This is a genomic window from Porphyromonas levii, assembly GCF_018206105.1.
GTDB classification, from domain to species: Bacteria; Bacteroidota; Bacteroidia; order Bacteroidales; family Porphyromonadaceae; genus Porphyromonas_A; species Porphyromonas_A levii.
This window is the reverse complement of the sequence record NZ_JADRGN010000011.1, coordinates 1-53,938: the sequence shown is the minus strand read 5'-3', so window position 1 is coordinate 53,938 and position 53,938 is coordinate 1. Positions and strand designations below refer to the sequence as shown.

Genomic DNA, 53,938 nt, shown 5'->3' with positions numbered 1-53,938 from the left:
ACACTAGCCCGTTGTCGAAAAATGGGGAGTACTATATACCTTCCCGATATGTTTCATGGTTGTACTTGGATATTATTTGCTTTGGGACATCAAGAAGAAGTACATTACTCGGAACCTTTGTCTTCTGTCGATTGGTGACGATCCATTGCTTATCGTTCATTGTCACAATATTATCTGGTTTCAGATTGGCGACATCAATGTAGGCAAGCCCCGTAAAACAAGAAAATAAGAATATATCCCTTACAACTTCGAGTCTTTTAATATGGGAGAGGTCTTTGTCAGCCATAATTGCTAACTCTTCTTCCGAAAGGAATCCTCTATCTACCGGTTTAGCATGAAAGTGAATGTCGAGAAATGGGTCATGTAAGATATAGCCTCGTTTTTGAGCATAAATAGTCATTGTTTTCAGAAGCTTCAATTTTTTCTGTGCTGTGTTGTGGGCAATATTTAGCTTTGACTTCAGGTAAAGCTCAAAATCTTCTACAACTGAGGGTGTGAATTCAATAATAGCCAAATCACTCTTGTGATATTCGGCACTTAGAAAATCTCCAAACTGTCTAGTTACTAAGTCGTACTTTTGATAAGTAGCCTTAACCATCGACTTCCCAACTTGTTGAGAGATACCCTCATTGTACTTTTCAAATATCGGGATAATGGAGCTGAACTCCTTGTCATACCCTAAGAATTTAGCCTTAAAAGACTCAGCTGTCAAGTCTTCTTGAAACTCACACTTTCTAAAGAGTTCTTGTGCAGCTGCAGACAGAGAGTCTAAAGAAGCATTAACTTCAATGGCTTCTGCTGTTCTTCCTTTTGCCCTGCTGGTCTGGTTACTCCATAGGGTCTTCTTTACAGCCAGTCGAGTAGACCCAAGGTTCGCCATACCACCGTTGATGTTAACTCGCATCATTATTGATGATTTTCCCTCTTTGTTCTCGTAGTTTGAGCGTAGGTAGTAGGACACCTTAAATTGATTCTTCATGTCACTTAATTTTAATGTAGCACTAAGAGTCTTTTATGTAGCAAAAACATGGTTTATTGCTACAGTTTTTCACCCTCTCGAATTGCCACAAAGTTAGTAATAAAGTCTCTGAAAGATAGCGAGTTGTAGTATTCAATTTGGTATTCATTTTGTAGTCATTGCTACAATTTCAGGTCGTGCATTTTTTGTGTAGCAGAAAATGTAGCAGAAAAGTGGTCTATTGATGACTATGTAACCCCCACAAAAGATATTCAGTGGTATGCACTGAAATAAGAAAAGTCGCTGTAAAGACCTGCTTTACAACGACTTTTCGATTGATTTTGAAGCCTCGTTTGACTACTCTCGTAAGTCACTTTTTAGCTTCTTGCGGTATGGACGGGACTCGAACCCGCGACCCCCTGCGTGACAGGCAGGTATTCTAACCAGCTGAACTACCACACCGTTTGCTGATTGCTCTTCTCTGAGGTTTGCTCGGCAAAGATAGCAAGGATTTTCAATACGACCAAATATATCGGCAAATATTTTATCTCAATTGGTAGATTGGGGAGCATTCGCCACGCTTGAGGACCTTGAGTAAGAGTCCGTCGGCTTCCCAATCGTAGTGTTCTCTGAACTTCTGCCGAAGTGTCTCAAGTGCCAATTCTGGACTATTATTCTCTCCACTAAGGTGGCAGAGAGCGAGGAAGCGCACTTCTTTGTGGAGATACTGCACAAGTATATGGGACGCCTCGTGGTTGCTGATATGTCCTTCTCCGCTCACTATTCGCTCTTTGAGGTAGTAGGGATAGGATCCGCTCAGTAGCATCTCACGATCGTAGTTGCTCTCAAATACCAAGTAGTTAGCTCCCTTTATCTCTTCTATGATAGTCTCTGTAACCTTCCCAATGTCAGTAACGAGGGTGAACCGACCCACTGGTGTATCTACGGCATACCCTACATTCTGGGTAGAATCGTGCGGAACCTCGAAGGAGCGAATAGACATCTCGCCTATCTGCACCCTATTACCTATCTCTGTGCTCTTGAGGTAAGCACTGAGCTCTGCACTCGCATATCGGTGGTATAATAGCGCCCTAGAAACCTCAGGCGCTGCGTATATTGTCCATTGGTATTTGTGGGCAAGCCGAACGGCTGCACGTGTATGGTCAGCATGGTCATGGGTGATAAATATCCCTTGCACATGACTTATATCTATGCCTTGCTCCCTTACAATCTGTTGGAACTTCCGAATGCCCAAACCTGCATCTATAAGGATGCTCTTATCTCGATACGTAAGTATCCCACAGTTTCCACAACTTCCACTACTCAGGCTCACGAAAGTAAGATCTGAAGCCTCCTGCTCCTGCCTAAATAGTGGTCCGAGCACCTCTTCCTCCATTACATTGTAAATTCACCACGGAGGTCAACCCCCATCCAATGCTTGACCTCCTCGCTACTCTTATACTTCCCTAGTAGATACATCAGCTTGGCAAGTGCTGCCTCAGCGGTCATATCATAGCCACTTAGCACACCCGCATCTAGGAGGGTACGCCCTGTCTCGTAACGCTCCATCTGCACCTTGCCCCTTTGGCACTGAGTGACATTGACAATCACAATACCCTGCGCTACCGCCCACTTTATTAGGTTGATAAAGCATGCATTGGAGGGTGCATTGCCGCTACCAAAGGTCTCAAGAACTATCCCCCTAAGCCCTGGAGCGCTAAAGCAAGTCTTCATAACCTCTGGGCTTAGTCCTGGGAAGAGCTTCATCAGGAGCACATGGTTATCCAATTCGGTATGACTATTGAGCTTGTCCTCTGGATAGGGAAGCATAACGCTTCTTGAGAACTTAATATCAATCCCCACATCCGCCAGATTGGGGTAGTTAGGAGATTGGAAAGCGAGGAAGTGATCGGCGCTTGTCTTTGTAGAGCGATTACCCCGGAGGAGCTGGTTATTAAAGAATACACAGACCTCATTCACCGCTGCTTTTCCACAGGCCTCTTTGGATGCGGCTATCTCGAGAGCCGTGAGGAGATTTTCCTTACCATCCGTACGTAGTTTCCCGATAGGCACTTGCGAACCTGTTAGAATCACAGGCTTATTTAGGTTGTCGAACATGAAGCTGAGCCCCGATGCGGTGTATGCCATAGTATCTGTACCATGGAGCACAACAAAGCCATCATAGCTATCATAGTGCTCAAGAATGATATCAGCAATACACTGCCATAACTCTATGCCAGCATCACTTGAGTCCTGCGGAGGGTCAAATGTGATGGCATCTATCCCAAAAGGGAGTTGATTAATCTCCTGTACATGCTCCGTTACATATGCGAAATCGCAAACCTCAAGACTCTTGGTCGCAGGGTTTTCGAGCATACCAATAGTCCCTCCCGTATATATTAGGAGTACATGTATACCGTTGGAGGATGGGTTTGTGGTCTTAATCTCCATAGTCCTTATCTTATAGTCATAACGCCTACAAATATACAAAATATGTTATAGCTTACAATACTACTAGTGTAACCGCCATAATCATCATTCCACCAATAAGTCCGAGAATCGCATGGTGGTGCTTACCATAGCGCTCTGCAGCAGGCAGGAGCTCGTCTAGAGATATATAGACCATAATACCTGCAATCATTGCGTTTAGTAGTCCAAATAAGCTGGGGCTGAGGAAAGGGCGCAATAGCAGGTAGCCCACGACAGCACCAAGGGGCTCGGCTAGTCCGCTACCAAATGAAATCCAAAATGCCTTGGCTTTCTTGCCTGTTGCATAGTAGATAGGGATAGATACCGATATTCCCTCGGGGATATTATGGATAGCTATCGCTATTGCTATAGGTAGTCCAAGCATGGGGTTATCCAGAGCCGTAAGGAAAGTAACCATGCCCTCTGGGAAGTTGTGGATAGCGATGACCAGTGCAGATATCATCCCTGTGCGCATCAGTTTACTAGTAGAAGTAGGATTGGGGTTGACCTGCTGCAAATCCTCTATTTCGTGAATCTCGTGCGGATTATCTCGCTCCGGCACCAGGAAGTCTATCACCATTATCAGTGCAATACCTCCGAAGAAAGCTAGCATAGTATAGAGCTGCCCCTTGGTAGCTCCATAAAGTTCGCTCATGGCACTCACAGACGTAGCATACAGCTCTACGAATGAGATATAAATCATCACCCCGGCGGAGAGCCCCAGCGAGGTAGAGAGCAGACTCGTATTGGTGCGCTTGGCAAAAAAAGCAATAGCGCTACCGATACCGGTAGATAGTCCAGCAAATAGGGTGAGTCCTAGGGCTAGCCATACACTATTGTCCATGTTCGTCGTAGCCTATTAGTTGTTGGAGTTTTGGCAGTAGCTGTTCGAGTGCGATGCCATGCGAACCCTTGAGAAGCACCACTGTATCGGGAGCAAAGGGCTGAGCGTCTGACAAGAGTTGACCTATTACTTGCGCGTCTGGATAGTGGGCGATTGTTGCGGGAGCTACTTGGTGAAACTCTTGCCCCACAAGGCGTGCCTCTATCTCGGGGTGTGCCATCAGCCACTCCACTATTGCTCTATGTTCCTCTTGGCTCTCCTTACCTAGTTCTCTCATATCTCCCAGCAGGGCGATACGGTGTGCGCCCTCCGTATTAGCGAGGTTCCGAAGAGCCACCATCATACTCGAAGGATTGGCATTGTACGCATCTGCTATAATCCGCCTACCCTCAGTACCCTGAATGAGCTGTGAACGGTGGTTTGCAGGGCGGTATTCCTCTACCCCCTTTACACAGCTCTCCATATCCAATCCCACAGCTGTAGCGATACTCATCGCAGCCAATATGTTATGAGCATTGTATTCACCTACCAAATGCGTTGCCACAGCGTAGCTCCGCCCTTCGAAGTATACCTTCATAGTAAGGAAAGGTGTATTAGACACCACCTCCCCCCGCATATACCCCTTACCAGACAGCGCCTGAAGCCCAAAGCTCTGTACGTATCCCGTCCGCCACTTCTTGCTCAGTCGTTGGTCGTCACGGTTAAGGACAAAACTCTTACCGCTATTAATGAGGTGGCGATACAATTCACTTTTCGTCTTGAGCACTCCCTCCACGCTACCAAAGCCCTCTAGATGCGCTTTTCCCACATTGGTAATCACCCCTATGGTTGGGCACGCGATATTGCAGAGCTCCTCTATATCTCCTGGGTGGCTTGCTCCCATTTCCACTATAGCTACTCTATGCTGTGGGCGCAACCTAAGTAGCGTAAGAGGTACGCCTATATGATTATTGAGGTTACCTTGGGTATAGAGGGTATCCCAAGCCTGCGTTAAGCAGCTTGCCATTAGTTCCTTAGTGGTCGTCTTCCCATTCGTACCCGTAATACCAATGACAGGAATGTCCTGCCGTTGCATACGGTGGTAGTGCGCCAGCAATTGTAGCGCCAATAGCGTATCCTCCACGTAGATACAGCGCGCATCCTCCTTTGCCAGCTCTGGGCGTGATACCACACAGTACTTTGCCCCCTTGCCAAGCGCAGAGAGGGCATAGCTATTACCATCAAAGTTCTCCCCCTTAAGTGCAAAGAAGAGCGCTCCCTCAGGAACCCTCCTACTATCAGTCGTTACCTCCATACCACACGCCAAGTAGGTGCGGTACAGAAGTTCTATATCGATATTATGGTCGTTAAAATTCATAACATATCTTGTGTATACCACAAAGATACATAAATAGACCTATACTATAGACTTCCCCAAGAGGCTTAGTACCGTCTGACGCTATCGCACGCTCCGTTGTTTAGTAGAAAATGAGTACCTTTGGGTCTGGAGGGTAAGTGTAGATAATCAATTTAATAACAATAATAATAAAGTGAGACAAACTAAGCTATGAGTAAGTCGAACCCAAAGATTAACCAGTATGTAGAGGAGAATAAGGAGCGTTTCCTTGAGGAACTATTTGAGCTGATTCGTATCCCCTCAGTAAGTTCACAGAGTCAGCACAAACCCGATATGGATAGGTGCGCAGAGCATTGGCGAGACCTCCTCCTAAAGAGCGGTATGGATCGTGCCGAAGTGATGCCTACAAAAGGTAACTCTGTAGTGTATGCCGAGAAGAAAGTCAATCCTAAGTATCCTACTGTACTCGTTTATGGTCATTACGATGTAATGCCTCCAGAGCCACTTGAGTTATGGAAGTCGCCAGCTTTTGAACCTGAGGTACGCAATGGCATCATCTATGCGCGTGGTGCCGATGACGATAAGGGGCAGACTATGTGCCAAGTTAAGGGCTTGGAGACTGCCATCAAACTGGATCTTCTGAGGTGTAATGTTAAGGTGATGCTCGAAGGCGAGGAGGAAATAGGTTCCACAAGCCTAGAGGCGTTCTGTAAGAAAAATAAGAAGCTACTCAAGAGCGATTACATCCTTGTAAGCGATACGGGAATGCTGAGCATGAAGCATCCATCCATGACCACAGGGCTTCGTGGACTATGCTACTGGCAGATAGAGGTCACTGGCCCTAACCACGACCTTCACTCTGGTATCTATGGCGGGGCTGTGGGCAATCCACTCAATGAACTGTGTAACATCATAGCCAAGATGCGCGATGAGCAAGGTAGGGTTACTATCCCTGGCTTCTACGATGATGTGGTAGAGCTAACAGAGGCGGATAGGGCTATGACAGAGAAGACGCCTTTCAATGAGCGCAAGTACAAAAAGGAGATAGGAGTGAAGGCGCTCTATGGTGAGGAGGGCTACCACACGCTTGAGCGTACGGGTAGCCGACCAAGCTTCGACCTCTGTGGTATCTGGGGTGGCTATCAGGGCGAGGGTGCTAAAACCATCCTACCAAGCAAAGCCTATGCTAAGGTATCTACTCGATTGGTAGCCAATCAGGATGAGAAGAAGATTGCCCAAGCATTCATCGACTATGTGAAATCACTCGCTCCAGAGCACGTAGAGGTAAAGGTAGAATACCTACATGGCGGTACGCCATACCTATGTCCTAGCGATCTACCTATCTACAAGGTAGCCGAGGAAGCCTATCAGGCGACTTTCGGCAAAAAGCCTCTAGCGGTTCGTTCTGGTGGTAGTATCCCTATCATCGCCACCTTTGAGCGTGTCCTTGGAGTGAAGAGCATACTTATGGGATTTGGACTCGGTAGCGATGCCATCCACTCTCCTAATGAGAACTTCCCATTGGAGAACTTCCACATAGGTATCCGCACAGTAGCTGAGTTCTACGCTAGATATGGACACGATGAGCAAAAGTAAGCTACTAATCAAAAACCCTCTGCACCCCGATGGGGCGCAGAGGGATATCCTAGTGGAGGGCAATAGGATATCAGCTATAGGCGAGGGGCTTGTGACTGAAGGTGCTGAGGTGATAGACGCTAGCCGTATGGCGGTAATGCCTGGGCTGGTCAACTGCCATACCCATGCCGCAATGACCTTTTTCCGTGGCTATGGCGATGATCTCGACCTCATGGACTGGCTCAATAATATGATATGGCCAGTAGAAGCCCACATGGATGAGGAGGATGTGTACATAGGTGCTAAGCTAGCTTGCCTTGAGATGATCAAGAGCGGCACTACGGCGTTTCTCGATATGTATTCTTTCCCTCACGGCACTGCAAGGGCTGTAGACGAGATGGGGCTGAGGGGTAATATCTCATATACCATATTTGATCAGGGCAATTCTAAGCGGGCTGAGCTAGACAAGCGAAACATGGAGCGGTATCTGGAGGAGTTTAAGCGCTACACCGATAGGGTTAGCTTTTCCGTAGGGCCACATGCTATATATACTGTAACGGGTCCTATGCTCCAGTACACCCACGACTTTGCCAAAGCCAATGATGTATTGGTACACCTACACCTCTCTGAGACCAAGGGCGAGGTGGATAATAGCATCAAGGAATATGGCACCACCCCTGTGCGCTACCTTGAGCAACTAGGTGTGCTTTCGCCCAACCTAGTCCTTGCCCACTCCCTATGGATGGATAGCGAGGAGCTACAGATACTAGCAGATCATGGGGTGGCATGTGTACACAACCCCGCTTCCAATATGAAGCTCGCAAGTGGCTACAGATTTAAGCTAGAGGAGATGTGGTCTAAGGGTATTCGTGTAGGTATCGGTACAGATGGCACTTCTAGTAGCAACAACCTAGATATGTTTACCGCCATGAAGCTCACTAGCTTTCTCGCCAAAGCTTGGTCGGGCGACCCCAAGGCGGGCAAAGCTAAGGATGTATTCGACGCAGGTACTTCGGCTGGCGCCAATATCCTAAGACTGGATGCAGGTAAGGTAGAAGTAGGAATGCTTGCCGACCTTGCGCTCCTAGACCTCGACCTCCCCGAGATGACACCTTGCCATGACCTCGTGAGCAATGTAGTCAACTCAGCCAATGGGAGCGCTGTAGATACCCTTATGGTAGATGGAAAGATACTGATGCGCAACCGCAAGGTGCCTAGTGAGGAAGCCATCCTCGCCGAAGCACGAGAGTACACAGAGAGACTATTCGCAAAGAGTAAGCAAAAGAAATAAAGATTATGATGGAGTATAAGCACTACAAAGAGGCAGCGGACTACTTGAGGCCTCTTATCCCCTCGGAGACGAAGGTGGCTATCACGCTAGGCTCAGGACTAGGACAGCTGGTCGATAAGATAGAGAATGCTAGGGTAATCCCCTATAGCGATATCCCCAACTTCCCTAAGTCTACAGCGATTGGGCACAAGGGAAATCTGATTGTGGGCACTTTGGATGGCAGCCCTGTAGTAGCCATGCAAGGGCGTTTCCACTACTACGAAGGGTACCCAATGGATAAGGTGACTTTCCATGTACGGGTATTCAAGCTCCTCGGTATCGAATACCTCTTTGTCTCTAATGCCGCAGGAGGTGTCAATGAGCAATACAAAGTGGGGGACTTGATGATTATCAGGGATCACATTAATCTACTTCCCAATCCTCTGATTGGTCCTAATATGGAGGAGTTCGGACCTAGATTCTCAGACATGACACGCCCTTACGATAGAGAATTGATGGCAAGAGCAGAACAGATTGCACGTAGGCTAGATATCCCACTACACAAGGGTGTCTACCTTGCGGGTACTGGTCCTAGCTACGAAACACCAGCAGAGTACCACTTCTTCAGCATGGTGGGTGCTACGGCAGTAGGGATGAGCACTACACCAGAGGTGATTGTGGCGCGCCATGCCGATATCAAGGTATTCGGTATGTCGGTAATTACCAACGAAGGGTACCACTTCTCGGACGACTTTGTCAATGATGGCGACGATGTTATCCGTGCTGCCAATGCTGCCTCAGAGAAGATGGGCGCTATCTTTACGGAGCTAATCAAGACACTCTACTAAGCCAATTCAGCACCTACTGATACAATAAGAGGCTACGCTAAGGTACTTCCCTAGCGTAGCCTCTTACAGTATCTATGAAAACCTTCCCCCTATAAAAAGAAAAAAGGTGTCTCTCGACACCCCTCAATCCTTCTTTAACCTATAATCTAATACTATTATGAAAAAACCACAGCGCAAAGTTATGCACTATTTTCCATACTTCCAAATAAATCGATGCTAATTAGCGTATAAATAGCTTTTTTAACCATATTTTGATAGAAACAGAGCCTATAATTGACTGATTCGGTACCCTTCGAGGTTATTCAGAGGATACACTACATGCTCCAATTATTGCCCCTCAAGAAAAAAGAAAAAGGTGTCTCACGACACCTCTCAATCCTTCTTTAACCTATAATCTAATACTATTATGAAAAAACCACAGCACAAAGATATACACTTATCCTCTATTCTCCAAATTTTTCAGTGGTATTTCTCGCAAAAAGCCATCTTTTAACTCTTTTATCGCATTTCAGATACCAAAATAACGTCCTAATGATATATTTACACCAGAGATACCGTCAAAAGAGAGGGATTGTCTACCTCGCATAAAATTGCGAGATTTGTTTGACATATCCAATAAACGTGTATCAGTATGATCAAAAAAGGGACTCTAACAAAAGAGAGGTTACTAGGGCACCTAGCCATCCTTTCTGCCAATGTACTTTTCGGGGTTAATCTCCCCTCCATGAAATTAGTACTCGACCCCACTAATGGCGTGGTATGGCAAGTGGCAGCCATAGCCCGTTTCCTAGGTCCTACGGTACTCTTTTGGGCGCTTAGCCTATTCCTTCCACGGGAACCGATAGAGCGAGGCGAACGCTTCAAGCTCTTCCTCGCTGGGCTCTTCGCTGTGGGTATCAACCAGTCATTTACCGCTGTCGGCGTTTCCTACACCACACCATTCAATACTTCACTTGTGACCACAGTGGGGCCTATCCTCACCCTTGTGCTCTCAGCCCTATTCCTCCGAGAGCCTATTACCACCAAGAAGTCCATAGGTGTAGCTGTAGGACTATCGGGAGTCGTATGGCTACTGATGCTAGCGGCTACACCACAGGCAGCGCCAGCCAATCTAGGACATCATAATCATTTCCTAGGGCTATTACTCAACCTCGGGAGCAGCCTCACATACTCTACCTACCTCACCCTCTTTAAGCCCCTTGCAGATAAGTACTCACCTGTTACGCTCATGAAGTGGCTCTTCCTTTCCAGCACAATTGTCTTCCTCCCAATTTATTGGAAAGATGTTGCCGCCACCGACTTTAGTAAGTTCGACGGCTACTTCTATAGCGCCCTCTTCTATATCGTGGTACTTGGCTCCTTCCTCCCTTTCCTATTGATTCCCGTAGCCCAGCGCAAGCTTCGCCCCACGGTTATTAGTATGTACGCTTATATACAACCATTTGTAACCGCTGTGATATCCATATCCCTAGGGCTAGACAGATGGAGCTGGTGGAGAGTCCCAGCTATTTTACTCATCTTCCTTGGTGTCTTTATCGTAACCCAAAGCAAGAGCCGAGCCGATTTAGAGCGATCGCACACCCCTTTGGACTAAAAACCCAAGACAGCTCCATAGGTCAGCGACACCTGTACGAAACGCCACCTTAGTACCTGTATTCAAAGGTCGCCATGACTACCCTAGGTTTCAAATCAAATTCCGTTAGAGTAGTCATCAATTCATCAATATTAGTTGTAACAAACCTTTCATTTCCAATAATATTACTCCCAGAGACACCTACCCTCAGCTTATCTGGAATCAACTGATAATCGAGGTGAAAACTACTAAAGTAGTAAGCCTTATCGGTAAGTTGTCTATCAAACTGGTGGCGCTCAGTTCCCAATTTGAGGGTCAAATCCCGGGAAAACTTAAAGTAGAGATCCAAAAAAGAGGTATTATTGGTTAACTTCCGCGATATAGAAGATGTGGACTTACTTAGAGACCAACGAGATCCAATATGGAACTCAAAGAGAGAAAGGAAAGCACTTCTAAGCTCTCCATTAATATAATAATTTGTAGATTTAAAGGGTGTTACTCCTTCTTTATTTATCGCTCTATAAAAGTTGATTCGAGAGACACCTGCAGAGAACTTGAAATTTGATCTTATGGGTTGAATGAAGTAGTCTACCTGAAGTGATACATTACCTGTCGTTGTATTAGGGACTCGAATACTTTGGGAATAAAAGGTATTGTCAGCAACTGCTAAACGACTAGAAAAAACATTGTGCTCCTTAGTAAGGAATCCCAATACATGTGCTTGGAGGTCTTCACCAAACTCACCATAAGTATACATAATAGAATACAATGTATTCCTTTGAATTCCAAGGTCTCCTACACCTCTCGAAAGACTCCGATTTCCAGTTAAGACACAACCAGAGTATAACTTATCTATTTCCGGAAGGCTGCTGTTTACTGCATAGGTAACTAGCAGTGTATTACGCTCGAACATTTTCCAACGCACATAAATACTTGGGTCTATAACAAAGGAGTCCATTCTCTTATTCTCCTTAAGAACAACATCTTGACAAAAGAGACTGTACCAATGTGCCCGAAGCGATGTCCCCAATTTAAGGGCATCCAACAACCAAGTATACTTTACAAGTACAGAACAATCATTAACTGAATAGTGCACTTGGTTTCTATTGTCCTTAAGCGTGAACTCTTTGCCTTCAATTGGTGAGAGGAGTAATTGAGTCTCTAGGTAATGATGCCTATATTTATCGCCCATCTGCATAAGAAGCTGACCATTTCCTAACTTGTGAAAAAGACTAATAGAACCTTCTAGACTATTCATATTATCGACAGATAATTGTCTTGCCCCGCCCTCAGACTCATACCCAGGGAATAAATGGGAGAAGTAGAATCGGTTGACCTTGAATTGCTGAGGCTGACGATTATGGGTATATCGCCCCAAAACCGATAATATAGTTTTGTCCCCTATCTTAGAGAAATAACTCAGAAGTTGCTCTAGTTTGATACCTGATTGGTCGAAGTGTTCTTCAGAAGCAATTCCATTGAGTCGCAGATCAGCCACCCCTCTATCCTTATCATAATAGAACATTGTGGTACTCGAGAAACGTCTGAGCTTTGAGGGCTCACTCGTAAAGTCAATGCGCCCAAATGTACTACGCTGTCTCAGGATTGAGCTCCTTTTCTCATTGGTTCTGATCTCAGAACCCACTAGAGTAATATCTTCAACAGTTCTTTGGGATTGACCAATCTTCTGATAATCGCAAAGTCCAGCAATGCGAATCTTGTTTTTGTCCGAAAGGTTGATAATCGAGTTGAGAGAAGTAAGCCCCGACATAGAAAGCGGATTTTTTGTGCCGTCAAAATAGATATTTCCAAGCTGATAAAAGGAAAGTAGTGCGCCAGGCTTTTCAGTCTGAAAAAGCGGGGTAATCTCTTCGTCTCCGATGACTTCAGAGAGCCTCTTAAGCTCTCCCACTGAACGCCCAGTGGTATTGTCGGAGTTCACTAAGAAATAGGTTTTATGGGTCTTACTAAAGTTCATTAGATTATTTACCAACTCATAATTCCACTTATTGCCAATTCCTCCTCGGACATTGCCAAACCAGATATCCTTGGCCTCCTTGGTGAGTGTAAGGTTTAGAGCAACCTTGTCGCTATCCACAACCCCTTTGAATAATTGGTTTTTTACATAGTCATTGATAACTTGCACCTTCTCGATTGGGTAGACCGGCATATTCTTTGAGAGGACCTTATAGCCACGCTCAAAGAGGTCATCTCCCTCTACAAGTATTCTATCAATCTCTTTATTCCCAACTCTAACGACACCATCTGGATTGACATCAATCCCAGGGAGTTTCTTTAACAAATCCTCAATAGTTGTCTCCAAGCCATCTGTAAAATAGTTGGCATCATATGTCACTGTATCATTTCTGACAACAATAGGGCTTTTCTTTCCTGTAATCGTAAACTCTTTCAGAGTGTAAGTTGACTCCTTTAGCACTACTTTTATTCCTTCTAAACGTCCATTATTACTTAGTTTGATAGGGACGTTACGTTTTTCATAGCTAATGTTTGAACACACTAAGTAAAGCCCTGTATTAGCAGGCGTTTCTAGTCTGAAAAGACCTTTTTCATCGGATAACTGATGAGCCAGAGTCTTCTCACTAATGCTATCCTTGAGAAAGATACTCACATTCGGTATCCCTTCCCCTAACATATTGACGATTACACCAGTAACTACAGTCTGCCCCTCCATATTGCCCCACAATAATAGCAATAAGGGAAACAACGCAAGTCGTTGTAGATTCATCTGGTATATTCCTTAGAATTTTATGGCTTTAGCGCCATGAATCAAGTCAATCCATTTCGATAGCATTAACCTTAAAGGACGTTATCGAAACTTGCATATCCCTATCAGATCTACTCGTCAATGTCCTCTTTATTCTTTCAAATTGTTCTTTTTGAGCTTTCTTGTATAGGTCTCTGGAAATGGTAAGATACTTCGTTTTTATGGGCTCCGACGGTACGATTCCGCTTTCTATTTTCACCTTCGAGAGGGTAAAGACCACTTCATGGTGGCTATCATAGAGCTCAAAAAGGGCACCGGGAAGTCCGTGAAACTTAAATGGACCATACTTTATTGGAATCTCTGGAGCATACCAAGCAGTATAATAGCGCCCACGAAAATTGCAGGTTGCTTTAATACATTCATAACCATCGATATTTTTGAATTCAGAATCTATCTTCCACTCTATCTGTGGGACTTTCTCCTCTATAAGCACGAGACCACCTTCCTTTTTTGTCGAACGCGCTAAAGTGGTGAGAACAGAATCGGTTTTAATAAAATAGGCTGTGGTATCAGCTACGAAATATTGGAGCTGAAGACTTTCCTCATCTACACTATTGATAGTCTCCTTTCTTTGATCTTGGTAGATGAATAAGGCATTTGTAGAATTGCAGTACAAAGCAGCCTTGTAAGTCGTAGGCATACCGCTAAAGTTCGTCTGCATTTTGTACTCAAGCAAAGCATCATACCTCTCTTGTGCTTTCATTGCCAAAGGAAAGAGCAGTATTAGGAGGACAAAAATTTGTTTCATACGTTCTCAAATTATTAGTGAAAATGTACAGAGCAGCACGATGTGCGACTCTTTACAATTCTTTATATCTTTATATCAATATCACGAACTTCACCTTACGTCATCTATCATTTCTTGGAGTTGTTTTAGAAGTTTCTTTGCTTTGGCCATTACCTCATCGCTCGGTCCAGTAACAGTAACAGAAACCTCAACCCCTGTATCAAAAATTCCAGCTTTACCTGTTAGTGTAACAGAGCACTCAAGTGCTTTCATGCACTCCCCAAGCTGAAGTAAGTCATTTAGTGCATTTTCTCCACTTTCCAAGAAAGAATCAGAGAAGTCTCCCAAATCTATTTGGAACTTTGCGTAGAGTACCTCTCTAGAATTAAGGTTAACATCTACGGTAGGAGCTTCTTGAGAAGCATAAGACGATAATGCGCAAAATGCACACACAACGAACAAAAAAAACTTTTTCATATCAAGAAATTTATAACCCTTTAAACATTAAAGAAACATTATATTTGCCTATCAATAAACAGCCTCCAACATTTTCTGAGTGTTCCTCAAAAAATCCTTTGCCACTTCGGATAGTTTATCACATGGAGCAACAACGTGAACAGTAAAGTTTATTTACTCTCCGTTACGTGTTCTAAATTGACTTGTTATTGATGCTGAACAGTTAGATTCTGCAACATAAACATCCGAGCGCAGACCTTCTGTCATCTCTGCTCCTATATCATAACACAATTTAGCATCATCTATCGACAGTGTTTCGATGTTATTTTTCGCAGATCCCTTCAAGAGTGAAGTCTCCCAAACAACAACAGTATTTTCACATCCCACTGCAAAAACTGAAGAGGTAGAAAGAATAAGAAGTGCTAGAAATCTTTTCATAGTTATTTTGCCTAAAGTCAAAATAAATTTATCACCTAAAAGGTATATCACCTCTTCAGCAAAGGTATGTATATTTTTTTTGTTTCCAAAATTCAATAAACTATTTAACACTTCATAGATTCAAGACTCTTGTAATAAGTACTCACATGTTACGCTCTTCACGAAATGGCTCTTCCTTTCCAGCACAATTGTCTTCCTCCCAATTTATTGGAAAGAAGTTGCTGTCACCGATTTTAGTAAGTTCGACGGCTACTTCTATAGCGTCCTCTTCTATATCGTAGTACTTGGCTTCTTCCTTCCTTTCCTATTGACTCCCATAGCCCAGCTCAAGCTTCGCCCCACGGTTATTAGTATATACGCTTATATACAACCATTTGTAATCACTGTGATATCCATATCTCTAGGGCTAGACCGATGGAGCTGGTGGAGAGTCCCTGCCATTCTACTCATCTTCTTTGGCGTATTTATCGTAACCCAAAGTAAGAGCCGAGCTGATCTAGAGCGCGAACACACTCCACAGACCTAATCCCCCAACATTCTCTTAGTAAGTATACAACTCTAAAAGGTAAAGCAATCAAGAGAGCTGGAATCAACAGACCAGTGGAACCTCAGGCACATAAGGTCAAGTAGATAGTTATATCTCCACGAAAAAAGGTCAATGTTTTCAGGACAAGACGGGTACCATAGGGACAAAAAAACTTTCATCCCTACCCGCTGACCGCCCTAGCCATACCCCATGACCATTTAATATATACTAATCTGGTAATTTAATATATACTAAATAAATCATTTAGTATATATTAAATTACCAGATTAGTATATATTAAATGGTCATGGAATCCATAAAGATGGCTGAACTAGTGGCTAGAGGCGGCTGAAGTAATTGGGCAATAAGGGGATGGGCATTTGGGTAATTCGTGAAAAACTTGTAACTTGCCACCTGAAAAGCAGGTATATCAAAAGGTTTATTCTGCAAGAGGTATTTACACTATATATAAATTTAGCAAAAGGTATGAAGAGGATTAATACGCTTCTAGTGACGGCAGTAGTAACATTGTTTGCTGGTATGATGCTTACATCATGTGGTGGTGCTGATCCTAAGGAAGCGGCTCAGGCTGCAGTGGAGGCCGAATTGGCAGGAGACTTTGAGAAGCTCTATAGCCTGCTGACCACAGAGGATAGGGATGCTGTGACATTGGACAGCTTTAACCGTCACTACTCTATTCCAAGCGATCTTGCCGACGCTATGGAGCTGATTCCTGAAGTAAAGGATGCGATTAAGTCAGAGAAATTCGAGAGCCAAATCAATGGCGAGGCAGCAGTAGTCACATATTTTATTACGCTCCCCGACTTTAGCAACATGGGCTCACTCTCTATCGCTGATGCTCAAGAGCTTCTCCTTGTAAAGGGCAAGAAACTGAGCGATATGCCGGCAGCTATCCAGCAGAAGATTATCGACTCTGTCAAGGCTAATGGTGTCTCTACGATTAGTCATCCCAAGCAGATGCAGCTCAAGCGTGAGGGCGATGAATGGAAGGTCTCTATGGGGCTTGCCGATCAGATCCAGAATAATAAGCGCATCCGTACTGTGTACGATGTGGCACCGATTACAGAGTAAAGGATTAGGTATATTAGGTAAAAGGTAAATATATATTAGGTTATTAGGAATGTCTACAGTAAAAAGTGACACTAAGCCCTATGTAGTGGGCGTAGATGTGGGGGGAACCAATACCGTGTTTGGTATTGTGGATGCTCGTGGTAATATTATCCGTAGCGATAAGATCAAGAGTACCAATCATATCAAGGTAGAGGGGTATATAGAGGAGTTGGCAGCTGCTATCAAGGAGTTGGCAGAGGAAGCTGGCGGAATTGGACTGATTCATGGTATTGGCGTAGGTGCCCCCAATGGCAACTACTTCACTGGCTCTATCGACTTTGCGCCCAATCTACTTTGGAAAGGACGTATCCCCCTAGCGCACCTACTCAGTGAGGCGTTGGATGGTATCCCAGTAGCACTAACCAATGATGCTAATGCTGCAGCGATAGGTGAGATGACTTATGGTGCAGCTCGTGGCATGAAGGACTTTATCGAGATTACCCTAGGCACAGGTCTTGGTAGCGGTATCGTAGTTGGTGGCAAGCTTGTCTATGGTCATGATGGCTTCGCTGGGGAGATAGGTCATACTATCATCCGTCGTAACGGACGCTCTTGCGGCTGCGGTCGTATGGGTTGTCTCGAGACCTACTGTTCGGCCACTGGAGTTGCGAGGACAGCCAAGGAGTTCCTCACCGCCCGTGAAGATAAGAGCTTGCTCAGAGACCTTAATATTGATGAGATTACTTCTAAGGACGTACACGATGCTGCTATCCAAGGCGATAAACTAGCACTTGATATCTTCGAGGCGACTGGTGCTGTACTTGGAGAGGCACTTGCCGATGCGGTTGCCTATACTAGCCCTGAGGCTATTATCCTATTTGGTGGTCTGACCAAGGCTGGAAATATCCTACTAGAGCCAGTGAAGCGCCACATGGAGCAGAACCTCCTCAATATCTATAAGGATAAGGTGAAGATACTCGTGAGCGAACTAAAAGAGAGCGACGCGGCTGTGCTAGGTGCAAGTGCACTTGGTTGGGAGGCAGATCGTAAGCTCCTCACCAAGCTCACAGATTGATGGATAAAATAGAAATAGCAAGAGAGGAATCCCTCCTTGCTATTTCATTATATACAGGGATTTGTGTAAGTTTGCACAATCTTTGAATAACAATGTATTATGAATTAATAATATGAGCGATAAGAAGCATGAAGCAATGGGCGCTACCGATAAGATAGAGGAAGGCGCAATGGAGGCTATTAGCAAGTCGGAGACCTATATCCGCAACAATCGCAATACGATCATTACTATTGCGGTGGTGGTCTTGGTGGCAATTGCAGGTATCTTGGCTTACCATTATCTGTATAAGAAGCCTCGTGTAGAGAAGGCTCAGGCAGCGATGTTTAGAGCTGAACAGGTATTTGGCGTAGACTCATTTGCTCTTGCGCTTAATGGTAATGGTGCTGATGTAGTAGGTTTTCTACAAATCATAGACAAGTATGGCAGTACCCCCTCTGGCAATCTTGCTCAGGCTTATGCAGGTATCAGCTACTATAACCTTGGCGAGTACGACAAGGCGATTGAGCACCTGAAGAAGTTCAAGTCTAAGGACACCATGGCTAACCCAAGCGTTTATGGTCTTATTGGAGACTGCTATGTGGATATGGACAAGGTGGAAGAGGGCGTGAAGTATTTTGAAAAGGCTGCCGAGCGTGCCGACAATGATTTGCTATCGCCAATCTACCTTATTAAAGCTGGTATCGCTTACGAGGCGCTAGGTAATACTGCGAAGGCTAAGGCTAGCTACCAGACCGTTCTCGACAAGTACAGTGCTTCTGACTTTAGGGTAGAGGCTGAGAAATATCTCCAAGCGCTCGAGATGAAGTAATACACCGTTCTATATAACGATAGAGATATGAGTAGAGGTCGACTTCCACAACAGTTGGAAGCCGACCTCTGCTTTTGACCTGTATCTGTGTGCAGTATATAGGTATATTATAGTCGGTAGGTCATAAATTGCTATCATAGAAATATATGCTCCAAAAATATGGTTATATAGGGAATAAAGTATATATTTGCGCTAGGGTAGCTCGACAACTACTTCACAATGAAAGGATATAAAGAATAATATACAACTCAAAAAAAAGATTTAGACGTATGGATATCTCACACATTGAGCATCTAGGTATTGCTGTGAATAGCATAGAGGAGCATCGTCCATTCTACGAGCAAGTGCTCGGATGGGAGTGCTACAACATCGAAGTTGTGGAGGATCAAAAGGTAAAGACCGCTTTCTTCAAGGTGGGCAACTCTAATACTAAGATTGAGTTGCTAGAGCCTACTAGCCCCGATAGTACAATTGCTAAATTTATCGAGAAGAAGGGCGAAGGCATCCATCATATCGCTTATTGTGTCCCTAACACTCAGGAGGCACTAGATAAAGCGAAGGAGCTAGGGGTACAGCTTATCGACCAGAAGGCACGCAAGGGTGCTGAGGGACTACTTATCGGATTTATGCACCCTAAGAGCACTGGAAAGGTACTCACCGAAGTCTGCAGTAAGCCCGACAACAAATAACAAGTGTATACATAACATTTAGAGCTATAATATGAGTACTCAGGTAGAGAAGATTCAAGAGCTGATAGAGCTACGCGCCAAGGCACGCCTCGGCGGTGGTGAGGCGAGGATACAGAAGCAACACGAGAAGGGCAAGATGACTGCTCGTGAGCGTATTGATTTGCTTCTAGACAAGGGCAGCTTCGAGGAGATGGATATGTTTGTGGAGCTTCGCTCACACAACTTTGGCATCGACAAGAACAAGGTACTAGGTGATGGTGTGGTGACTGGTAGCGGCACTATTGATGGCCGACTAGTGTATGTATATGCACAGGACTTCACCGCTATTGCTGGTTCACTAGGAGAGATGCACGCTGCCAAGATCTGTAAGGTAATGGACATGGCGATGAAGGTAGGTGCTCCAGTAATCGGTATCAACGATTCGGGTGGTGCACGTATCCAGGAGGGTGTGAATGCTCTTACTGGTTATGCTGAGCTTTTCGAGCGCAATATCTTGGCGAGCGGTGTAGTACCACAGATCACAGCTATCTTTGGACCTTGTGCTGGAGGTGCTGTGTATTCTCCTGCTCTTACCGACTTCATCCTGATGGTAGAGGGGTCATCCTATATGTTCCTTACAGGTCCAAAGGTAGTAAAGACAGTGACCCACGAAGATGTAACCCAAGAGGAACTTGGTGGTGCATCGGTACATACCACAAAAAGTGGTGTAGCACAGTTCTCAGTGCCTACCGAGCAGGAGGGTATCGAACTTATCCGCCACCTCATCAGCTTCCTACCATCCAATAATATGGAGACCGCACCCGACGTAGAGTGTACTGATCCTATTGATCGTATGGAAGACTTGCTCAATGAGATTATCCCAGATAATCCTAATAAGGCATACGATATGTATGAGGTACTGGGTGCTATTGTAGATAATAGGGCATTCCTCGAGGTACACAAGGACTTCGCCAATAATATCATCTGTGGATTCGCCCGCATGGGTGGTAAGAGTGTAGGTATCGTAGCCAACCAGCCAAAGAGTAAGGCAGGTGCACTGGATGTGAATGCATCTCGTAAGGCAGCGCGCTTTGTACGCTTCTGCGATGCCTTCAATATCCCACTAGTAACCCTTGTGGACGTACCGGGATTCCTCCCAGGTACAGGTCAGGAGTACAATGCAGTGATTACTCACGGTGCTAAGCTACTATACGCTTACGGCGAGGCTACAGTACCAAAGGTGACTTGTATCCTCCGCAAGGCATACGGTGGTGCATACATCGTGATGAGCTCTAAGAGCCTACGTGGTGATATCAACTACGCTTGGCCAAGTGCTGAGATTGCAGTGATGGGACCAAGCGGTGCCGTAGAGGTGGTATTTGCTAAGGAAGTGAAGGAAGCTGAGAACCCAGCAGCCAAGGCTATAGAGAAGGAAGAGGAATACCGCAAGGCATTTGCTAATCCTTACAATGCTGCGTCTTACGGCTATATCGATGATGTTATTGAGCCACGAAATACTCGCTTCCGCATCATTAGGGCACTACGTCAGCTCGAGAATAAGCAGCTGACCCTACCAGCTAAGAAGCACGACAACATCCCATTGTAATCACGATTGATATGAATTTCAAGATACCATCCAACAAGGACGTATACGCTGCTATAGCTATGGCGCTCCATGAGACGCTTGGTACGCCTCACGATAGGGAGAGCAATGTAATCACTATCGATAAGGCTAAGCATAGCAATTCCCCTTGGGGTAGTAAGGTGTTGACACTCCGTCAGCTCCCTAGGAGGAAGTAAGTATTTGATAAATAAGTAGACAGAGATATCTATATGAAGACATTTAATTATACTATCAATGGGGTTCAGTACCAGGTAGATGTAGTCAGCATAAAGGAGAATATTGCCGAAGTTAGGGTCAATGGCGAGAGCTACGATGTGGAACTCGATAGGTCTTATGATATTGACCAAGAGGCTTGGGCTGCAGCAGCAGTAGCGCCTAAAGCTACCCCAGTGGCTAAGCCTGCAGCACCTGCCGCAGCGCCAGCTCCACAACCAGAGGCAGCGCCAGCCGCTCCTGCCCCAGCTGCAACAGCAGGCGCAGGCGCAGGCGCACCACTTAAGTCTCCACTCCCTGGAGTAATCGTAAAGATTATGGCTAAGGTAGGTGATGCTGTGAAGAAGGGTCAGAAGGTAATGGTACTAGAGGCGATGAAGATGGAGAATGATATCAAGGCCGACCGCGATGGTGTGGTTACCTCTATCCTCGTTAACCAAAACCAGAGTGTACAGGACGGCGATACCCTATTGACCATCCAGTAATCTGTATAGGTTACTTACGCTTTCAGTAAAGAAGAGGAGCGCATCCCACGAGGGGTGCGCTCCTCTTCTTCATAGGTAAATTATGGATTGAATTAGACCATATTTTGGATATTATCGAAATGAATGTCCTATTTTATACTTCAATAATATGATAAAACCATTTATTCAATGAATTTATGTCAATAATATTGTGCAGTTAAGAAAATACTTACTACCTTTGGGTGTTCTCTTTTTGATTGCATGCATGTTTATTCGCATTCTAAATGTAAGGTAAGTATGATTATTAGAATATAAACGTAAAATGTTGCGACGATAATTATATCTTAATTTCATATAGGTGACTAAAAAAACTAGAGACCTAAGGCTCCGAGCTCTCTAAAACATAATACCATGGCAGAGGAGAACTGTATTAGAAGCACTCTTCGAGATAGAGTACAATCTATCGATAGGAGTTTTTATTAACTATCAAAGAACAGCTTATGAAAAGAAGAAGTTTTGTAGAAAGTGTATGGGCATCGATCTCAACACTTGGCAAGAAGCTATGGAGAGGGGTTGTTGTCTCTTTCACTGCGTTAGTTGCTATCTTCGCGGTTTCTTGTAGCAATCAGTCTCGGATGTCGGATATAGCAGAGGCAACATCAGGAGATGCAGACGCTTTTGTGTCTGAGCTCGAAGCACAGAAGATTGCAGAGAACTTTCTTAAGGTGAATGATTTACGTTCTGGAGGGGAACAGCTTACTTTGGTGTATACTGAGCCAAGCAACTTACGTGCTAATGACGGAACGGAGTATAGTGATCTCCCTGCTTACTATGTCTACAACATTGGAGATAAAGGCTTCATCATCGTTTCAGCGTCTGAGACTACCTATCCTGTTCTTGGTTACTCAGAGGAAAATACATTTGCCGTAGGCGACCAGATGCCAGACAACCTCAAGGCTGTACTTAAGGGCTATGCCGATGAGATACGCTACTCTTGGAAGAACATAAAGAGTACCGATGCAACCAAGCAATGGAGAGAGGGCGCTCTACGCTCAGTAAATGCCGATGAGGCCACAACACGTGTCGCAGCCGCTTCTGTTAAGCCACTGCTCGGCACGATCAAGTGGAACCAAGCTCCTTACTACAACGATCTTTGTCCAACGGGTACGCCTGTAGGCTGTGTGGCTACTGCAACTTCACAGATTATGAGGTACTGGGAATACCCAAGCCGTGGGAGAGGCTCTCACACGAGCACAGTAGATGGAAGAAGTGTCAACTTCGACCACCCTCTCAATTGGAGCAATATGCCTAAGGCTACACTCCGCTCACCAAATAGGGACGTAGCACAATTCTGCTACGACGTAGCTATTGGTCTTAATATGCAGTTTAGCAGAAAAGGTAGTGGTACCTACCAAAGATATATTCCTGACTTGCTCGTAAATCATTATTATTACGATACTACTGTTCGTCAGCTGTACCGCGACACTGGTTATTCAGCATCTCAGTGGCATAATATTTTACGTGAAGAGCTCTCTGCTGGACGCCCTGTACAGTATGCAGGAAGTGGTCGTGGAGGAGGTCACTCATTCGTTTGCGATGGATATGACTCTCGTGGTTACTTCAGTTTTAATTGGGGTTGGGGTGGCTCTTCGGACGGTTATTTTTTGACCAATGCTTTGAATCCAGGTAGCCTAGGTATCGGCGGAGGTAGTGGAGGCTTCAACTACTATCAGGATATCATTATCGGTATTCAGCCTAGGGGCAATGTCACGCCTTCACCAGATCCTGACCAGCCAACCTATCCAATCTCTTATGCAAGGGATTCTTACTATGCTTTCATCTCTGGAGTGGGACTAAATAGATATGTTGCGAACTCTCGCACAGGTAGTGGATATGCTGATTATACGACGATCGGTAGTTTCCCAATATCAAGGGGGAATAATACGATTACTTTAACGCCGGGCTTTGGAACTACTAATAAGTATAACAACTACTGGCGTGTTTGGATAGACTTCAACAACGATGGTGTCTTCTCCAGATCAGAGATGATAGTAAACACGAGCAGTTCACAGGTCGTTTCAGGTCAATTCTCTCTTAGTAATAATCTCCAATCAGGCTCCTATCGTATGCGCGTATCGATGAAGACTTACGATGGCTATCCAGCCCCCGATGAGATATTCACATACGGTGAGGTAGAAGACTACTCCGTTGTGGTTAGATAACAAGGTCTGTTATATAGAACTTTTGTAGAACTTTGGACTTGGTCGCATCATCACTTGTGTGGGTGTGGTCAAGTCCTTTTCATTTATGTTACTTATTCTCTCTCTGTACGATAATAAAACCTTGGCTGGTGGACTCCCCGAATTTTGGTATCTTTGAATGAGAGATTATTTTGAATTTAGAACTAAATTAAATATATAGGAGAAATGAAAGGACGTGTACTCATTATCGGTGCTGGAGGTGTGGGCACTGTAGTGGCAAAGAAGGTGGCTATGAATAGCCATATCTTTACTGATATCATGCTAGCTAGCCGCAACAAAGCTAAGTGCGATGCTATAGCAAGTAAAATCACTGAGGCGAAGATCAAGACTGCCCAAGTAGATGCCGATAAGGTAGAGGAGCTTGTGGCACTGTTCAATGACTTCAAGCCCGAGCTCGTTATCAATGTAGCGCTTCCCTATCAAGATCTAACCATCATGGATGCCTGCCTTGAGTGCGGTGTGAACTACCTAGACACTGCCAATTATGAGCCGCTCGACGAGGCTAAGTATCAGTACAGCTGGCAATGGGCATACCAAGATCGCTTCAAGGAGGCGGGGTTAACTGCTATCCTAGGTTGTGGATTCGACCCAGGTGTAACGAGTGTTTTCACTGCTTATGCAGCTAAGCATCACTTCGACGAGATGCATCAGCTCGATATCGTAGATTGTAATGCGGGTGACCACCACAAGGCTTTTGCAACCAACTTCAACCCCGAAATCAATATCCGTGAGGTGACCCAGAGAGGTAAGTATTGGCAGAATGGCGAGTGGGTAGAGACGGAGCCACTTGAGATACACAAGCCACTCACCTATCCTGAGGTAGGCCCACGTGAGAGCTACCTACTCTATCATGAGGAGCTGGAAAGCTTGGTGAAGAACTTCCCTTCCCTCCAGAGGGCTCGCTTTTGGATGACCTTCGGACAGGAGTACCTTACCCACCTACGTGTGATTCAGAATATCGGTATGGCCAGTATCGAGCCTATCATGTATGAGGGGCGTGAGATTGTACCTATACAGTTCCTCAAAGCTGTGCTGCCCGACCCTAAGGAACTAGGCGAAAACTATACCGGTCAGACCTCTATCGGCTGCCGTATCCGTGGTGTGAAGGATGGCAAGGAGAAGACCTACTACATCTACAATAACTGTAGCCACGAGGCAGCGTACAAGGAGACCGGTGCTCAAGGTGTGAGCTATACCACTGGCGTGCCTGCCACTACGGGAGCAATTATGTTCTTCAAGGGACTATGGAGCGGTGCAGGTGTCTTCAATGTAGAGGAGTTCAACCCAGACCCATTCCTAGAGGAGCTAGCTAAGCAAGGCTTGCCTTGGCACGAACTACACGATATCGACCTTGAGCTATGATTAAGGTAGGCGACAAGATACCCGAACGACTCGGGGTAGACCAAGATGGTAACGAGATCACCCGCGAGAACCTCGCTGGTCAGCGGGTGATACTTTATTTCTACCCTAAGGACAATACCAGTGGCTGCACTGCTCAGGCTTGTAGCCTCAGGGACGGTATTACTGAACTCAAGGAGGCAGGTTATACTGTGATAGGAGTAAGCAAGGATAGCGCCAAAAGTCATAAGGGCTTTATCGAGAAGCATGGGTTACCTTTTCCTCTGATTGCAGATACAGAGACCGAGCTCAACCAAGCGTTTGGTGTTTGGGTAGAAAAGAGCATGTACGGACGTAAGTACATGGGTACTCAGCGCACCACCTTCGTGATTGACGAGGCTGGTGTAGTCAGAGCTATAGTAGCTGGGAAGGATGTCAAGACCAAGGAGCATGCGGCCCAACTCATCAAGATTATTAACGAACTAGACAAATAATATACCCTAATGGCAAAGAAAGATGCAGAGAATATGGCTCTGCAAAACGATAAATTAAAGGCACTCGAAGCGGTGATGGCTAAAATCGAGAAGAACTTCGGTAAGGGCTCGATTATGAATATGGCATCACAGGAGATCCAAGAGATTGATACCATACCTACTGGTTCGCTCACCCTAGATATCGCACTAGGTGTAGGCGGATACCCAAGAGGTAGGATTATTGAGATATATGGGCCAGAGTCTTCGGGTAAAACGACACTAGCCATCCACGCTATAGCAGAATGCCAGAAGCAGGGTGGATTTGCGGCTATCATAGATGCCGAGAATGCCTTCGACCGCTCGTATGCTGAGGCTCTCGGTGTCGATCTCTCTAAGCTCTGGATCTCTCAGCCCGATACAGGCGAGCAGGCTTTGGATATTGCCGAGAACCTGATTCGCTCGTCGGCAATGGACTTGATTGTAATCGACTCCGTAGCTGCGCTCACCCCTAAGGGAGAGATCGAAGGTGATATGGGAGAAAACAGAGTGGGGCTACATGCCCGCTTGATGAGTCAGGCACTCCGCAAGCTCGCAGGTATTATCAATAAGACCCAGACTACTTGTATCTTTATCAATCAGCTACGTGAAAAGATTGGCGCTTACGGTAACCCCGAGACCACTACAGGTGGTAATGCACTGAAGTATTATGCCTCCGTGCGCTTGGATATCCGTAAGGGCACACCTATAAAGGATAGCGACAATGAGGTGATTGGCAACCTTACAAAGGTCAAGGTAGCTAAAAACAAAGTCGCACCCCCATTCCGCAAAGCTGAGTTCGATATCATGTTTGGTGAAGGTATCTCCAAGGTGGGTGAGCTCGTGGACGCTGGCGCCGAAATGGACATTATCCGCAAGAGTGGCTCATGGTACAACTACGAAGATACCAAACTAGGACAGGGACGTGAGGCTGCCAAGGCAACTTTACAGGAAAACCCCGAATTGGCAGAACTCATTGAGAATCAAATAAAAGAGAAGTTAGCCAACAAAGCATCGTAAATATGTTTACGAATAATAGGAAATATTGCTCGATTTCTTAAATATTAAGCCTTTGTTTAGGTGTTATAGAGCAATAGTTTTTCTTTGGTTACGTGCTGGAATGTTATCATCTTTGTGGTGTCAAAAAGCATAACCTAATCAATCTTTCTTACCTAACATCCTAATATATTGTGGAACAACCGTCAGAAGCCGTACGAGAGTACGGCTTTTGTCGTTTTATAGAGTGAGGGCTACGCAGTACAATAGATTATGTACTACGTAGCCCTTACTTTATGATTACGGCATCGACTACCTCAGACCAAACGACTCCAAGAGTACCTGCTCCATAGCCTTACGTATTGTAGAGGCGCTACCATAGAAGTTATTCACCATAAGGGCAACAGTATAAGTCTTGCCACCGAGCTCTACGTATCCAGCATAGCAAACCACGTTACGCAGTGTGCCACTCTTGAGGCGAGCCTTGCCCTGTAGTGGTGTATTCTTAAGGAATATAGTGAGCGTACCATCCATACCAGCACGAGGGAGCAATCGCATATACACCCCACTCTTGTCGGCTCTGTAAACCTTTCCCAGCATAGCCGCTAGAAAATGAGTGGTCACTCTATCCTGAGTACTCAGCCCCGATCCATCCACCATCTCCAGCTCATCGGTATCCAGTCCACGCCCCTTCCAGTAGCTCTTCACCTCCTCAATGGCAGTCTGAGTAGGGTTATGCCCAGGGAGTGGCGTCTTCCCAATAGCCAATTGTCGTAGCATCCCCTCGGCAAATAGGTTGTGGCTGTACACCAAAGTAATCTCCATGAGCTCCCTTATCGAAGGAGACTCAAAAGTATAGAGTAACTCTCCTCTCCCCTTCATCGTCTCGGCAGTAGTCGCCTTGCCACTTACCGGTACCCCTTGTTTATTGAGGAAGCTCCTCAGCCTATGTGCAATAAATAATGGAGGATTAGGCATAGCCCCTCGCACCTGTAGCTTGGCTACATTGGCAGGGTAAGCCCCTGTGATAGGGTAACTCCCATCAGGCAATACAAATGGGCTAATATAGATAGAGTCTCTCCTCCGAGTGCTCGTAATGTCATACATTTTGGTGAGCTTCAGTTCAGGTATTTCTGGTTCCACCGAAAAGCCCCGTCCGTTCTCCGTAAAGTGGATTGAATAACTATTGTCATAAGCATTGAGCTCCCATAACCCTGCAGCATAAGCATTGCCCATATCGTAAGCCAGCCATTTCGGATTATTAGCCTGAAAATCGCTCCTAGGCACAATCGCTATCACATCTCCCGAAATCTCAGTGATTCCCTTTGCCTTTAGCCCTTGCGCCACCTGCTTAAAGAAAACATCCTGATCTCTATTCCAAAAATAGCGTGAACCAATAGAGGGGTCTCCTTGACCCACAATATATATATCCCCTTCCACCTTGCCATTCTCAAGCCTCCCATTCGTCCTAATCTCCGTAGGTATTCTACCTGCGCCGCCCTTCTGGCTCCATAGCGTAGCAGTGCTCACCAGCTTCATCGTGCTAGCGGGTGTCATCAAATGGTGATCCCTAATCCCCACGAGTACCTCCCCTGTCTCTGCATCTTGAATAGAGAGCGACCAAAAAGAGCGCTCCAATCCCGCTGGCTCAGATGGTGTGTAGATAGCTTGTGCCGATACACTAGTTCCTATAAGAAGTAGACAAAATAATCCAATCCCCTTCAAAACATCATTTCCTTTCATCATAAATATTTATCTTTGCTACAAATATAAACAAATTGAGGTGTATAGTCCTCTGTACAAATATTAAAAGTATGAAACCAAGAAAGATTGAGGAGTTTTTCCAACAACCCTTTACCTTCGATAGGGTAGCAAGAATAATCTTCGTGCTATTACTTGTGGGTGCCCTACTATTTGCCACAGCCTATCTTGCCAATTTCCTCGCACCATTTGTGCTGGCTTGGCTTCTTGCATACCTTATGTTGCCACTAGTGAAGTGGTTTCAGACCAAGCTCAAGGTAAAACCCCGTTGGCTAGCTGTAACGCTCGTGCTATTACTCACCCTTGGCGTGCTTATTGGTGTGCTCGCCATCCTTATCCCTAGTATCACCAAGGAGATCAACCGTGGTTGGGTCATGCTTCAGGAGTATAATATCGGAGCCTACCTTATCGGTTTGCTCCCCGAAGGGGTTAGAAGCAAGAGCGAACTCCTCGCTAAGCTAGAAGCTCTTGCCTACAGTGTCAATATCCAAGAGCTAGTCACCTCTATCGAAGGCATATTCAGTAGGGGTTGGGGACTATTGCAAGGTACATTTACAGCCATCTCAGGAGCTATGGTCATCTTTATCTTCCTCTTCTACTTCGTATTTATGCTCATCGATTACGATAAAGTACGACAAGGATTTATCGATATGCTCCCTGAGAGCGCTCGCCCTGTCATGCAAGAAACTGGCGATATCATTGGCTACTTTGTCAATACTTATTTCCGCGGACAAGCCTTGATTTCGCTCATCTGTGGCGTTATCCTAGCCATTGGTTTCGCCATTATAGGGTTGCCAATGGGTATCACGCTTGGGCTATTTATAGGGTTGCTCAATATGATTCCCTACTTACAGATCCTAGGCTATATCCCACTAGTACTCCTAGTAGGGCTACAGGCGGTAGCTACAGGCGAAAACTTTTTCCTCCTCCTCCTCTTTGCCTCAATAGTGGTGATTATTAGTGAAGTGATACAGTCCTTTATTCTCACCCCAACCATCCAGGGGCAGAGCCTCGGCATCCACCCTATCGCTATCATGCTATCCCTTACAGTGTGGGGTGCTATCTTTGGCTTCCTCGGCATGCTCTTCGCCCTCCCCCTCACCATGATCTTCTATACGCTCTACATGAAGTATATCGTAGGCAGTCCTACCGACCTTGATACTCACCTAAGAGAAGAGATGGCAAGGAGAAACCGACAGAGGCTTCTCCGTCGTAGGAGGTAGCGCGCTTTCCCTCGCTCCTCCCCAAAAGTAGTGTACCGATAGCCCCTCACTGGAAGGCTATCGGTACACTACTTTTTAGGGAAGAGAGGCGTTACTCCAATCTGCTCCTTACCTCTTGCATCAGCTCCTCTATTGTTTTTCCCTTATCGGTCTCAATAGGAGGGAAGAATTGTAGGCTCAGTCGTCCCCAATGCAGATCCCAAGTACCACGTTTTAAGATCTCAAAACCGCCCTTGATCTTGGCAGGCACTATAGGCACGCCAGTCTCCATAGCCACCTTGAAAGCCCCCTTTCTCAGTCTATCCAATCGCCCAGTGAGCGTTCTGCTCCCTTCTGGAAACATAAAGATATGGTACCCATTCTCAATAGCCTTCTCGCAGTCCTCCACCACACGCTTAGCGCCCGAAGGCGTATTATCCACAAATATAAAGCCAATCTTTTCGCACGCCCACCCCACGAAAGGGATATTTCTGAGCGAACCCTTCATCACCCACTTAAACCGCACGCCAGCATATCCATAGAGGAGAAATATATCCATAGCACTCGTATGGTTGGGCGCCACCACAGTAGGACGATCCTTAGGGAGATACTCCCTTCCTATCACCTTTACAGGAATAAGCAGAACCCATAACGTTAGCTTACTCCATATCCTACCTGGCCAATAACCAAATATTCGCTCCGCACCAGCAATACTGCCAAGTGCTGATATCACAGCTGTGAGTATCGTGAGCACCACAAAGATTGGCAAGGCGACCAATACGACATAAATGAGATATAAGATTCTCTTCAAGTTCATCAGACTGTACCGTTGATTGTTAAGTATACTACACAATGTATATTACAAAGATACGATTTTTCCGCACTGCAAATGAATTCAATTATATCTCCGTACGCATTATTACCTATATATCCCTTCAGCTGGTGCTAAACACCTAAGGAAACAAAGATAAGTGGATACACATTTTTAGCTCTCACAAGAGAACTTCATGATCCAATAGATACTGCTCCAATTGGATATCGGCACTTACTGAATGTGAACTGCCATATCCGGCAAACTTATTCCTAGGAATAAAAATATTTATTCCTAGAGATAAATATTTTTATTTGTACAGAAAAATAAATTTATTCCTAGGAATAAATTTTGCTCCTTGCGCGAGCCAAAACGCATGCTCTAGTGAGCGCTTTTTGCCACGACTATTACCGTGGCTACCATCTTCGCCTACAGCTTGGCGGAGTCCATCATTATTGCGCCAACCTCATATTTAGGCTGATTCTAGCTGAGTTAATAGATTCTAACTAGTAAGTTTTTGTTATATTTGTCGGTAATCTGTATTTCGGGATCAAGTATGATGAGGATAAATAGGATTTTAGCGGCTGTTATCGTGTCGCTTGTTCTCTGGAGTGGCAGTGCTGCCCAGAGAGTAGAGCGATACAGTGTTGCCGCACTCAACGACAATAGGGTCGTGTATGCCCTGCCGCTTACCCATCTCTACTTACAGGTAGAGCTAGAGAAAGTGATAGAGCAACCCGGAGAGCTATCGCTCTATGCCGAGCGCTTCCTCGGTAGTCGGGATGCTATCATAGAGCCTGCTACATATTATCAGCTTAAGGGACTAAACCTTGGGGCTTATGGTGTAGCTGATCCCGATCAAAGGTACTCTATCGACTTCAAGAAAAACAGCACAGCCACGGATGTCTCTCTCACTAAAGAGGGCATACTGATAGGTGTCAATGTAAATACCACTGACGTAGTACAGCTTCCTGAAACGAAGAAGCCAATGATTGGGCGTACCGACGACCTCTCGTCTCGTATGCTACCCCCTGAGTATATCCAGGCTACAACGATAGCGGCAAAGGCACAGATCCTTGCCGATGAGATATACCGCACCCGAGAGAGTCGCAACTTGGTCATTAGCGGTGAGTCGGAGCAGCCTTTTGCTGATGGCGAGGCACTTAAGATCGCTGTGGAACGACTGGATCAGAGGGAGCGGGCTTTCATGGGGCTATTCAATGGTATTAGGCAGAGCGCTGAGGGCGTGGAGGTGGTCGCCAATCTATCGGCTACCGAGGAGGGGCACCGTGTGGTGGCTCGCTTCTCAGAGCAGTTGGGGCTCCTCACTCACGACGACCTTAGGGGCGAACCTATCTATCTCGATCTAGAGATTATAGAGCAAGCCCCTCAGCTAGAGGAGCGGGAGCAAAGCAAGCTCCAAAAGCGCTTGGAGAAAGGTATCACCTACCGTGTCCCTGGACTAGTAAGGGCGACTGTGACTTTCCGTGGCGAGCGTATGGTATCTAAGGAGATACCGGTAGCCCAGCTTGGTAGCCTTGAGGCTCTAGATATGGTACTCTTTACCACTAAGGGTAAAAATACGTCCGTAGAGTTTTATCCCAGCAATGGAGGGCTCAAGGAGGTACGAGAAATCCACCAGTAATAGACAATTAATTTAACTCAAATATTAACTTACAAACAAAAGCTTACAACATGTTTAAAGAACATCCTAAAGGATTGGTGGCGGCTGCTCTCAGCAACATGGGAGAACGCTTCGGCTACTACATTATGAATGCAGTTTTACTGTTGTTCTTATCTTCTAAGTTCGGTATCAGTGATGAAATCTCTGGCTGGATTTATGCTGTTTTCTATTTCTTAATTTACGTATTAAGTTTGCCTGGTGGTATCATTGCTGATAGGACACAGAACTACAAAGGAACCATCATATCTGGACTAATCGTGATGGCAGTTGGTTATGGATTGCTCTCTATTCCTATATTATCAACATCAGCTAATATTGGTTGGTTATTGCCTTTTACTTGCTTTACTTTGCTTATCATTGCTGCTGGTAATGGTTTATTCAAAGGGAACCTTCAGGCAATCATCGGACAGATGTACGATAACTTCGAGGCAGAAGCTGCGAAAAAGGACGAAGCTGCTTTGAAGATAGCAAAAGACAAGCGTGATGCAGGCTTCCAAATCTTTTATGTATTTATCAATATAGGGGGGTTGATTGCACCTTTCATCGCACCTACACTACGTAGCTGGTGGCTCGGAAGAAATGGTTTTACCTACAATTCTGATCTTCCTGCACTTTGCCATAAATATATTGGGAATGCAGCAGAGATGACATCTACAGATATGAGCAATCTAACTGAGCTTATCTCTAAAGTCCAAATTAACCCACAGCCAATTGCGGCAGATCAAATAGCAGATTTTTGCCAAAGCTACTTAGAGGTGTTCAATACAGGTGTTCACTATTCGTTTGTAGCATCTGTAATTGCGATGTTGCTCTCGTTGGTTATCTTCTTGATGAATAAGAAGACTCTTCCTACTCCTGTGAAGAAGGACAAGAAAGTTGTAGTTGAATACACTCCAGAAGAGAAAATAGCCCAAGCGACAGAAATAAAGCAAAGATTATATGCTCTGTTTGCAGTATTGGGTGTCGCAGTATTCTTCTGGTTCTCTTTCCACCAAAACGGTCAGTCGTTATCTGTATTTGCTAGAGACTTTGTCAACACCAAGAATGTAGCTCCAGAGATATGGCAGGCTATTAATCCTGGTTTTGTAATCCTTCTTACGCCACTTATTATGTGGTTCTTTGGAAGGTTAGCCAAACGAGGTAAAGAAATTAGCACTCCTAGGAAGATTGCTATTGGTATGTTTGTGGCAGCTTCAGCTTACATCTTTCTGATGATTGTAGCAATGATATTTGAATACCCATCTGCAAAAGAATTCGTTTCTTGGGATGTAAATGTGCGCGATGCGATGAAGGCCAGCCCATGGGTTCTTATCGTTACCTACTTCTTCTTGACTTCTGCTGAGTTGTTCATATCTCCTCTCGGATTGTCATTTGTTTCCAAGATTGCTCCAAAGCACCTGCAAGGTATTTGCCAAGGCTTGTGGCTGACTGCGACAGCGATAGGCAACTTATTTATTGCCTTGGGAGTGACTATGCTAAATCGCTTCCCAGAACAATGGATGACTTGGGCGGTATTTGCTGGCTTCTGTCTCATCTCCATGGGAGTTATGCTCTCTATGGTGAAGTGGCTTGAGAAGGTCACCAAGTAATCACTTAGATTAAATAACTTGGATAGGTGATGCACAAGCACACGCTATTGGGACAAAGAAAGGCTTTCCGCTTCACTCGCTGGAGCAGAAACGCTGCTGCCTCTTTTCACTCTATAAAGATGGTCGTGAATATAGGGCAACTACGTGCCAATGTGCTTGAGCGAATCGCCCTCAAGTGCGCCAATGCCATCCGTGCCCTTCTCGTAGGGCGCAGGATGGTGGTCGAAACTATCGAGAGCGAAGACGCCTTGGATGCCGTCCCACCAGACCTACTGGAGGAGCTCATGATAGCTCCCACGGCATCCGAAGTAGTAGCAACGGCTTCACCTATTCAGACACCCTAACACTTAGGTGTGCCTAGGCTCATGTATGCCTAGGCACACCTTTTTACTTTTACACATGAATATTGCAGATAGAATAATAGGGGGAGAAAGAATTACTTCAGTGACTGAGCTGCTCCAAATTGTAGAGCAGACACCAAGAGAGGAGCTATTCAAGGCTTGTCATCGTATCACGAGGGAGCTCTCGGGTAATGGTTTCGATACTTGCTCTATCATCAACGTAAAGAGCGGACAGTGTAGCGAGGACTGCCATTGGTGCACTCAGAGTGGGCACTTCGCTACCAATTGCGAAACCTATCCAATACTTCCCGAGGAGGAGGTATTGGCACTCGCTAAGCACAATGAGCGTGTAGGCATCAAGCGCTACAGCCTAGTAGCTAGCGGCAAACGCCCTTCAGAAAAAGAGGTATCTACCTATGCGCCTATGTACCGCAGGCTAAGAGAGGAGACTGGTCTACAGCTCTGCGCCTCCTTGGGGCTAGCCTCCCGAGAGACACTCAGGGAACTAAGGGAGGCGGGGTGCACAACCTATCACTGCAATATGGAGAGTGCACCAAGCCATTTCCCTAACCTCTGCTCCACTCATACGCAGGCGCAGAAAGAGCAGACCCTACGCGACGCACAGGCGGTAGGTATGCGGCGCTGTAGCGGTGGTATTATCGGCATGGGAGAGTCGCGTGAGCAGAGGGCAGAGTTCGCCCTATATCTCGCCGCTTTGGGCATAGAGAGTATCCCTATCAATATACTACATCCGATGCCTGGTACACCGCTCGAGCATGAGGAGCACCTATCGGCGGAGGAGGTACTATTGGCTATCTGTATCTTTAGAATAGCTAACCCGACTGCTTTCTTGCGCTTCAGTGGAGGGCGTGCTTTACTGAGTATGGAAGTCCAGAAGCAAGCACTCTACATCGGTATCAATGCAGCCATTACTGGTGGACTACTGACCACCACTGCCTCTATTGCCGAACGTGATATGCTACTCTTCGCCGAAGCCGATTACGACACCACTAAAGCCACCGACTGGAAATGAATACAAAAGAACTTTTACAGTGGGATAGAAACCACTTGTGGCACCCATACACCTCCACAATAGACCCTCTAGCAGTATATCCTGTAGCCAAAGCCGAAGGGTACACTATCACACTGGAGGATGACACTCAGCTTATCGATGGAATGAGCTCATGGTGGGCAGCCCTCCATGGCTACAATGTACCCGAGCTTAATCAAGCCCTCGCCAATCAGGCGGAGCAAATGTCGCACGTGATGTTTGGGGGACTAACCCACCGCCCTGCCGTAGAGCTAGGTCGGCTATTGGTGGAGAAGATACTCCCAGAGGGTATAGACCAATTGTTTTATGCCGATAGCGGTTCGGTAGCAGTAGAGGTAGCTCTCAAGATGGCGATACAGTATCAGCAGTCGCTAGGAAGTAGAGCCAAAAAGCACTTTGTATCTATCCGAAGTGGCTACCATGGCGATACTTGGCACGCAATGTCGGTATGCGATCCCGATACAAGCATGCACAGCTACTTCTCGGGTACGCTACCGGTGCAGTATTTTGTACCTCAGCCCCACAGTCGGTTTGGCGGCGAATGGCACGCCAATGACCTAGAACCAATGGCGGATCTACTCCGCAAGCATGGCGAGGAGATAGCCGCAATCATCGTAGAGCCTATTGTACAAGGTGCTGGTGGTATGTACTTCTACCACGCTGAGTACCTCAACCAACTGCGTAGACTCGCCAATGAGCACCTCTGCCTCCTTATCTTCGACGAGATAGCCACGGGCTTTGGGCGAACCGGTCAGCTACTCGCCACGTACCACACCGCTATCCTCCCCGATATTATCTGCCTAGGGAAGAGTCTTACAGGCGGATACATGACCCTCTCGGTGGTCGCTACCACCAAGTCCATTGCCGATACTATCTGTAGAGGAGAGGCAGGGTGCTTCATGCACGGACCTACCTTCATGGGCAATCCTTTGGCTTGTGCCGTGGCGAAAAGGTCAATAGAGCTACTCCTCTCCCGTGATTGGCAAGGTCGAGTAAGGGAGATAGAGGCACAGCTTCGCGAAGGTCTTGCTCCGCTGGAGCGTCACCATTCGGTAGCCGAAGTGCGTGTACTCGGTGCCATTGGCGTAGTGGAGATGAAGGAACCAGTAGATATGGCAACCCTTATCCCCAAGTTCGTCGCCCAAGGGATATGGGTGCGCCCATTTGGCAAACTGGTCTACCTGATGCCGCCCTTCCTAGCTATTACCGACGAGGCTCTACACCAACTGATTGAAGGACTCATCAACGTTATCCATGGATAGGTACTTAGAAGCACTCCAGCAGTGTCAGACCGAGGGCACCTACCGCACTATCCCCGAGCTTTCCCTCAGAGGAAAGGAGGTAGAATTGGCGGGGCAATGGTACCTCAACCTCAATAGCAACGACTACCTTGGGCTACTAGATATTCCTCTTTGGCAAAGATTCCTAGAGGAGCAGGGCAACGACTTTCTCCCCTCCAGTGCATCATCGCGCCTCCTTACGGGCAACGACCGCCCCTTTTCGCACTTCGAGCACTACCTCAGTGGGCTCTACCGCTCCGAGAGTGCACTATTGTGGGACAGTGGCTACCATGCCAATAGCGGCATTATCCCGGTTCTCGCCCTTCCCAATACCCTATTTTTAGCCGACAAACTGGTACACGCCAGTATCATTGATGGGCTACGGCTTGCGGGCGCTCCCTTCCAGCGGTATCGGCACAACGACCTAGAGCATCTACGTAAGCTACTGAACCGCTATGCCCACGACTACCAGACCATCTGGGTAGTTACCGAAAGCCTATTCAGCATGGATGGCGACTTTGCTCCACTCCAAGACATAGCAGCACTCAAGGAGGAGTACCCTCACCTTCACCTCTATGTAGACGAGGCTCATGCCGTAGGTGTATACGGAGAGGGTGGTCTCGGATATGCCAGCCAATTGGGGCTTCTCCCAAAGGTCGACCTATTGGTCGGCACTCTCGGAAAAGCCCTAGGGTCGGTCGGCGCTTACTCTATCCAGAGCGACACCCTCCGCCACCTCCTCGTAAGCCGAGCAAGACCACTGATATTCTCCACCGCTCTACCACCTATACAGGTGGCGTGGAGCCAATATGTATTTGAGCAAGTAGCACAAATGGATAGCCGAAGAGCATACCTCAGAGCACTCATCCAGCAACTCAATCAACAGCTCGGCACCCATTTTGAGAGCCAGATTATCCCCCTGATAGTACCAGGGGAGGAGCAGGTACAAAGGGCAGCAGAGCTCTTTCTCAGCCATGGACTCTACATCCGTCCTATTCGCAAACCCACTGTCCCTGCGGGCAGCGAGCGCCTAAGAATATCTCTCACCGCAGCCATGAGCGAAACAGAGGTCACCAAGATAGCTAACTTATGCAGACAAATTTAATACATCAAGAAGGCAACGACCGCCTACTCATATTCTTTACTGGCTGGGGCACAACCCCCGAAGTAGCAGCACACCTACAGCTACCTGAGGGGTGCGACTACCTTACAGCCTATGATTTTCGTACCGTTTCGCCCCAAGAGCTCCCACCCCTAGGGGAATATAAAGAGGTGTATATGGCAGCTTGGAGCATGGGAGTATGGGCGCTAGATACCCTAGCCGAGCATCTACCCAAGCCCACTAAGGCAATTGCCATCAATGGTACCCCTCTCCCCATGAACGACCAGTACGGCATCCCCAATGAGACCTTCCGTGGCACGATGAAGGGATTAGACGATGACAATAGAGAGCGATTCAATCGCCGCATGTGTGGGGGTAAGAAGCTCCTAGCTGTCTTCAATACCTTCGCAGCTCGTAATACCGAAGATCTCAAAGAAGAGCTGAACAGCGCCTACCTCCTAGTCAAGGATCTGCCCGACAATACTCCGCCTAGGCTCGCTTGGAGTGAGGCAATAGTCGGGACGAAAGACCTCGTGGTACCTACTAATAATCAAGTAGCTTACTGGGTGCGGCACCATATCCCCATTCATCTCCTAGAGGGACTAGGGCACTACCCTCTTATGGAGTATCAAAGCTGGGATCAGATCTTCCGACTATGAATATAGATAAGACCATAGTCCTCAATCGCTTCTCCAAGGCACTCATCACCTACGACCAAGAAGCTACTGTGCAGCAGTTGGTGGCGGCAGAGATGCTAGACCTCATCCAAGAAGCTCAACCAGGCTTCGCCCCTCATAGGGTATTAGAGCTTGGGTGTGGTACTGGCTTCCTCTCCAGCTTGATAGCGCAACAATACGGCAAGGGTATCACCAGCCTTACCCTCAATGATATTGTGCCTGAAGCTCGGCAAGTGGTACAGGAACGGCTCGCACAGGACTTCAACTTCCTCCTCGGAGATGCAGAGCGTATTCCCTGGGTAGAGCATCAAGACCTCGTCATCTCCAATTGCTCTATACAGTGGTGGGACAATATGACCCACTACTTCCGAAAGGGGCTACAATACACCCATGAGGGAGCCATTGTGGCGGCCTCAATCTTTGCTCAGGGACACTTCTGGGAACTACAGTCGATACTACCCCAATCGTTGCACTATCCTACACACCAGGAGATAAGCACTCAGCTAGAGGGACTTGGCTACGAACAAATAACGATACGTGGTAGTAGCCGACAGCTAAAGTTTCCCCACCTACTTGCGCTTCTCAAACACATCAAGGCTACAGGCGCCAATGCCTTTACCCAGCAGGTAGAGGGCTCTTGGACGCCAGTCCGACTCCAACAGCTGGAAAGGCTAATGCGTGAGGAGCGTGGTCTATCCGACAGCGCCCCCCTGACCCTAACGTACAAACCACTTATCATAATAGCAAAACGATGAAACTATCAGAAATACTTACGGCACCCGTACACTTCGTATCAGGGATAGATACCGATGCCGGTAAGAGCATTGCCACCGGCTGGCTCAGTCGACAGTTACTATCAGAGGGGGTCAATGTGATTACCCAAAAACTGGTGCAGACAGGTTGTATCGAGATGAGCGATGACATCCTCACGCACCGTAAAATAGAGGGGCGTGAACTACTACCCGAGGATATCGACCATACAACCCACCCTATCCTATACGCCAAACCCGCTTCGCCACATATCGCTGCCGAACTAGAGGGTACTACGGTAGATATTTCGCTGGCGACCCAGTCTACAGCACAGCTTATTGGGAAGTACGAAAAGGTACTCCTCGAGGGAGCTGGAGGGCTTATGGTGCCTATCACCCGAGACCTACTTACCCTAGAGTATGTAGCGGGGCAGAAGCTCCCTGTGATTCTCGTAACCACAGCACAGCTCGGTAGTATCAATCATACCCTCCTTAGCCTCGAAGCTATCGCTAGTCGAGGGCTAGAGATTCCTCTTGTGGTATACAACGAGGGACTCACCTACGACCCTATCGTCACCGAGGATAGCCGCGAATACCTTCGTACCTACCTCGCTACAAATTATCCTACTACTCACTTCCTAGTCTTACCCCGTATAGAACTAGTGTGAGCCGGTAATATTTCACTAACCATTCAAACGAATAACGAACGAATATGAAGAAAAGTATTTTATTCCTACTGACCTCCGCAATGCTGGCAATTGGGCTCTTGAGCTGTAATGGAGATAAACCTGTAGGAAGCTCCCTTACGGGTACAAGCTGGCAACACATAGAGAGAGAAAAAGGGGCTGACGGCAAACTCGTCTGTATCATTACTTGGACACTCACATTCAATACGAATGATGCGGTGACCGAAGTGATAGACTACAAGTATGTGATGGATACTACAAAATCCTACAAGGATGAAGCACAATACGAGTACCACTACAAGGACTTCCAAGGAGCTCTAGTCTACAAAGATGAAAAGGCACCCTTTGTGGTCAGCAAAGACTTCAGCGTGCTAACGGTCACCCCTGAGGACGAAGGCCCATTAGCCTTTACCCGACTGCTACTCTAGCGAGGACTAATCACGGCTCGCCTGAGCAGCGAAATTTTTCTCTAGGAATAAACATTTTTATTTCTAGAGATAAATATTTTTATTTGTACAGAAAGATAAATTTATTCCTAGGAATAAATTTGCCCGATACCGCAAGCCACAGCATGCGCATTAGCTATTACAAAGAAAGGGGATGTATTACGGATGTTTATTTGGACAGCGTTAGCTACGTTTGGGAATAGCTATTTTAGTAGTCGCTGAGGGAGACGTGATTAACCACTTCGCTATTGACGTGGTTGGGCATGAAGTAATCCGCCATGGTAGCAAAGCGTTGGTCGTTCTCAGTAGTACAATAGGTGGTAGCACCATTTTTACTAAGCCGTCTATCCATCTCTGGATGGCGTTGTAGATAGTCTTGGAGCGAATGAGCCACGATTGCCCCTTGGGGTATCACTTGGATATGTTCTGGAAGAGCTTGATGAATACGAGGGAGAAGCATAGGATAGTGGGTACATGCCAGCACTAGGGCTTGCATATCGGGCGACATCTGTTGTAATGCTGCTAGATCTCGCTGTACAAAGTAATTGACCCCAGGATTATCGCCTATCTCGCCTCTCTCTACAAGGGCTGCCCAAAGTGGGGTCGCCTTCTGGACGAGGTGGACATTAGGCGCATATTTCTCCGTCTCTATCTGATAGGAGTTGCTTGCTACCGTAGCTTCGGTAGCTACAAGCCCGACCTCCATGTGACCATTGGCAGACTGCTGTCCAAGGTACTCCACTGTGGGTCGGATAACGCCTAACACACGCCGAGTAGGGTCGCTGCTATTGGGTAGGTCGCACATCTGTATCTGCCGAAGGGCTCTTGCCGAAGCGGTATTACAAGCAAGGATAACAAGCGGACACCCTTGGGAAAACAGATAGTTGACCCCCTGCCGTGTATACTTATAGATAAGCTCAAAGGAGTGCGAACCGTATGGTGCGCGGGCATTATCCCCCAGATACAAGTAATCGTACTGAGGCAGAATGCGTTGGAGCTCACTCAATACCGTAAGCCCTCCGTAACCAGAGTCGAAAACTCCTATTGCCTTTCTCTCACTCATCAAGCTAGAATCTCTACCTCTCTACCAAAGGGAGCAAAGGCTACTTTGGCAAACTTGAAGTGCTTTTGTCCCCAAGGAATTCCTATGATGGTAATAAAGAGTATTACTCCTATTAGGATATGGGTAAGCGCAATCCAGATACCTGCAAGAAGTGCCCAAAGCACATTACCAATAACACCGATAGGGTTGGTGCTCGCACCTGATACCTTACTCCCGAAAGGGAAGAGCATCACAAGGCCTAGCTTGAAGAGCTGTAGCCCAAGCGGTATACCGATGATCGTTACACATAGTACGAGTCCCGCACTGAAATACTCAAGGGCAGTAGCAATGCCGCCAAAGAGCCACCAAATGATATTGCCTAATAACTTCCCCATACTGCTTAGCTACTTAAATATTACTCCATCCTCTATTTTATTCCCCAGCAGGTAGTCGCGCACTGTAGTACGGCGCTTATTGGGGAATTGTACTTCCAATAATTCCAAAGCCCCTTCTTGGCACTGCACCATAAGGGTACTATCTGTAACCACCGAAGTGCCTGGTGATTTAGCTCCAAGGGAAGGAACTTCCCGAGCATTGAATACCTTGATTTCTTCATCTCCCATCACTGCTATAGCCGTGGGATAAGGGCTCATAGCACGTACCCTTAGCTCTAACTTCCTTGCGGAACTATACTGGAAGCTCAATAGACGGTCCTCCTTGAATATCTTTGTGGCGTACTTTATCCCCTCATCACTTGCTTGTGGGCGAGGCGTGATAGTGCCCTCGGCAAGACCTCGCACCGTCTTGTAGGATACCTCAGCGCCGAGCTGCATCAGCTTATCATGGAGCGAGCCACCAGTCTCATCGGTAGCTATCTCTATCTCCTCTTGCATCAGTATCTTGCCTTGGTCTATCCCCTCATTGAGGAGGAAGGTAGTGACGCCTGTCTTCGCATCGTCATTGAGAATAGCATGCTGGATAGGCGCAGCGCCACGGTACTGTGGCAGTAGTGATGCGTGTAGATTGAAAGTCCCTTGCTTAGGCATGCCCCACACCTCTTTAGGCAACATCCTGAAGGCAATCACTATAAATAGATCTGCTTGGAGCGCCTCTAGCTGAGCCAAGAATGCCTCATCCTTGAGGCTCTCAGGCTGTAAGAGTGGCACCTCGGGCAATACCCTTAGAGCCACTTCCTTTACTGCCGAAGGGCGGAGCTTATGCCCACGGCCTGCAGGTTTATCAGGAGCGGTAACTACTCCCACTATATCATTGCCCTTTGCCACTAGATATTCTAGAATATAACTAGCGAAGTCGGGCGTACCAAAGTATACTATCTTCATAAGCTCAATCCCCTCCAAAGTTCTCATTCAGTACCGAACGATATTGATTAAATATCATCGACTTTGAGACAAAACCTAAGTACCTTCCCTCTTCGTCCTCCACAGGAAGATTCCACACTCCAGTATCGTCGAAAGTCGTCATTATCTCGTCCATACTCATCGTATTGACCACCCTAGCGGCTGGAGATACCATAAAGGTCTCCACCTTGAAGCGATCGTAGAGCTCAGGACGGAACATAATATTACGGATATTATCCAGCAATACCACGCCTACCATACGCCCTTTCTCATTCACTACAGGGAAGATATTGCGTTTGCTCTCACCGAATATCCTTACGGTATCGCCCAGCGTCATACTTGGTGATAGGATACTGAAGTCATTCTCCAGTACGTGATCTACTTGCATGAGGGTCATCACTGCCTTATCCTTATTGTGGGTAAGGAGCTTGCCTTGCTCGGCCAGTCGAAGCGAATAGATACTATGAGGAAGAAAGAGCCTAATCGTACCATAGGCTGTGGTAGAGACCACTAGTAGGGGCAAGAAGAGATTATAACCACCCGTTAGCTCTGCTATAAGGAACGTACCCGTAAGTGGCGCATGCATCACTCCAGCCATTACTCCAGCCATTCCCATGAGTGCGAAGTTATCCTGTGGTAGATGCACTGAGAGCCCAAGGCTATTCATCAGATAACTGAAGCTAAAGCCTACCAATGCTCCTACGAAGAGACTAGGTGCAAAGACGCCACCAGCACCACCTCCGGCATTGGTAGCAACGGTGGCAAATACCTTGGTGAATATGGCAAGGAGGAGGAAAAGCGGGAATACCCAGAACTCTCCTTCGAGTCGCTCAAATAGTGACCCCTTCATAATCTCGCCCGGATCACTCCCTATCAAGGAACTGATGGTGATATAACCCTCACCATACAGCGGAGGCAGGAGGAAGATAAGCGAACTGAGGATAAGAGCACATACAATCAGCCTCTGCCAATAATTGCCCATACCCTTGAGCTTACGCTCTAATCCGAATGATATCTTGGTAAAATAGAGTCCGCTAAGCCCACAGAGTATCCCCAATACAATCACCCAAGGCATACGACTCATATCGAAAGCCTCTGTGGCGGTGTAGGCGAACTGCGCTTCGGTACCAAAGATGAGGTAAGAGATAGATGCGGCAGTAACCGAAGAGATAAGCAATGGCATCACAGAGGTAAGCGTAAGATCCATGAGCAAGACCTCGATCACAAAGATAAGCCCTGTAATAGGGGCTTTGAATATACCTGCCACTGCGCCAGCAGCACCACAGCCAAGGAGCAGCATGAGGTTTTTATGTTCGAGATGGAAGAACCTACCTATATTGCTACCAATAGCCGAACCAGTCATCACTATTGGCGACTCCGCTCCTACCGAACCACCCATACCGATAGTGATAGATGATGCCACAATAGAGCTCCACATATTGTGGGGCTTGAGGCGGCTCTTGCGCTGGCTCAGGGCATAGAGTATCTTTGTAACACCATGGCTGATATCGTCCTTCACTATATACTTCACAAAGAGATAGGTGATCAATACACCTATCACCGGAGTAAATAGATAACCGATATAAAGATCATCCACAGTAAAAAGCCGGGTACCATAGTCGGCAATCAGGTGGATGGCTTTTTTGAGGAGCGCAGCAGCTACCGAACAGAGTACACCTACTACGAATGCTAGGATAAGGATAAAGAACTGTTCGGGAATCCTCGCTTCTCTCCATTCCAAAAAACGGCGTAAGATTCTCTTGCCCTTAGTCTCCTCCGTTGTCAATATACCTTGCCCCTGTGTCATCGAATTAGCTTAAATGAACCATCTGCCTCTAGTTTAATAATGCTAGAAGCCTTGCCCTTACTCGTGTCGTCTTGTCTGTGCTGTACCACATAATCTACACCGCCAAGTATCTCATCAGAAATATCAGCGAAGCACGTAGGAGAGGGTGCTCCAGAGATATTGGCAGAGGTACTCACTATAGGGCGCTTAAACCTCAGGCACATATCACGGCAAAAGGGTTCATCACTTACTACCCTAATACCTGCACTACCATCCTCAGCCAAAAGATTTGGTGCCAATCCGTGCACCTTGGGATAGATGATAGTGAGTGGAGTAGTGGTAGCATCTAGGAGTTCATACGCTATGAAAGGCACCTCCTTCATCAGTCCGATCAACTTTGCTGGGCTATCCACAATACTGATTAGCGCCTTAGCGTCCTCCCTATGCTTAAGCTCAAATACTTTTTTTACCGCCTCGGGATTAGTAGCATCACAGCCAATACCCCATATCGTATCGGTAGGGTAAAGGATGAGCCCACCCTGCTCCAATACCTCTAGTGCACGTGCGAGATCTTCCCGCTCATACCTCCTAATATTCTCCATACTATAACTCCAATAAATTCCCTGCGAAGTTACCACTTTTTTACGACCTTTGAAAAAGCCCAGATATCGGGCTAAGGCAAGATAAGACGGTGCGCAACACCATGATTTACTATTTCGTACAATAGACCAATGAGGGTACCTGTATGCTTTATTACTAGAAAAAGAGTGTATTTTTCCTCTTTAGTATTAGATCCACGTCAATTGCAGCACCGATAACCTTCATCGCTTGCAGGTAGTCTGTAGATATAGGGACAATGAGGATGCTATCCTCATTGTCATAACAGGCTTGTACTTCAGCCAGTTCACTTCGTATTTTATCGTACTTCGCAATAGGAAGGTCTGCCAAGAATATAGACTTCTGTACCCGTAAACACCCCTCTTTAAGCAGGTACTTTGCCACTTGAGTGCGCACCTTATTGCTCTCAATATCGTACATTACAAAAAACAACATATAATTTGCAGGTCTATTATCTCTCTTTACAATATCAAAAATCACCTCTACACGCTCAGTAATAGTACTGAGCCCCTCCAAGTTCGCTTTTGGTCTATTAGGCGTGACTGGAGGTGTAAGTCCAGCACGTCTGAACTTCCTCATTCGTTCAGGGAAACTCAACTCCTCCTGTTTTTTCTTATTGCTTCCCATATCTAAGTTCCCATAGAAGACCTCAGTTTACAAAACAATACCCTAGTCTATATGCGATTGTAAACAAAGCTCTCCACCATTTTGGCTAGAGCTTCATTAAGCTCGGCAGATGTCCCAGTACGTGGAGATTGCACCACAGAGTACCCCCGCTTACCGAAGAAAAGATTTATCTCCGCCTTATTTGTTCCAACACTGGCACGAATCTTCTTGCCATAACTAATATTTATCACCTCGTCTACTATCAGTCCTGTCTCAGTGATATAGGTAGAAAGCTCGGTCATAATCATATTTAATTGCTCTGGCACATAAGGAGCTGGCTTATCCGGCTTAGGTGGTACTTTCCCTAAAATCTCTTTGATACGTTGCATCACCTCTTGGTCTACATCTCCCTTGGGTGTAGCACTCTTTTCCTGCTCCTCTTCTCTATATTTCTCATCCTCTTCCAGTCTCTTCTTCTCCCCAAACATCATATAGGGATTCCGACTGTCTACAAGAGCCCCCAGATCCACAGGTGTGGCCTCAGAATTATAGTAGACTTCTGGGTCATAACTAATAAAACAAGCACGTGTGACATCACTTGTTTTACTATCCACTACCTGGTCTAGACCATATTGAATAGAAAAGTCTCTTACAAAGAGCTTATAGAAGAGAGAAAAGACGCCAGCATCGTAGCACCGTTCAGAAAGGTGGAAAAGTAGTTTCAGCCCATCTCCACTAGGGGAGACAAAAGATAGGAGTACACGGCTATCCGCCTCTATCTTTTCTCGTAGGGCAGTAAGTTCAAGCCCCTTCTCTGCCACGTGGTCAATGTCAATAATAAAGTATGAAGTAAAAGCAAAGTTCTCGGTGCGCCTAACTGCTGGATTAAATGCCCCACAGACTATATACGGAAGATCTCGCTTAAGGAGAGAATATTGCTTAGGATCTATGTTTCGTACTGCTCTTAGTTGCTTTATTCTATTGAGGATATGAGGCTTTGGATTCTTGATAGAGTGGTAAAGATAGTCTAGTGGCACCTTGGAAAGAGGGTCACCCGAAGTAGCTATGTGACTTCCTGCATGTAGCATAATAATTCAAAAGACTTGTGGAGAGTTATTGATGCTTCTTAAACACCTGTGCTAGGTTCTGTGCATAGAGGATAATATGCTGCTCCCTACTCCTCTGAAGCCCATTAATTAGTACCACTTCATCAAGGTAGTCATTAAGTGATTGCACCACTATCCTTCGCCCCAATCCCTCGAGCCAATATGATCCATCGGCCTTCACCGAGTAAAACTCATCAGTAATATCGTGCTGAGACACCAAAGTCATCACCACGTATTCGACCCATACCCTATAAATCTCTATCACATCATATACAAGCACAGGTCGATTGTAATCATCTCTGTGGAATACCCCCACGTATGGATCTATACCAGCTCGAATAAGTGCCCCCTCCACCTTACCATAGAGGATACCATATCCATAGTTGAGCATAGCATTGACCACATCAAGCGCAGGATGCTGCGAACGTTGGGCAAAGCGAAGATGCTCTGGAATAAATAGGTTGAGTGTCTGAAAGTATATCTTGGATGCTTGCCCCTCCCATCCCCTAAGGTTAGGGGCAATATCTGAAATAACGTCTCCACTCAGTGCATTCACCTTGGTCTGGTAGTCTACAATCTTACGTATTGCACGATCTACCATCTTCTGTATGGCAGAGTCCTGTACCCTCATAGCCAAGATAAGCGCTTGCTGATGCTCCATCTTCTTTTCTATGACACCCTTGATCCACGTGATAGCATCAGGAGAGAAGGTAAAGTTGAGTTGCCCTTTACGAATAGTAGATATTGACCCATACTTATTGCTCCACACCCGACCTATAGGATGACCCTGCCTGTCCATAAAAAGCACCGCTATCTCATGCTCTATGGCCAAAAGCACTGCATCACTGGTTATCTGAGCACCACGACTGATATGAATAGCGCTGATACCATCCACTGGTAGCCTTTGGTTGCCATCTTTATGATGAACTACAAAAGCCTCATTATCTCGGCTTAGAGAGGTGCCGAACGTGTTTAGAATCAAATCCATAATAATACCGACAATATAGGTTACTTCTGTTATCGACAACATTACAAACGTACCTATTAGTTGGTGACAATAGCACAAATTCTACTAATAAATAAACTCATACACTTACCATAATACACTGAATATACAGTGCTTATCCTTGTTTTAATGGAATATGGTCGCCGACAACTCTGCCTGAGTGCGACCCTTCGGGTCGGCTTACCACTTTGGAAACTTGAGTAAATATAAAATGGGGTAGTTACGGTCAACAAGTAAGGGTGATACCAATGTGTCCGTCCACATCTGTCGCAAGCCTCTATCACAAGTTACCCATCCCGACTCCGTTTATAAAAGCTTATACAACCAATTTCCTCTTGTAGAGACACAGCATGTTGCGTCTCTACAAGAGGAAATTGGGAATGTGATCATCTCGCCTTTTTGTAGTAGAAGATCACATAGAGAGCTCTGCTGCCGTTGTTGATGTAGTCGACACTGCCAATCCCATCATTGACTACGCCAAAGAAGATGCGGAACTCACATGACTCGCCCTTGTAGGTTACTTTCTTGAGATATTCATATCCAGCCCCTTTACTTTTGAGAGTTTCCATCATATCGTATTCGAAGCCTTCTTGCACCAACAGCTTACTAAACTCTCGCGTGGGTCGCCACTCACGGTTAGGGTTTTGCCACATCATCTTATTGACATCTTTGCGGTACTCCCATACTTGGAATACCTTACCGAGGTCTTCAGTAGCGGTTTTATAGCGCCAATCAAAGCGGTAACGCCTATTGACGATATCGGCATGGCTGCTGCTTGGCACCTCAGAGGTTACCTCATAGAGCTCCTCTCCATACTTTTCTTTGTCAAAGGTTTTGGCACTAATTTCACTCACTTTTCGTTGCTGCACGATATTGCCTTTCTGCTTAGCGATAATCTCCTTTACATCAGCCAATTTGATACCCTTCTCTATGGTCTCCTTAGCCTCATAAGGGAAGCTGGGGTAGGTCGCATAATCCTCCACCTGAGTGTAGATTGGGGCAAAACGTACATAGCTACGAGGGGCTGCCTCACTTTCAGCAATCTCAACTTGTACAGCGATTGTAAGGGCATCATCTATCTTCTTAACCGCATAGTAGTTGAAATTATCATCCATTTCCGTCTCCTCGCGCTTAAAACCTTGTTGCTCAAGGTATGGTAGGAACTTATCCATCATGAGCTCCTCACGCTTATTGGTGATAAACCAAGCTCTACGGAAGGCATCTGAAGGCTTATTGTACTCATAATGGAGCTCATCAAACACCTCAGACTGAGTGGGCGAGAAGATCAACACTGCTGGGATCCAGGTGATCTCCATGTTCATATTAACAGTATAACCACCTGGTTTGTAGCTGATCATAGTACCGCCACGCTCCTCTACCTCATACTTCAGTAGAGATTTAATGTCAAAGTAGATACTAAAGAAAGGCAAACCATACTTATCCTTGGCAAGGTTAGCCGCTTGCTTGATCTCTATACTCTTGCTCTCGTCGCCCATGGTGACATAGATCTGGGAAGTACGCTCGGTAGATTGGTCATTAGGATGTACGGTGAGCTCAAAGAAGCCAGGAAATTGGCGTGCCACTACCCAAGTATGCTCCTTATTGGTCTCTACCTTCCACTCCTTATCCTCTGTAGCAACCCTCACGAGATAACGATCACCCTCAGTAGGCACCTCTATATTGAGGGGTTCTATATCCAGAGTGAGTGTGGTAGGAGTGCCTGCACCTGGGGCACCGCCACCCTCTTGGGTCACATGTACTTTGGCCACAGACCCGCCAGTAATGATCAATACATCAGCCTCTCTTACCTCGTCACTAGTGTTGGGCTTGGTGCCGATAATGATGCTATTGGCTTGCCTAGTAGCAGTGAGCCAGCTAGCAGTAGAGGTAGGTTCCCAACTAGTGTATTCGGTGGTCACTGTCACCATTGGTGTAGGATCCATCGCATTAGCTCCCAGTTTAAGTTCGTTGGTAGAAAGGGTAATGGCGCCCTCTACGGCTGAGTTAGGGCTTTTATCCTCGGGAATACAGCTTGTCACTATGCTGATTAGCATAATCGCAGTGGCCAATGAGCACACCACATTAACGATTGTTTTAAAGCTCGTCTTCATCATCTCTTATATCTCTTGTATTGTTTTATCACTTATTTCTCTAAAAATTAAATCCCAATGTCGCACTCCAGATATTGGCCTTGGAGAGCTTAAAGTGCTTGGCATATCCTATCTGCAGGTCAAAACCTCTATAGGTAATACCCCCACCCGTGCTCCACCAGTGGCTATCATTGCTGCCCAGTAGGCAGCCTGAGCGTAGGGCGATAAAGCCGGCATAGCGATACTCCAATCCCATATGGGCTTGGAAGAGTGAGTAATTGTCATTGGGGAAGTAGTATCTGGCACCCACTACAGGGGTCAATTGGTGTACTACATCGAGGTCGACCGTCAGCTCTGCCTCCATCTCCAGACGTGTAGGGAGCGAAAATGAGTCTTTGCTTGGATAGGTCACCTTGGGACCTACATCGGCCAGACGTAGGGCGAGATTGAGCTCCTGTACTTTCCCTGCCAGCATAAGCTGAGTCTGCCAATTGGCTCCCAGTGAGAAGAGGGCTCCATAGGTCCCCTGCTGACCATTGTAGGTGGTGAGTAGCCCTCCTGTGGCAAATAGAGACAACCCGTACGACAACCTAATGGCATAGCCTATATCAGCTGTCCAGTCAAAGGGGGTGACCAACTTACCTTGCTTGCCCCACTGATCGAGGAGGGTACGGTAGCCATAACCGCCGTGAAACCGAAAGCCTGCAAAGAGTGCGTGATTGGGGTGTATACGTGCCGCCAATGAGATGGTGGAATAGGTTTTGTCGCCCACCTTACTCTCAGGAAGTGGAAAGAAATCACTCGTCACACCCACCGAGAAGTGCCTATCCTGATCCATAAAGGCTCCGGGATTAAGGTAGATCTGGTGCTGATGGCTATGGAGTAGTGTGGCACGCCCTAGAGCTAAGGCACGGGCGTCGGTTGGATAATCGAGGAAGGTAAATGCTCTACCACTCTGTGCGTGTAGCCAAGGAGTGCATATGCTGGCTATGAGTAGCACTGCCAGCAGGGCGAACCCCCTCCTATTTACATTGTATATCTGTATCATTTTATATCAATTAGTTAGTGTGGAAGGGTGATTTACATTTTGAGGAATATCTGCTCGGTACGTCTGCCACCTGTCACTACCTCAAGTATATAGGTGCCATAAGGCAAGGAGCTGACATCGAGTACCACAAAGCCATTGCCTTGGCCATCGTCTTGGGATGTCAATACTTGCTTGGAAAGCTGCTCACCCATCTCAGAGCGGATCACTACCTCTGCCTGTTTATGCTTGGCATTGAGCCATATATTGATAAACTTCTTGGCTGGCAGTGGCCAGATAGCATGTACATCGGCTTCGGTATCCTCTATCACACTCACCAGTAGGTTAATGGTGGTGCTGTAAAAACCATTGGATACATTGACACTAATGGTGGTCTGCCCTTGTCGCAACCCTTTGATGGATATCTTGCTACCCTCTACCTGAGCAATGGCAGTATTAGGATCCATGGAGCGGACGGTATACTCATGCTGTAAGTAGGGATTGTGGTCGACAAACTGAGTCAGGTCAAAGACAATTGGCTCCTCTCTTTTACCCACAAGCTGATCAGGGATGCTTTGGATCACCAATGGCTTAGTGGCTCTTACCACCACAAAAGGTATCTCATAGCTACTTACCGCACCCAATTGGTCAGTAAGCGTAAGGGTAAAGGTATACTCCCCTTGTGGCAACGCAGAGCGGAGCACCACCTCTATCTTATCTTGCCGCTGATAGAGGGTCACACCGGTGAGGGTACCTGCGGACTCCACCTTCCAAGAGTGGCCATCGACCTCCTCGACCATCAGCTCATAGGTAGCAGGGCCACTGGCATTGACCACCTTGAGTGGCTCAGTCGGAATATTGGTGATCTCTGGGGCACTATTCTCCTTGGTCTTCCTTGAGAAGAAGACAGGCTCAGATCTATTGCCCCATCTATCAACTGCGATAAGGGCAAAGAAATGCTCCTCTCCTGGCTTGAGGAGAGGGATAGTCCAGGTCATACGGTCGCCTGCCTTGGTATCCTTACCATTTATCTTATTATTGGGAGGACCAATCAGCTTACCCTTATCCAATAGGTTTTGGGCAGTCAAGGCGGTGCGACTGGTCAATAGTATATAGTAGGCTGGTTGGCCATCATCCTCATCCTCAGGCACGAGCCACTCCACCACTAATGAGGTGTAGTCTTGCTCCACTGGCTGTGGGAGATCGATGATCGGTTGCTTAGGTGCCTTGTTTTGATTATCCAACGTGAGCGCCAGATAGGCATCGATCATACCTATACCCAGTTTGCCACTCTTGTCGGGATTGAGCTTATCTACATTGACAGGAGTAGTAGCGGCCATGATGGTTTGCCTCAGCTGCTTGGCGGTATAGCCCATCTTGCCACGATGCGAGAGTACCAAAGCCGCGATACCGCTGGCATGTGGGCAAGCCATAGAGGTACCATCGTAGGCGTCGTAGGCATTGGCATATGAGCCATTAATGGCGGGTATCGTACTCATCACACCACCGCGGTGACCATTACGCTTCAGGTCGCCACCTGGTGCCATAATGTCTACCCAAGGGCCATAGGTGCTAAAGGTAGCCACCTGATAGCTAGGGCCATAAGCTGCTACCGCTATCACCTCTGGCTCCGAAGCGGGTACCGCTGTAAACTCCTTGGGTTCATTACCTGCCGCAAAGAAGATGATACCGCCTGCCATAGGCGACTCAGGCCTCTGGGTGTGGGTATCTTTGTCTATACCAGCATACTTATTGAAGTAGGCGATGGCCTTTTTGATAGGCTCGGGAGTAGTCTTGATACTGGCATAAGAGGGCCATCCCCACGAGTTTTGACTAATAACCGCACCATTGTCAGCAGCATAGACGATCGCTTCAGCTTGGTTACCACCCTTGGTCACCTCCTTGCCTTCGTCATTAAGCTCAGTACGTAGGATCGCAGTAGACATCAGACGCACACCGGTCTGAGAACCTTTGGCATGGTTACCTCCAGCTACACCAGATACGCCAATACCATTATTATTACGTGCGGCCACGGTGCCCGCCACATGGGTGCCGTGCATCTCGCCTTTGATATTAGGACTATTGGTCACGAAGCACCAGCCGTGCACATCATCCACATAGCCATTATTGTCATCATCGACTCCAGGAGTACCATTGGCTTCGGCACTATTCACCCATATGTTGTCTTTAAGGTCTGGGTGATTAAGATCCACTCCCGTGTCAACGATATTGACAATCACATTGGGGGTACCGGTAGTGATCTTCCAGGCCTTGAAGAGGTTGATATCTGCCCCCATCGTACTACCTGGCACAGTACCATCATTATTGTAGTGCCACTGCTGTGGTAATAGAGGGTCATCAAAGGGCATATCGCTCTTTCGCTCCATAGAGGGGAGAGGATTGGTTTGTATCACATCAAGATAACTCCCCGCCCCACTCCTAAGGGAAAAGGGCTGACCATCGCCCATAGGCTGTATCACTGGCACAAACTCCACCATTGCCACCTCAGGCACCTGATCGAGAGCGGCCATCGCCTGTGGCAAAGGGATCTCCTCATCAAAGTGTACATAATAGTAGAGGTGTAAGCCCTCGGCACGTCGGCGGGCCTCAAACTTACCTGCAGGAGGGAATACACGGTGCATACGCACTCCATCAATGGATCGTAAGGTAGCTGATAATTCGACAGAAAGTGCTTGGAGGTCTACATCGCCACCTCCCGTCACTCGCAAGCTACTGGCTGTAGCTTCAGATACTCGGATAAAAACTTGCCCCGGCACGGCTCCTTCAGCAGGTATATCATACTTAGAAGGGTCAGGGCGCTGGTTTGCTTCAGTCGAATTGCTTGGCTCTTCTAAAAGCCTCCGCTCTTTGGTACAGCTACCAACGAGCATTGCCAACCCACACAATAAGCAGCCAGCAGCAAGAATAGATTTCTTCATTCTGTAACGATTTTAAATACTACTTTTCTCATATCAAAGGCAGAGATGATAGGTCATACCCTATCACTTACCACACCCGTTATAGGTTAACTAATAATTAGATGCAGACAAATATAACAAATTTTGTCTTAATCCTTGTTTTAATGGAATAT

Annotated in this window: 49 protein-coding genes and 1 tRNA gene; 27 read left to right on the top strand and 23 right to left on the bottom strand. The window is 46.5% G+C overall.

The genetic code is table 11. The features are described 5' to 3' along the window. Positions 1-31: 31 nt before the first annotated feature. From IX315_RS03950 to IX315_RS03925, 6 genes are all read right to left on the bottom strand, one after another. Entirely contained in the window at positions 32-979 is a 948-nt protein-coding gene (locus tag IX315_RS03950) for a site-specific integrase (protein WP_240704007.1), read from the bottom strand. 367 nt (positions 980-1,346) lie between these two features. Continuing rightward, positions 1,347-1,420: transfer RNA gene (locus IX315_RS03945), tRNA-Asp, on the bottom strand. An 82-nt stretch (positions 1,421-1,502) separates the two neighbouring features. Next, on the bottom strand, positions 1,503-2,354 hold the full coding sequence (locus tag IX315_RS03940; protein WP_018358226.1) for an MBL fold metallo-hydrolase: 852 nt from the start codon (positions 2,352-2,354) through the stop codon (positions 1,503-1,505). Then, complete coding sequence (locus IX315_RS03935) at positions 2,354-3,409, bottom strand: asparaginase (RefSeq protein ID WP_018358225.1); 1,056 nt, start codon at positions 3,407-3,409, stop codon at positions 2,354-2,356. Before IX315_RS03935 ends, IX315_RS03940 begins: the two co-directional genes overlap by 1 nt. A 52-nt stretch (positions 3,410-3,461) precedes the next feature. Then, on the bottom strand, positions 3,462-4,271 hold the full coding sequence (gene zupT, locus IX315_RS03930) for a zinc transporter ZupT (RefSeq protein WP_018358224.1): 810 nt from the start codon (positions 4,269-4,271) through the stop codon (positions 3,462-3,464). Then, on the bottom strand, positions 4,261-5,628 hold the full coding sequence (locus IX315_RS03925) for a UDP-N-acetylmuramoyl-tripeptide--D-alanyl-D-alanine ligase (RefSeq protein WP_018358223.1): 1,368 nt from the start codon (positions 5,626-5,628) through the stop codon (positions 4,261-4,263). Before IX315_RS03925 ends, zupT begins: the two co-directional genes overlap by 11 nt. Before the next feature lie 189 nt (positions 5,629-5,817). Here IX315_RS03925 and IX315_RS03920 point away from each other — a divergent pair, with 189 nt between their 5' ends. The 4 genes from IX315_RS03920 (at position 5,818) to IX315_RS03905 (ending at position 10,894) form a co-directional block, all read left to right on the top strand. Then, positions 5,818-7,203, top strand: coding sequence for a dipeptidase (locus IX315_RS03920; protein ID WP_018358222.1), 1,386 nt, complete (start codon positions 5,818-5,820; stop codon positions 7,201-7,203). Then, positions 7,190-8,473: an amidohydrolase gene (locus tag IX315_RS03915; protein ID WP_134849397.1), complete on the top strand. Its 1,284-nt coding sequence runs from the start codon at positions 7,190-7,192 to the stop codon at positions 8,471-8,473. Before IX315_RS03920 ends, IX315_RS03915 begins: the two co-directional genes overlap by 14 nt. Positions 8,474-8,481: 8 nt before the next feature. Further along, complete coding sequence (locus IX315_RS03910) at positions 8,482-9,300, top strand: purine nucleoside phosphorylase I, inosine and guanosine-specific (protein WP_211837203.1); 819 nt, start codon at positions 8,482-8,484, stop codon at positions 9,298-9,300. Positions 9,301-9,931: 631 nt separating this feature from the next. Continuing rightward, positions 9,932-10,894: a DMT family transporter gene (locus IX315_RS03905; protein ID WP_018358219.1), complete on the top strand. Its 963-nt coding sequence runs from the start codon at positions 9,932-9,934 to the stop codon at positions 10,892-10,894. A gap of 49 nt (positions 10,895-10,943) precedes the next feature. Here the strand turns inward: IX315_RS03905 and IX315_RS03900 are convergent, their stop codons facing one another. The 4 genes from IX315_RS03900 to IX315_RS03885 form a co-directional block, all read right to left on the bottom strand. Beyond that, positions 10,944-13,619: a TonB-dependent receptor gene (locus IX315_RS03900; RefSeq protein WP_211837202.1), complete on the bottom strand. Its 2,676-nt coding sequence runs from the start codon at positions 13,617-13,619 to the stop codon at positions 10,944-10,946. Positions 13,620-13,665: 46 nt separating this feature from the next. Next, complete coding sequence (locus IX315_RS03895) at positions 13,666-14,406, bottom strand: GLPGLI family protein (protein WP_211635813.1); 741 nt, start codon at positions 14,404-14,406, stop codon at positions 13,666-13,668. A gap of 90 nt (positions 14,407-14,496) precedes the next feature. Further along, on the bottom strand, positions 14,497-14,862 hold the full coding sequence (locus IX315_RS03890; RefSeq protein ID WP_018358216.1) for a hypothetical protein: 366 nt from the start codon (positions 14,860-14,862) through the stop codon (positions 14,497-14,499). A gap of 153 nt (positions 14,863-15,015) precedes the next feature. After that, entirely contained in the window at positions 15,016-15,279 is a 264-nt protein-coding gene (locus IX315_RS03885; protein WP_134849399.1) for a hypothetical protein, read from the bottom strand. 118 nt (positions 15,280-15,397) lie between these two features. Here IX315_RS03885 and IX315_RS03880 point away from each other — a divergent pair, with 118 nt between their 5' ends. The 12 genes from IX315_RS03880 (at position 15,398) to recA (ending at position 26,856) form a co-directional block, all read left to right on the top strand. Next, positions 15,398-15,805, top strand: coding sequence for an EamA family transporter (locus IX315_RS03880; RefSeq protein ID WP_083900379.1), 408 nt, complete (start codon positions 15,398-15,400; stop codon positions 15,803-15,805). 486 nt (positions 15,806-16,291) lie between these two features. Continuing rightward, the gene (locus IX315_RS03875; protein ID WP_240704078.1) at positions 16,292-16,897 is read left to right on the top strand and encodes a hypothetical protein; all 606 of its coding nucleotides are present in this window, start codon (positions 16,292-16,294) and stop codon (positions 16,895-16,897) included. Positions 16,898-16,946: 49 nt separating this feature from the next. Then, positions 16,947-17,951: an ROK family protein gene (locus tag IX315_RS03870; RefSeq protein ID WP_018358213.1), complete on the top strand. Its 1,005-nt coding sequence runs from the start codon at positions 16,947-16,949 to the stop codon at positions 17,949-17,951. A gap of 112 nt (positions 17,952-18,063) precedes the next feature. Then, positions 18,064-18,759 carry a tetratricopeptide repeat protein gene (locus IX315_RS03865; RefSeq protein WP_211641718.1) on the top strand — a complete coding sequence of 232 codons (696 nt, stop codon included), beginning with the start codon at positions 18,064-18,066 and terminating at the stop codon, positions 18,757-18,759. Positions 18,760-19,028: 269 nt separating this feature from the next. Beyond that, positions 19,029-19,448, top strand: coding sequence for a methylmalonyl-CoA epimerase (gene mce / locus IX315_RS03860; RefSeq protein ID WP_018358211.1), 420 nt, complete (start codon positions 19,029-19,031; stop codon positions 19,446-19,448). Between the two features lie 31 nt (positions 19,449-19,479). Further along, positions 19,480-21,033 (top strand): acyl-CoA carboxylase subunit beta, encoded by a 1,554-nt coding sequence (locus tag IX315_RS03855; protein ID WP_134849400.1) that lies wholly within the window; start codon positions 19,480-19,482, stop codon positions 21,031-21,033. Positions 21,034-21,044: 11 nt separating this feature from the next. Further along, positions 21,045-21,227: a hypothetical protein gene (locus IX315_RS03850; RefSeq protein WP_018358209.1), complete on the top strand. Its 183-nt coding sequence runs from the start codon at positions 21,045-21,047 to the stop codon at positions 21,225-21,227. A gap of 33 nt (positions 21,228-21,260) precedes the next feature. Beyond that, complete coding sequence (locus tag IX315_RS03845) at positions 21,261-21,749, top strand: acyl-CoA carboxylase biotin carboxyl carrier protein subunit (protein WP_211638749.1); 489 nt, start codon at positions 21,261-21,263, stop codon at positions 21,747-21,749. 479 nt (positions 21,750-22,228) lie between these two features. Beyond that, on the top strand, positions 22,229-23,950 hold the full coding sequence (locus IX315_RS03840; protein ID WP_211640804.1) for a C10 family peptidase: 1,722 nt from the start codon (positions 22,229-22,231) through the stop codon (positions 23,948-23,950). 204 nt (positions 23,951-24,154) lie between these two features. Further along, positions 24,155-25,351 (top strand): saccharopine dehydrogenase family protein, encoded by a 1,197-nt coding sequence (locus IX315_RS03835; RefSeq protein ID WP_134849403.1) that lies wholly within the window; start codon positions 24,155-24,157, stop codon positions 25,349-25,351. Next, on the top strand, positions 25,348-25,821 hold the full coding sequence (bcp, locus tag IX315_RS03830; protein ID WP_018358205.1) for a thioredoxin-dependent thiol peroxidase: 474 nt from the start codon (positions 25,348-25,350) through the stop codon (positions 25,819-25,821). Before IX315_RS03835 ends, bcp begins: the two co-directional genes overlap by 4 nt. Before the next feature lie 9 nt (positions 25,822-25,830). Further along, on the top strand, positions 25,831-26,856 hold the full coding sequence (gene recA, locus IX315_RS03825) for a recombinase RecA (protein ID WP_018358204.1): 1,026 nt from the start codon (positions 25,831-25,833) through the stop codon (positions 26,854-26,856). 288 nt (positions 26,857-27,144) lie between these two features. Here recA and dacB read toward each other — a convergent pair whose 3' ends face one another. After that, entirely contained in the window at positions 27,145-28,578 is a 1,434-nt protein-coding gene (gene dacB, locus IX315_RS03820) for a D-alanyl-D-alanine carboxypeptidase/D-alanyl-D-alanine endopeptidase (RefSeq protein WP_211640805.1), read from the bottom strand. Positions 28,579-28,646: 68 nt separating this feature from the next. On the opposite strand from dacB, the gene IX315_RS03815 reads away from it, so the two are divergent. Further along, positions 28,647-29,816: an AI-2E family transporter gene (locus IX315_RS03815; protein WP_018358405.1), complete on the top strand. Its 1,170-nt coding sequence runs from the start codon at positions 28,647-28,649 to the stop codon at positions 29,814-29,816. A gap of 91 nt (positions 29,817-29,907) precedes the next feature. Here IX315_RS03815 and IX315_RS03810 read toward each other — a convergent pair whose 3' ends face one another. Then, positions 29,908-30,612 (bottom strand): lysophospholipid acyltransferase family protein, encoded by a 705-nt coding sequence (locus IX315_RS03810; protein ID WP_018358406.1) that lies wholly within the window; start codon positions 30,610-30,612, stop codon positions 29,908-29,910. 550 nt (positions 30,613-31,162) lie between these two features. Between IX315_RS03810 and IX315_RS03805 the strand changes: the two genes are divergently transcribed. The 10 genes from IX315_RS03805 to IX315_RS03760 are packed head-to-tail and all read left to right on the top strand — an operon-like array spanning position 31,163 to position 40,193. Beyond that, positions 31,163-32,251: a DUF4831 family protein gene (locus IX315_RS03805; RefSeq protein ID WP_018358407.1), complete on the top strand. Its 1,089-nt coding sequence runs from the start codon at positions 31,163-31,165 to the stop codon at positions 32,249-32,251. Between the two features lie 50 nt (positions 32,252-32,301). Continuing rightward, on the top strand, positions 32,302-33,879 hold the full coding sequence (locus tag IX315_RS03800) for a peptide MFS transporter (protein WP_134849683.1): 1,578 nt from the start codon (positions 32,302-32,304) through the stop codon (positions 33,877-33,879). A 26-nt stretch (positions 33,880-33,905) separates the two neighbouring features. Beyond that, on the top strand, positions 33,906-34,223 hold the full coding sequence (locus tag IX315_RS03795; RefSeq protein ID WP_134849682.1) for a hypothetical protein: 318 nt from the start codon (positions 33,906-33,908) through the stop codon (positions 34,221-34,223). Positions 34,224-34,278: 55 nt separating this feature from the next. Then, positions 34,279-35,253 (top strand): biotin synthase BioB, encoded by a 975-nt coding sequence (gene bioB, locus IX315_RS03790; RefSeq protein WP_211637712.1) that lies wholly within the window; start codon positions 34,279-34,281, stop codon positions 35,251-35,253. Beyond that, positions 35,250-36,533, top strand: a complete 1,284-nt coding sequence (gene bioA / locus IX315_RS03785) for an adenosylmethionine--8-amino-7-oxononanoate transaminase (RefSeq protein ID WP_211641716.1) — start codon at positions 35,250-35,252, stop codon at positions 36,531-36,533. The genes bioB and bioA overlap by 4 nt, the downstream gene beginning before the upstream one ends. Beyond that, positions 36,526-37,656: an aminotransferase class I/II-fold pyridoxal phosphate-dependent enzyme gene (locus IX315_RS03780; protein ID WP_211837201.1), complete on the top strand. Its 1,131-nt coding sequence runs from the start codon at positions 36,526-36,528 to the stop codon at positions 37,654-37,656. Before bioA ends, IX315_RS03780 begins: the two co-directional genes overlap by 8 nt. Further along, positions 37,641-38,312, top strand: a complete 672-nt coding sequence (locus tag IX315_RS03775) for a DUF452 family protein (protein ID WP_134849678.1) — start codon at positions 37,641-37,643, stop codon at positions 38,310-38,312. The genes IX315_RS03780 and IX315_RS03775 overlap by 16 nt, the downstream gene beginning before the upstream one ends. Then, positions 38,309-39,085 (top strand): methyltransferase domain-containing protein, encoded by a 777-nt coding sequence (locus IX315_RS03770; RefSeq protein WP_211837200.1) that lies wholly within the window; start codon positions 38,309-38,311, stop codon positions 39,083-39,085. The genes IX315_RS03775 and IX315_RS03770 overlap by 4 nt, the downstream gene beginning before the upstream one ends. Beyond that, entirely contained in the window at positions 39,082-39,747 is a 666-nt protein-coding gene (gene bioD / locus IX315_RS03765; protein ID WP_211837199.1) for a dethiobiotin synthase, read from the top strand. Before IX315_RS03770 ends, bioD begins: the two co-directional genes overlap by 4 nt. 44 nt (positions 39,748-39,791) lie before the next feature. Then, entirely contained in the window at positions 39,792-40,193 is a 402-nt protein-coding gene (locus IX315_RS03760) for a hypothetical protein (protein WP_018358416.1), read from the top strand. A 226-nt stretch (positions 40,194-40,419) separates the two neighbouring features. Here IX315_RS03760 and murI read toward each other — a convergent pair whose 3' ends face one another. The 11 genes from murI to IX315_RS03705 form a co-directional block, all read right to left on the bottom strand. Beyond that, a complete protein-coding gene (murI, locus tag IX315_RS03755; RefSeq protein ID WP_018358417.1) occupies positions 40,420-41,274 on the bottom strand; it encodes a glutamate racemase in 855 nt (284 codons plus the stop codon). Then, positions 41,274-41,648 carry a YccF domain-containing protein gene (locus tag IX315_RS03750; RefSeq protein WP_018358418.1) on the bottom strand — a complete coding sequence of 125 codons (375 nt, stop codon included), beginning with the start codon at positions 41,646-41,648 and terminating at the stop codon, positions 41,274-41,276. Before IX315_RS03750 ends, murI begins: the two co-directional genes overlap by 1 nt. Positions 41,649-41,657: 9 nt before the next feature. Further along, positions 41,658-42,593 (bottom strand): methionyl-tRNA formyltransferase, encoded by a 936-nt coding sequence (gene fmt / locus IX315_RS03745; RefSeq protein ID WP_240703984.1) that lies wholly within the window; start codon positions 42,591-42,593, stop codon positions 41,658-41,660. Positions 42,594-42,597: 4 nt separating this feature from the next. Then, complete coding sequence (locus IX315_RS03740) at positions 42,598-44,418, bottom strand: chloride channel protein (protein WP_018358420.1); 1,821 nt, start codon at positions 44,416-44,418, stop codon at positions 42,598-42,600. Then, a complete protein-coding gene (locus tag IX315_RS03735) occupies positions 44,415-44,999 on the bottom strand; it encodes an L-threonylcarbamoyladenylate synthase (RefSeq protein WP_134849672.1) in 585 nt (194 codons plus the stop codon). The genes IX315_RS03740 and IX315_RS03735 overlap by 4 nt, the downstream gene beginning before the upstream one ends. Before the next feature lie 154 nt (positions 45,000-45,153). Then, a complete protein-coding gene (gene cas2, locus IX315_RS03730; RefSeq protein WP_018358422.1) occupies positions 45,154-45,642 on the bottom strand; it encodes a CRISPR-associated endonuclease Cas2 in 489 nt (162 codons plus the stop codon). A gap of 47 nt (positions 45,643-45,689) precedes the next feature. After that, entirely contained in the window at positions 45,690-46,709 is a 1,020-nt protein-coding gene (locus IX315_RS03725; RefSeq protein WP_134849671.1) for a CRISPR-associated primase-polymerase type B, read from the bottom strand. 25 nt (positions 46,710-46,734) lie between these two features. Continuing rightward, positions 46,735-47,715: a CRISPR-associated endonuclease Cas1 gene (cas1, locus tag IX315_RS03720; protein WP_211636984.1), complete on the bottom strand. Its 981-nt coding sequence runs from the start codon at positions 47,713-47,715 to the stop codon at positions 46,735-46,737. A gap of 404 nt (positions 47,716-48,119) precedes the next feature. Continuing rightward, the gene (locus IX315_RS03715) at positions 48,120-49,847 is read right to left on the bottom strand and encodes a BACON domain-containing protein (protein ID WP_026215672.1); all 1,728 of its coding nucleotides are present in this window, start codon (positions 49,845-49,847) and stop codon (positions 48,120-48,122) included. Between the two features lie 37 nt (positions 49,848-49,884). Then, positions 49,885-50,871, bottom strand: a complete 987-nt coding sequence (locus IX315_RS03710; RefSeq protein WP_018358426.1) for a PorV/PorQ family protein — start codon at positions 50,869-50,871, stop codon at positions 49,885-49,887. A gap of 32 nt (positions 50,872-50,903) precedes the next feature. Then, positions 50,904-53,786 carry a S8 family serine peptidase gene (locus tag IX315_RS03705; protein ID WP_211830184.1) on the bottom strand — a complete coding sequence of 961 codons (2,883 nt, stop codon included), beginning with the start codon at positions 53,784-53,786 and terminating at the stop codon, positions 50,904-50,906. Positions 53,787-53,938 lie beyond the last annotated feature (152 nt).

Bases quoted from the DNA above. Each gene is read 5' to 3' on its own strand.
- IX315_RS03740 (WP_018358420.1), bottom strand. From the start codon at position 44,418: ATGACACAGGGGCAAGGTATATTGACAACGGAGGAGACTAAGGGCAAG.
- bcp (WP_018358205.1), top strand. From the start codon at position 25,348: ATGATTAAGGTAGGCGACAAGATACCCGAACGACTCGGGGTAGACCAA.
- IX315_RS03865 (WP_211641718.1), top strand. From the start codon at position 18,064: ATGAGCGATAAGAAGCATGAAGCAATGGGCGCTACCGATAAGATAGAG.
- IX315_RS03750 (WP_018358418.1), bottom strand. From the start codon at position 41,648: ATGGGGAAGTTATTAGGCAATATCATTTGGTGGCTCTTTGGCGGCATT.
- cas2 (WP_018358422.1), bottom strand. From the start codon at position 45,642: ATGGGAAGCAATAAGAAAAAACAGGAGGAGTTGAGTTTCCCTGAACGA.
- IX315_RS03815 (WP_018358405.1), top strand. From the start codon at position 28,647: ATGAAACCAAGAAAGATTGAGGAGTTTTTCCAACAACCCTTTACCTTC.
- IX315_RS03920 (WP_018358222.1), top strand. From the start codon at position 5,818: ATGAGTAAGTCGAACCCAAAGATTAACCAGTATGTAGAGGAGAATAAG.
- recA (WP_018358204.1), top strand. From the start codon at position 25,831: ATGGCAAAGAAAGATGCAGAGAATATGGCTCTGCAAAACGATAAATTA.
- IX315_RS03925 (WP_018358223.1), bottom strand. From the start codon at position 5,628: ATGAATTTTAACGACCATAATATCGATATAGAACTTCTGTACCGCACC.
- bioA (WP_211641716.1), top strand. From the start codon at position 35,250: ATGAATACAAAAGAACTTTTACAGTGGGATAGAAACCACTTGTGGCAC.
- zupT (WP_018358224.1), bottom strand. From the start codon at position 4,271: ATGGACAATAGTGTATGGCTAGCCCTAGGACTCACCCTATTTGCTGGA.
- mce (WP_018358211.1), top strand. From the start codon at position 19,029: ATGGATATCTCACACATTGAGCATCTAGGTATTGCTGTGAATAGCATA.
- IX315_RS03900 (WP_211837202.1), bottom strand. From the start codon at position 13,619: ATGAATCTACAACGACTTGCGTTGTTTCCCTTATTGCTATTATTGTGG.
- IX315_RS03805 (WP_018358407.1), top strand. From the start codon at position 31,163: ATGATGAGGATAAATAGGATTTTAGCGGCTGTTATCGTGTCGCTTGTT.
- murI (WP_018358417.1), bottom strand. From the start codon at position 41,274: ATGAGTGAGAGAAAGGCAATAGGAGTTTTCGACTCTGGTTACGGAGGG.
- IX315_RS03845 (WP_211638749.1), top strand. From the start codon at position 21,261: ATGAAGACATTTAATTATACTATCAATGGGGTTCAGTACCAGGTAGAT.
- bioB (WP_211637712.1), top strand. From the start codon at position 34,279: ATGAATATTGCAGATAGAATAATAGGGGGAGAAAGAATTACTTCAGTG.
- IX315_RS03800 (WP_134849683.1), top strand. From the start codon at position 32,302: ATGTTTAAAGAACATCCTAAAGGATTGGTGGCGGCTGCTCTCAGCAAC.
- IX315_RS03915 (WP_134849397.1), top strand. From the start codon at position 7,190: ATGAGCAAAAGTAAGCTACTAATCAAAAACCCTCTGCACCCCGATGGG.
- IX315_RS03935 (WP_018358225.1), bottom strand. From the start codon at position 3,409: ATGGAGATTAAGACCACAAACCCATCCTCCAACGGTATACATGTACTC.
- fmt (WP_240703984.1), bottom strand. From the start codon at position 42,593: ATGAAGATAGTATACTTTGGTACGCCCGACTTCGCTAGTTATATTCTA.
- IX315_RS03775 (WP_134849678.1), top strand. From the start codon at position 37,641: ATGCAGACAAATTTAATACATCAAGAAGGCAACGACCGCCTACTCATA.
- IX315_RS03760 (WP_018358416.1), top strand. From the start codon at position 39,792: ATGAAGAAAAGTATTTTATTCCTACTGACCTCCGCAATGCTGGCAATT.
- IX315_RS03705 (WP_211830184.1), bottom strand. From the start codon at position 53,786: ATGAAGAAATCTATTCTTGCTGCTGGCTGCTTATTGTGTGGGTTGGCA.
- IX315_RS03770 (WP_211837200.1), top strand. From the start codon at position 38,309: ATGAATATAGATAAGACCATAGTCCTCAATCGCTTCTCCAAGGCACTC.
- IX315_RS03780 (WP_211837201.1), top strand. From the start codon at position 36,526: ATGGATAGGTACTTAGAAGCACTCCAGCAGTGTCAGACCGAGGGCACC.
- IX315_RS03835 (WP_134849403.1), top strand. From the start codon at position 24,155: ATGAAAGGACGTGTACTCATTATCGGTGCTGGAGGTGTGGGCACTGTA.
- IX315_RS03810 (WP_018358406.1), bottom strand. From the start codon at position 30,612: ATGAACTTGAAGAGAATCTTATATCTCATTTATGTCGTATTGGTCGCC.
- IX315_RS03735 (WP_134849672.1), bottom strand. From the start codon at position 44,999: ATGGAGAATATTAGGAGGTATGAGCGGGAAGATCTCGCACGTGCACTA.
- IX315_RS03715 (WP_026215672.1), bottom strand. From the start codon at position 49,847: ATGATGAAGACGAGCTTTAAAACAATCGTTAATGTGGTGTGCTCATTG.
- IX315_RS03855 (WP_134849400.1), top strand. From the start codon at position 19,480: ATGAGTACTCAGGTAGAGAAGATTCAAGAGCTGATAGAGCTACGCGCC.
- cas1 (WP_211636984.1), bottom strand. From the start codon at position 47,715: ATGGATTTGATTCTAAACACGTTCGGCACCTCTCTAAGCCGAGATAAT.
- IX315_RS03940 (WP_018358226.1), bottom strand. From the start codon at position 2,354: ATGGAGGAAGAGGTGCTCGGACCACTATTTAGGCAGGAGCAGGAGGCT.
- IX315_RS03885 (WP_134849399.1), bottom strand. From the start codon at position 15,279: ATGAAAAGATTTCTAGCACTTCTTATTCTTTCTACCTCTTCAGTTTTT.
- dacB (WP_211640805.1), bottom strand. From the start codon at position 28,578: ATGATGAAAGGAAATGATGTTTTGAAGGGGATTGGATTATTTTGTCTA.
- IX315_RS03850 (WP_018358209.1), top strand. From the start codon at position 21,045: ATGAATTTCAAGATACCATCCAACAAGGACGTATACGCTGCTATAGCT.
- IX315_RS03840 (WP_211640804.1), top strand. From the start codon at position 22,229: ATGAAAAGAAGAAGTTTTGTAGAAAGTGTATGGGCATCGATCTCAACA.
- IX315_RS03890 (WP_018358216.1), bottom strand. From the start codon at position 14,862: ATGAAAAAGTTTTTTTTGTTCGTTGTGTGTGCATTTTGCGCATTATCG.
- IX315_RS03910 (WP_211837203.1), top strand. From the start codon at position 8,482: ATGGAGTATAAGCACTACAAAGAGGCAGCGGACTACTTGAGGCCTCTT.
- IX315_RS03895 (WP_211635813.1), bottom strand. From the start codon at position 14,406: ATGAAACAAATTTTTGTCCTCCTAATACTGCTCTTTCCTTTGGCAATG.
- IX315_RS03870 (WP_018358213.1), top strand. From the start codon at position 16,947: ATGTCTACAGTAAAAAGTGACACTAAGCCCTATGTAGTGGGCGTAGAT.
- IX315_RS03710 (WP_018358426.1), bottom strand. From the start codon at position 50,871: ATGATACAGATATACAATGTAAATAGGAGGGGGTTCGCCCTGCTGGCA.
- bioD (WP_211837199.1), top strand. From the start codon at position 39,082: ATGAAACTATCAGAAATACTTACGGCACCCGTACACTTCGTATCAGGG.
- IX315_RS03950 (WP_240704007.1), bottom strand. From the start codon at position 979: ATGAAGAATCAATTTAAGGTGTCCTACTACCTACGCTCAAACTACGAG.
- IX315_RS03725 (WP_134849671.1), bottom strand. From the start codon at position 46,709: ATGCTACATGCAGGAAGTCACATAGCTACTTCGGGTGACCCTCTTTCC.
- IX315_RS03905 (WP_018358219.1), top strand. From the start codon at position 9,932: ATGATCAAAAAAGGGACTCTAACAAAAGAGAGGTTACTAGGGCACCTA.
- IX315_RS03875 (WP_240704078.1), top strand. From the start codon at position 16,292: ATGAAGAGGATTAATACGCTTCTAGTGACGGCAGTAGTAACATTGTTT.